Annotated in this window: 59 protein-coding genes (1 of these 59 running past the window's edge); 47 read left to right on the forward strand and 12 right to left on the reverse strand. The window is 36.3% G+C overall.

Annotated features, from left to right (window positions below):
* Nucleotides 1-439 precede the first annotated feature (439 nt).
* The 4 genes from LC095_RS19135 to yhbH all read left to right on the forward strand — a co-directional run bounded on the left by LC095_RS19135 (nucleotide 440) and on the right by yhbH (nucleotide 4,340).
* On the forward strand, nucleotides 440-2,335 hold the full coding sequence (locus LC095_RS19135; protein ID WP_078435456.1) for a PrkA family serine protein kinase: 1,896 nt from the start codon (nucleotides 440-442) through the stop codon (nucleotides 2,333-2,335).
* Between the two features lie 104 nt (nucleotides 2,336-2,439).
* Nucleotides 2,440-2,574, forward strand: a complete 135-nt coding sequence (locus tag LC095_RS26915; RefSeq protein WP_264196114.1) for a hypothetical protein — start codon at nucleotides 2,440-2,442, stop codon at nucleotides 2,572-2,574.
* 64 nt (nucleotides 2,575-2,638) lie between these two features.
* Entirely contained in the window at nucleotides 2,639-2,797 is a 159-nt protein-coding gene (locus LC095_RS19140; RefSeq protein ID WP_226529683.1) for a hypothetical protein, read from the forward strand.
* Between the two features lie 373 nt (nucleotides 2,798-3,170).
* Nucleotides 3,171-4,340, forward strand: a complete 1,170-nt coding sequence (gene yhbH / locus LC095_RS19145; protein ID WP_078435644.1) for a sporulation protein YhbH — start codon at nucleotides 3,171-3,173, stop codon at nucleotides 4,338-4,340.
* Between the two features lie 72 nt (nucleotides 4,341-4,412).
* On the opposite strand, the gene LC095_RS19150 is transcribed toward yhbH, so the two are convergent.
* Nucleotides 4,413-5,321 carry an AraC family transcriptional regulator gene (locus LC095_RS19150; RefSeq protein WP_226529684.1) on the reverse strand — a complete coding sequence of 303 codons (909 nt, stop codon included), beginning with the start codon at nucleotides 5,319-5,321 and terminating at the stop codon, nucleotides 4,413-4,415.
* 195 nt (nucleotides 5,322-5,516) lie between these two features.
* Between LC095_RS19150 and LC095_RS19155 the strand changes: the two genes are divergently transcribed.
* The 20 genes from LC095_RS19155 (at nucleotide 5,517) to LC095_RS19250 (ending at nucleotide 30,024) form a co-directional block, all read left to right on the forward strand.
* Nucleotides 5,517-6,497 carry an aldo/keto reductase gene (locus tag LC095_RS19155; protein ID WP_226529685.1) on the forward strand — a complete coding sequence of 327 codons (981 nt, stop codon included), beginning with the start codon at nucleotides 5,517-5,519 and terminating at the stop codon, nucleotides 6,495-6,497.
* Nucleotides 6,498-6,610: 113 nt separating this feature from the next.
* Nucleotides 6,611-7,159 carry a MobV family relaxase gene (gene mobV / locus LC095_RS19160; RefSeq protein WP_226529686.1) on the forward strand — a complete coding sequence of 183 codons (549 nt, stop codon included), beginning with the start codon at nucleotides 6,611-6,613 and terminating at the stop codon, nucleotides 7,157-7,159.
* Nucleotides 7,160-7,373: 214 nt separating this feature from the next.
* Nucleotides 7,374-8,135 carry an SDR family oxidoreductase gene (locus tag LC095_RS19165; RefSeq protein WP_226529687.1) on the forward strand — a complete coding sequence of 254 codons (762 nt, stop codon included), beginning with the start codon at nucleotides 7,374-7,376 and terminating at the stop codon, nucleotides 8,133-8,135.
* Between the two features lie 260 nt (nucleotides 8,136-8,395).
* On the forward strand, nucleotides 8,396-8,809 hold the full coding sequence (locus LC095_RS19170; RefSeq protein ID WP_226529688.1) for an HIT family protein: 414 nt from the start codon (nucleotides 8,396-8,398) through the stop codon (nucleotides 8,807-8,809).
* A gap of 24 nt (nucleotides 8,810-8,833) precedes the next feature.
* Nucleotides 8,834-9,289: an NUDIX hydrolase gene (locus LC095_RS19175; protein WP_226529689.1), complete on the forward strand. Its 456-nt coding sequence runs from the start codon at nucleotides 8,834-8,836 to the stop codon at nucleotides 9,287-9,289.
* A gap of 77 nt (nucleotides 9,290-9,366) precedes the next feature.
* Nucleotides 9,367-9,888 carry a DinB family protein gene (locus LC095_RS19180; RefSeq protein WP_226529690.1) on the forward strand — a complete coding sequence of 174 codons (522 nt, stop codon included), beginning with the start codon at nucleotides 9,367-9,369 and terminating at the stop codon, nucleotides 9,886-9,888.
* A gap of 48 nt (nucleotides 9,889-9,936) precedes the next feature.
* Nucleotides 9,937-10,119, forward strand: coding sequence for a hypothetical protein (locus tag LC095_RS19185; RefSeq protein WP_226529691.1), 183 nt, complete (start codon nucleotides 9,937-9,939; stop codon nucleotides 10,117-10,119).
* A gap of 122 nt (nucleotides 10,120-10,241) precedes the next feature.
* Nucleotides 10,242-11,786, forward strand: a complete 1,545-nt coding sequence (locus LC095_RS19190; protein WP_226529692.1) for a response regulator transcription factor — start codon at nucleotides 10,242-10,244, stop codon at nucleotides 11,784-11,786.
* Nucleotides 11,787-11,799: 13 nt separating this feature from the next.
* Nucleotides 11,800-13,578 carry a sensor histidine kinase gene (locus tag LC095_RS19195; protein ID WP_226529693.1) on the forward strand — a complete coding sequence of 593 codons (1,779 nt, stop codon included), beginning with the start codon at nucleotides 11,800-11,802 and terminating at the stop codon, nucleotides 13,576-13,578.
* Between the two features lie 163 nt (nucleotides 13,579-13,741).
* Nucleotides 13,742-15,037 carry an ABC transporter substrate-binding protein gene (locus tag LC095_RS19200; RefSeq protein WP_226529694.1) on the forward strand — a complete coding sequence of 432 codons (1,296 nt, stop codon included), beginning with the start codon at nucleotides 13,742-13,744 and terminating at the stop codon, nucleotides 15,035-15,037.
* Between the two features lie 375 nt (nucleotides 15,038-15,412).
* Nucleotides 15,413-16,303: a carbohydrate ABC transporter permease gene (locus LC095_RS19205; protein ID WP_226529794.1), complete on the forward strand. Its 891-nt coding sequence runs from the start codon at nucleotides 15,413-15,415 to the stop codon at nucleotides 16,301-16,303.
* Nucleotides 16,296-17,120: a carbohydrate ABC transporter permease gene (locus tag LC095_RS19210; protein WP_226529695.1), complete on the forward strand. Its 825-nt coding sequence runs from the start codon at nucleotides 16,296-16,298 to the stop codon at nucleotides 17,118-17,120. Before LC095_RS19205 ends, LC095_RS19210 begins: the two co-directional genes overlap by 8 nt.
* Nucleotides 17,121-17,223: 103 nt before the next feature.
* On the forward strand, nucleotides 17,224-18,216 hold the full coding sequence (mgrA, locus tag LC095_RS19215; RefSeq protein ID WP_226529696.1) for an L-glyceraldehyde 3-phosphate reductase: 993 nt from the start codon (nucleotides 17,224-17,226) through the stop codon (nucleotides 18,214-18,216).
* A 905-nt stretch (nucleotides 18,217-19,121) separates the two neighbouring features.
* The gene (locus LC095_RS19220) at nucleotides 19,122-19,511 is read left to right on the forward strand and encodes a ribbon-helix-helix protein, CopG family (RefSeq protein ID WP_226529697.1); all 390 of its coding nucleotides are present in this window, start codon (nucleotides 19,122-19,124) and stop codon (nucleotides 19,509-19,511) included.
* Nucleotides 19,512-19,987: 476 nt separating this feature from the next.
* A complete protein-coding gene (locus tag LC095_RS19225) occupies nucleotides 19,988-20,941 on the forward strand; it encodes an ABC transporter permease (protein WP_078435472.1) in 954 nt (317 codons plus the stop codon).
* A complete protein-coding gene (locus LC095_RS19230) occupies nucleotides 20,931-21,884 on the forward strand; it encodes an iron chelate uptake ABC transporter family permease subunit (protein WP_226529698.1) in 954 nt (317 codons plus the stop codon). The genes LC095_RS19225 and LC095_RS19230 overlap by 11 nt, the downstream gene beginning before the upstream one ends.
* On the forward strand, nucleotides 21,881-22,648 hold the full coding sequence (locus tag LC095_RS19235) for an ABC transporter ATP-binding protein (RefSeq protein ID WP_226529699.1): 768 nt from the start codon (nucleotides 21,881-21,883) through the stop codon (nucleotides 22,646-22,648). The genes LC095_RS19230 and LC095_RS19235 overlap by 4 nt, the downstream gene beginning before the upstream one ends.
* Before the next feature lie 196 nt (nucleotides 22,649-22,844).
* The gene (locus tag LC095_RS19240) at nucleotides 22,845-23,888 is read left to right on the forward strand and encodes a siderophore ABC transporter substrate-binding protein (protein WP_226529700.1); all 1,044 of its coding nucleotides are present in this window, start codon (nucleotides 22,845-22,847) and stop codon (nucleotides 23,886-23,888) included.
* Nucleotides 23,889-24,216: 328 nt separating this feature from the next.
* Nucleotides 24,217-26,181 (forward strand): GAF domain-containing protein, encoded by a 1,965-nt coding sequence (locus LC095_RS19245; RefSeq protein WP_226529701.1) that lies wholly within the window; start codon nucleotides 24,217-24,219, stop codon nucleotides 26,179-26,181.
* 279 nt (nucleotides 26,182-26,460) lie between these two features.
* A complete protein-coding gene (locus LC095_RS19250; RefSeq protein WP_226529702.1) occupies nucleotides 26,461-30,024 on the forward strand; it encodes a CheR family methyltransferase in 3,564 nt (1,187 codons plus the stop codon).
* Here the strand turns inward: LC095_RS19250 and LC095_RS19255 are convergent.
* Nucleotides 30,021-30,650, reverse strand: coding sequence for a hypothetical protein (locus LC095_RS19255; RefSeq protein WP_226529703.1), 630 nt, complete (start codon nucleotides 30,648-30,650; stop codon nucleotides 30,021-30,023). The two genes, LC095_RS19250 and LC095_RS19255, sit on opposite strands and share 4 nt — an antisense overlap.
* 25 nt (nucleotides 30,651-30,675) lie before the next feature.
* Entirely contained in the window at nucleotides 30,676-31,329 is a 654-nt protein-coding gene (locus LC095_RS19260) for a B12-binding domain-containing protein (protein WP_226529704.1), read from the reverse strand.
* A 259-nt stretch (nucleotides 31,330-31,588) separates the two neighbouring features.
* On the opposite strand from LC095_RS19260, the gene LC095_RS19265 reads away from it, so the two are divergent.
* The gene (locus tag LC095_RS19265; RefSeq protein WP_226529705.1) at nucleotides 31,589-32,167 is read left to right on the forward strand and encodes a class D sortase; all 579 of its coding nucleotides are present in this window, start codon (nucleotides 31,589-31,591) and stop codon (nucleotides 32,165-32,167) included.
* Nucleotides 32,168-32,190: 23 nt separating this feature from the next.
* Here LC095_RS19265 and LC095_RS19270 read toward each other — a convergent pair whose 3' ends face one another.
* The gene (locus LC095_RS19270; RefSeq protein WP_226529706.1) at nucleotides 32,191-33,105 is read right to left on the reverse strand and encodes an RluA family pseudouridine synthase; all 915 of its coding nucleotides are present in this window, start codon (nucleotides 33,103-33,105) and stop codon (nucleotides 32,191-32,193) included.
* A 272-nt stretch (nucleotides 33,106-33,377) separates the two neighbouring features.
* Here LC095_RS19270 and LC095_RS19275 point away from each other — a divergent pair, with 272 nt between their 5' ends.
* Nucleotides 33,378-33,803 (forward strand): DUF5365 family protein, encoded by a 426-nt coding sequence (locus LC095_RS19275; RefSeq protein WP_226529707.1) that lies wholly within the window; start codon nucleotides 33,378-33,380, stop codon nucleotides 33,801-33,803.
* Between the two features lie 38 nt (nucleotides 33,804-33,841).
* On the opposite strand, the gene LC095_RS19280 is transcribed toward LC095_RS19275, so the two are convergent.
* Together LC095_RS19280 and LC095_RS19285 are read right to left on the reverse strand one after the other, a co-directional pair.
* Complete coding sequence (locus tag LC095_RS19280; protein WP_226529708.1) at nucleotides 33,842-34,315, reverse strand: thioredoxin family protein; 474 nt, start codon at nucleotides 34,313-34,315, stop codon at nucleotides 33,842-33,844.
* Between the two features lies 1 nt (nucleotide 34,316).
* Nucleotides 34,317-34,748 (reverse strand): disulfide oxidoreductase, encoded by a 432-nt coding sequence (locus LC095_RS19285; protein ID WP_226529709.1) that lies wholly within the window; start codon nucleotides 34,746-34,748, stop codon nucleotides 34,317-34,319.
* Between the two features lie 253 nt (nucleotides 34,749-35,001).
* On the opposite strand from LC095_RS19285, the gene LC095_RS19290 reads away from it, so the two are divergent.
* The 7 genes from LC095_RS19290 (at nucleotide 35,002) to LC095_RS19320 (ending at nucleotide 42,605) form a co-directional block, all read left to right on the forward strand.
* On the forward strand, nucleotides 35,002-35,433 hold the full coding sequence (locus LC095_RS19290; RefSeq protein WP_413467521.1) for a CBS domain-containing protein: 432 nt from the start codon (nucleotides 35,002-35,004) through the stop codon (nucleotides 35,431-35,433).
* 125 nt (nucleotides 35,434-35,558) lie between these two features.
* Nucleotides 35,559-36,218 (forward strand): HAD family hydrolase, encoded by a 660-nt coding sequence (locus tag LC095_RS19295; RefSeq protein WP_226529711.1) that lies wholly within the window; start codon nucleotides 35,559-35,561, stop codon nucleotides 36,216-36,218.
* 43 nt (nucleotides 36,219-36,261) lie between these two features.
* Nucleotides 36,262-37,800, forward strand: a complete 1,539-nt coding sequence (locus LC095_RS19300; protein ID WP_026561151.1) for a bifunctional GNAT family N-acetyltransferase/carbon-nitrogen hydrolase family protein — start codon at nucleotides 36,262-36,264, stop codon at nucleotides 37,798-37,800.
* Nucleotides 37,801-38,382: 582 nt separating this feature from the next.
* On the forward strand, nucleotides 38,383-40,128 hold the full coding sequence (locus tag LC095_RS19305) for a phospho-sugar mutase (protein ID WP_226529712.1): 1,746 nt from the start codon (nucleotides 38,383-38,385) through the stop codon (nucleotides 40,126-40,128).
* A gap of 146 nt (nucleotides 40,129-40,274) precedes the next feature.
* Complete coding sequence (locus LC095_RS19310; protein WP_226529713.1) at nucleotides 40,275-41,408, forward strand: GAF domain-containing sensor histidine kinase; 1,134 nt, start codon at nucleotides 40,275-40,277, stop codon at nucleotides 41,406-41,408.
* A gap of 3 nt (nucleotides 41,409-41,411) precedes the next feature.
* Complete coding sequence (locus tag LC095_RS19315; RefSeq protein ID WP_226529714.1) at nucleotides 41,412-42,059, forward strand: response regulator; 648 nt, start codon at nucleotides 41,412-41,414, stop codon at nucleotides 42,057-42,059.
* Nucleotides 42,060-42,077: 18 nt separating this feature from the next.
* Complete coding sequence (locus LC095_RS19320) at nucleotides 42,078-42,605, forward strand: NADPH-dependent FMN reductase (RefSeq protein ID WP_226529715.1); 528 nt, start codon at nucleotides 42,078-42,080, stop codon at nucleotides 42,603-42,605.
* Between the two features lie 50 nt (nucleotides 42,606-42,655).
* Here the strand turns inward: LC095_RS19320 and LC095_RS19325 are convergent, their stop codons facing one another.
* Nucleotides 42,656-42,895, reverse strand: coding sequence for a YhdB family protein (locus LC095_RS19325; protein ID WP_078435489.1), 240 nt, complete (start codon nucleotides 42,893-42,895; stop codon nucleotides 42,656-42,658).
* Nucleotides 42,896-43,050: 155 nt separating this feature from the next.
* Here LC095_RS19325 and LC095_RS19330 point away from each other — a divergent pair, with 155 nt between their 5' ends.
* Together LC095_RS19330 and LC095_RS19335 are read left to right on the forward strand one after the other, a co-directional pair.
* On the forward strand, nucleotides 43,051-44,037 hold the full coding sequence (locus LC095_RS19330; RefSeq protein ID WP_226529716.1) for a M14 family zinc carboxypeptidase: 987 nt from the start codon (nucleotides 43,051-43,053) through the stop codon (nucleotides 44,035-44,037).
* A gap of 75 nt (nucleotides 44,038-44,112) precedes the next feature.
* Entirely contained in the window at nucleotides 44,113-44,457 is a 345-nt protein-coding gene (locus LC095_RS19335; RefSeq protein ID WP_226529717.1) for a DUF3889 domain-containing protein, read from the forward strand.
* A gap of 12 nt (nucleotides 44,458-44,469) precedes the next feature.
* Here LC095_RS19335 and LC095_RS19340 read toward each other — a convergent pair whose 3' ends face one another.
* Entirely contained in the window at nucleotides 44,470-44,907 is a 438-nt protein-coding gene (locus LC095_RS19340; RefSeq protein ID WP_226529718.1) for an Rrf2 family transcriptional regulator, read from the reverse strand.
* Between the two features lie 314 nt (nucleotides 44,908-45,221).
* On the opposite strand from LC095_RS19340, the gene hmpA reads away from it, so the two are divergent.
* The 12 genes from hmpA (at nucleotide 45,222) to LC095_RS19400 (ending at nucleotide 55,500) form a co-directional block, all read left to right on the forward strand.
* Nucleotides 45,222-46,448, forward strand: a complete 1,227-nt coding sequence (gene hmpA / locus LC095_RS19345) for an NO-inducible flavohemoprotein (protein WP_226529719.1) — start codon at nucleotides 45,222-45,224, stop codon at nucleotides 46,446-46,448.
* A gap of 170 nt (nucleotides 46,449-46,618) precedes the next feature.
* On the forward strand, nucleotides 46,619-46,996 hold the full coding sequence (locus tag LC095_RS19350) for a YidH family protein (RefSeq protein WP_226529720.1): 378 nt from the start codon (nucleotides 46,619-46,621) through the stop codon (nucleotides 46,994-46,996).
* 88 nt (nucleotides 46,997-47,084) lie between these two features.
* Nucleotides 47,085-48,503 carry a SpoVR family protein gene (locus LC095_RS19355; RefSeq protein ID WP_226529721.1) on the forward strand — a complete coding sequence of 473 codons (1,419 nt, stop codon included), beginning with the start codon at nucleotides 47,085-47,087 and terminating at the stop codon, nucleotides 48,501-48,503.
* A gap of 134 nt (nucleotides 48,504-48,637) precedes the next feature.
* Nucleotides 48,638-48,982 carry an ArsR/SmtB family transcription factor gene (locus LC095_RS19360; RefSeq protein ID WP_226529722.1) on the forward strand — a complete coding sequence of 115 codons (345 nt, stop codon included), beginning with the start codon at nucleotides 48,638-48,640 and terminating at the stop codon, nucleotides 48,980-48,982.
* Nucleotides 48,983-48,994: 12 nt separating this feature from the next.
* Nucleotides 48,995-50,293 carry an arsenic transporter gene (locus LC095_RS19365; protein ID WP_226529723.1) on the forward strand — a complete coding sequence of 433 codons (1,299 nt, stop codon included), beginning with the start codon at nucleotides 48,995-48,997 and terminating at the stop codon, nucleotides 50,291-50,293.
* A 25-nt stretch (nucleotides 50,294-50,318) separates the two neighbouring features.
* A complete protein-coding gene (gene arsC, locus LC095_RS19370; protein ID WP_226529724.1) occupies nucleotides 50,319-50,738 on the forward strand; it encodes an arsenate reductase (thioredoxin) in 420 nt (139 codons plus the stop codon).
* Nucleotides 50,739-50,831: 93 nt separating this feature from the next.
* Complete coding sequence (arsD, locus tag LC095_RS19375; RefSeq protein ID WP_413467522.1) at nucleotides 50,832-51,191, forward strand: arsenite efflux transporter metallochaperone ArsD; 360 nt, start codon at nucleotides 50,832-50,834, stop codon at nucleotides 51,189-51,191.
* A 20-nt stretch (nucleotides 51,192-51,211) separates the two neighbouring features.
* Nucleotides 51,212-52,984: an arsenical pump-driving ATPase gene (gene arsA / locus LC095_RS19380; RefSeq protein WP_226529726.1), complete on the forward strand. Its 1,773-nt coding sequence runs from the start codon at nucleotides 51,212-51,214 to the stop codon at nucleotides 52,982-52,984.
* A gap of 18 nt (nucleotides 52,985-53,002) precedes the next feature.
* Nucleotides 53,003-53,950 carry a thioredoxin-disulfide reductase gene (gene trxB / locus LC095_RS19385; RefSeq protein ID WP_226529727.1) on the forward strand — a complete coding sequence of 316 codons (948 nt, stop codon included), beginning with the start codon at nucleotides 53,003-53,005 and terminating at the stop codon, nucleotides 53,948-53,950.
* Between the two features lie 14 nt (nucleotides 53,951-53,964).
* The gene (locus LC095_RS19390) at nucleotides 53,965-54,393 is read left to right on the forward strand and encodes a dual specificity protein phosphatase family protein (protein ID WP_226529728.1); all 429 of its coding nucleotides are present in this window, start codon (nucleotides 53,965-53,967) and stop codon (nucleotides 54,391-54,393) included.
* A gap of 22 nt (nucleotides 54,394-54,415) precedes the next feature.
* On the forward strand, nucleotides 54,416-54,691 hold the full coding sequence (locus tag LC095_RS19395) for an adhesin (RefSeq protein ID WP_226529729.1): 276 nt from the start codon (nucleotides 54,416-54,418) through the stop codon (nucleotides 54,689-54,691).
* 332 nt (nucleotides 54,692-55,023) lie between these two features.
* Nucleotides 55,024-55,500 (forward strand): GNAT family N-acetyltransferase, encoded by a 477-nt coding sequence (locus tag LC095_RS19400; RefSeq protein WP_264196119.1) that lies wholly within the window; start codon nucleotides 55,024-55,026, stop codon nucleotides 55,498-55,500.
* 144 nt (nucleotides 55,501-55,644) lie between these two features.
* On the opposite strand, the gene LC095_RS19405 is transcribed toward LC095_RS19400, so the two are convergent.
* The 4 genes from LC095_RS19405 to LC095_RS19420 all read right to left on the reverse strand — a co-directional run.
* Nucleotides 55,645-56,046 (reverse strand): ArsI/CadI family heavy metal resistance metalloenzyme, encoded by a 402-nt coding sequence (locus tag LC095_RS19405; RefSeq protein ID WP_226529796.1) that lies wholly within the window; start codon nucleotides 56,044-56,046, stop codon nucleotides 55,645-55,647.
* A 43-nt stretch (nucleotides 56,047-56,089) separates the two neighbouring features.
* Nucleotides 56,090-56,245, reverse strand: a complete 156-nt coding sequence (locus LC095_RS19410; protein ID WP_226529730.1) for a hypothetical protein — start codon at nucleotides 56,243-56,245, stop codon at nucleotides 56,090-56,092.
* Between the two features lie 70 nt (nucleotides 56,246-56,315).
* Nucleotides 56,316-56,639: an ArsR/SmtB family transcription factor gene (locus LC095_RS19415; RefSeq protein ID WP_226529731.1), complete on the reverse strand. Its 324-nt coding sequence runs from the start codon at nucleotides 56,637-56,639 to the stop codon at nucleotides 56,316-56,318.
* Between the two features lie 152 nt (nucleotides 56,640-56,791).
* Nucleotides 56,792-57,671, reverse strand: partial view of a chromate transporter gene (locus LC095_RS19420; protein ID WP_226529732.1) — the 3' portion only. Its footprint extends 305 nt past the window's final position; the window shows 880 of its 1,185 coding nt (coding positions 306-1,185); its start codon lies off the right edge, out of view; its stop codon occupies nucleotides 56,792-56,794.

A 57,671-nucleotide genomic window follows, 5' to 3' on the forward strand; every position in this document is an offset into this window, starting at 1 on the left:
TAAACTGAATTTGAGTCATAATTAATTCCTCCACAAGGTTTTTCGTCGCTGATAACCATTGTGACCAAAAGGAATTAATTTGACTCTTTTTGTATTTACACAATTATATGGACTTAATCCCGAGACCAAATGAAATGTCTTTCATCAGGAGTATGAAAGACAAAAGGAGGGCCGAGACCAAATAAAATGTCTTTCATCAGGAGTATGAAAGACAAAAGTAAGAACGAGACCAAATGAAATGTCTATCACCCAAAGTATGAAAGTCAAAACAAAAGAACACCCCCTCACCAATGTGCATGAAAGACAAATCAAAATTGCTCCTCTTAAAAAGATTCAACCTTTTTCCCTCCAATGAAGAATGTTAAAGGACATCCTCGCATAAAGTGTATTAAACTGCACGAGTTAGTCACAAGTACGACCAATGATGAAGGAGGTCCTTATGGATATCTTAAAAAAAATTGAAAAGTACAGGGAAGATGAACAGCGCTTAAAGTGGGAAGGAACCTTCGTAGAATATTTGGAGATTGTCAAAGAGAAGCCGTGGGTTGCCCAATCAGCACATTCCAGGGTTTACAATATGATAAAAGATGCTGGAATTGAAGAAGTTGAAGGGAAACGTACTTATAAGTTTTTTGATCATCAGCTATATGGATTAGAAGATGCTCTTGAAAGATTGGTGGAAGAATATTTTCACCCTGCTGCCAAACGACTGGATGTTAGAAAGCGGATCTTGCTCTTAATGGGTCCGGTAAGTGGTGGTAAATCTACATTGGTAACAATGTTAAAAAGAGGGTTGGAGTCGTATTCGTTAACTGACCGCGGTGCAGTGTATGCGATTAAAGGTTGTCCAATGCATGAAGATCCGCTTCATTTAATTCCACATCATTTACGTGAAGATTTTTATGATGAATACGGAATTCGAATTGAAGGTAACTTATCACCTCTAAATGTGATGCGATTAGAGCAAGAATATGGCGGACGTATTGAAGATGTTCGCGTTGAGAGAGTCTTCCTATCTGAAGATAAACGTACTGGTATCGGTACCTTCAGCCCATCAGATCCAAAGTCACAGGATATTGCTGATTTAACTGGAAGCATCGACTTCTCAACCATTGCAGAATATGGTTCTGAGTCTGATCCCCGTGCCTACCGTTTTGATGGGGAATTAAACAAAGCGAACCGCGGGATGATGGAGTTCCAAGAGATGTTAAAATGTGATGAGAAGTTTTTATGGCATTTACTTTCTCTTACACAGGAAGGGAATTTCAAAGCAGGTCGATTTGCATTAATCTCAGCTGATGAGCTTATTGTGGCACATACGAATGAAACTGAGTATCGCTCGTTTATTTCAAACAAAAAGAACGAAGCCCTTCATTCGCGGATTATCGTTATGCCGGTTCCATACAATCTGAAGGTCACGGAAGAAGAGCGTATTTATGAAAAAATGATCTCCGAGAGTGATGTGTCAGATGTTCATATTGCCCCACATACGTTGAAGGTAGCTGCTATGTTCACGATCTTAACGCGCTTAAAAGAACCAAAGCGTGGAGATATCGATCTAGTGAAGAAAATGAGATTGTATGATGGAGAAAGTGTGGAAGGCTTTAACTCTGTTGATGTGAATGAGCTTAGAAAAGAATACAATGATGAGGGTATGTCCGGTATTGACCCGCGTTATGTCATCAATCGTATTTCTTCTACCATTATTCGTAAAGAAGTACCATCTATTAATGCTCTGGATGTATTAAGAGCACTAAAAGAAGGTCTTGATCAGCATGCCTCTATTTCAAATGAAGATCGTGAAAGATACTTAAACTTCATTTCGGTGGCACGTCAGCTTTATGATGATATGGCGAAAAAAGAAGTTCAAAAAGCATTTGTATATTCATATGAAGAGTCTGCTAAAACGCTTATGGACAATTATCTGGATAATGTCGAAGCCTATTGTAATAAAAATAAACTTCGTGATCCTTTAACTGGTGAAGAAATGAATCCAGATGAAAAATTAATGAGATCCATTGAGGAGCAAATTGGCATTTCAGAAAATGCGAAAAAGGCATTCCGTGAAGAAATCTTAATCCGAATTTCTGCTTATGCTAGAAAAGGAAAACGATTTGATTACAATTCACATGAGCGCTTACGAGAAGCGATTCAAAAGAAACTATTTGCAGACTTAAAAGATGTAGTGAAAATAACAACATCATCGAAAACACCAGACGAGCAACAGCTTAAGAAAGTTAACGAAGTTGTCGCACGCCTCATTGATGAGCACGGCTACAACTCAAACTCTGCAAATGATTTACTTCGCTATGTCGGAAGCTTATTAAACCGATAAATATGTCCAACACCTCCCCATGCGGCTGGCAGAAACTTGTCAGCTTTTCTTTTTTAAAGAGAGTGGCTGGAAAAGTTGGCAGAGTGGTCGAAATATGATCAAAAGTGGTTGATAAGTTTAGCGGAATGATCGAAATATCGTCCATCGGCGGAAAAAGAATGTTCATGGTTGAAATGTTGTCCGCAATGAACGGAAAAACGAGTGTAATGGCTGATATCAGTAGGAGCTATCACCCTTAGTGCAAGTTTACCCGCAATGAAAAGCGGGAATATAAAGACAAATGTCACAAGAGGTGATAGACGAATGAAAAAAGTTGTAAATACAATGGTACGTAACCAAAAAGATCTCGAAGAACAGTCAAAGATGATGGAAAAAATGCAAACAAATAAACAAGTTAAAGAAGATGGTAAAATTCCAGATCCAATTCAATATGAAACGAATAGTAAAGAGAGTTCGCAGTAAATGTAACTCTCTTTTTTGTACTATTAGATAGTATATAGTTTTTTATGGATGTCGTATAAGAAAAACTAAGGCTTTCGCCATTAGGGCTTAGCGACAAGCCAAGTTTTCTGAACTTGTCCAATATAGGTTTGGGACCTTGTCTTATTTTTAAAGATTACCGTTTTATTTTCTAAATTATTTGTCAATAAATCAAATCTTTCGCATAGGATAGAGTAATCCACAGAAATCGACGGAGCTAGTACGTACCTATTTACTCATCCACGTTAATGTATGCTGATAATTTGAAAAATGTGACACTTATTTTTAAAACAAATGAAAAATGGCAAAACAAGGGCAATGAATTTAAAAAATTACCGGAGGGGGAATTGTTTATATGTCTAGTCAAGAACAAAACTTTGTTGTTTCACAAGAAGATTGGACCCTCCATCGCAAAGGCCATGATGATCAAACACGCCATCAAGAAAAAGTACAAGAAGCTATTCGTAACAACCTTCCAGACCTTATCACAGAAGAAAGCATTGTCATGTCAAATGGGAAGGATGTAGTGAAAATTCCAATTCGTTCACTCGACGAATACAAAATCCGTTATAACTATGATAAAAATAAGCATGTTGGTCAAGGCGATGGGGAGAGTCAGGTCGGTGATGTTGTTGCGAGAGATGGATCACAAGCAGATGCGAAGGGTCCCGGCAAAGGTCAGGGAGCAGGAGACCAAGCTGGAGAAGATTACTATGAAGCGGAAGTTTCCATATTAGAACTAGAAGCAGCCTTATTTAAGGAGTTAGAGCTTCCAAATTTAAAACAAAAAGAGCGAGACAATATTGTCATTGAAAATATTGAGTTTAATGATATAAGACGAACCGGGTTAATGGGCAATGTTGATAAAAAACGTACCATGCTTTCTGCCTATAAACGGAATGCTATGGCAGGCAAGTCCAAATTCCATCCAATCTATCCTGAGGACTTAAAATTTAAAACATGGAATGAAGTGGTGAAACCGGAGTCCAAAGCCGTTGTGATCGCCATGATGGATACGAGCGGCTCGATGGGGTTATGGGAAAAATATATGGCACGAAGCTTTTTCTTCTGGATGACAAGATTCCTTAGAACAAAATATGAAAAAGTAGATATTGAATTTATTGCTCATCATACCGAAGCAAAAGTCGTATCAGAAGAGGATTTCTTTTCAAAAGGAGAAAGCGGAGGTACCATCTGTTCTTCAGCCTATCGAAAAGCACTTGAAGTCATTGAAGAGAAGTATAGTCCAGCAAGATATAATATTTATCCATTTCATTTCTCAGACGGTGATAATTTAACATCAGATAACGCACGTTGTGTCAAACTTGTTGGCGAGCTTATGAAGGTTTCAAATATTTTTGGTTATGGAGAGGTCAATCAGTACAACCGTCACTCAACCCTAATGTCCGCATATAAAAATATTAATGATGAGAATTTCCGCTATTATATCCTCAAACAAAAAGCAGATGTTTTCCAAGCGATGAAAAGTTTCTTTAGGAAAGAAGAAAACGAAATGTATGCTTAAACAAAAAGCCCCTGTGAATTGGGGCTTTTTTTAATGGGTTTAATGCTTTCTCGTGAATATCAGCCTATATATTCACCCTTCCATTGAATTCTCCTTCACACGTTTTATATCATCTCGTGGTGGAAGACCAAACATACGGGCATATTCCCGACTGAATTGTGATTGGCTTTCGTATCCAACTCGAAATGCAATGTCAGTGATATCTGTCGAATCGGCTAACAACATGCGTCTTGCTTCTTGGAGTCTCAATTGTTTTTGGAACTGAATGGGGCTCATAGCCGTAACTTCTTTAAAGTTCCGATGAAGTGAGGCAACACTCATATTCGCAATCTCTGCAAGCTCATGGATTTTAAACGAATTTTCATAGTGATTCATGATAAATTCAATCACATCTCTAATTCGATTGCCTTTGCTTCCCTCAATTGCCATTTGTTCAATAGCTTCTCCAAGAGGACCTTGTACGATCCAATAAAGAATTTCCTTCGTGAATAATGGAGCAAGTGCCGGGATGTGTTTAGGATTTTCCAGCAATCGTACTAATCTAATGACCGCATCTAATAGAAAAGGCTCTGTTTTACTGACAAACATAGCACGTTTGGCGTTTTTCCCCTTTCCTATCCGAATGTCAACGTCACTCAAAACATCTAAGATTTGGCTAGGTGTAAACTCAAGTTTAACAGCCAAATAAGGAATGTCAGATGAAGCTTTTACAACTTGTCCGGTAACAGGCAGGTCAACAGATGCAACTATATAATGATCAGAACCATACCTAAAGTGTTCATCCGCTAACAATACTTCCTTCTCACCTTGTACGATTATGCAAAAGGATGTTTCATTCACTCTTGCAATCGGTTCGGAAACACTTGATTCACGTATTAAAAATAAAGACGGGATGTCAGTAGGATGAACCCCATCCAGCACTGTAAAACGTTCAATGAGTTTGGCTAGTTCGTTCTGCTGTATGTAGATTTCCTCGGTCATGTCGAATTCTCCTATAGATGTAATAGTCACATTCTAGCTTACACTTGCCGATCATGTAAACAGGCCTGATAGGATTAGGCAAAAACTTGATAGGATTGCGATACCGCTTTCTTTTCACTTTGTTGCATAATAAAGAAAGACTTGATGCTCAATTAATTTTAAAGGCTAGATTTTAAAAAAGTGAGGGTGATGAACATGGAATATGTAAAACTTGGAAACACAGGTTTGGATGTATCCCGATTATGTCTGGGATGTATGGGGTTTGGGGACGCCAGCAAATGGATTCACCAATGGGTTCTTAATGAAGAAAACTCCCGCACCGTTATAAAAAAAGCACTTGAGTTGGGGATTAACTTTTTTGATACAGCAAATGTGTACTCTCTTGGGACAAGTGAGGAATATCTTGGGCGTGCACTTAAGGAATATGCGAATCGTGATGAAGTAGTAATCGCAACTAAAGTTCACGGGCAAATGCATAAAGGTCCAAACGGGTCCGGACTTTCCCGAAAAGCCATTATGAGTGAAATGGATAAAAGTCTTAAGAGGTTGGAAACTGATTATGTGGACCTTTATATCATCCACCGATGGGATTACCATACACCGATTGAAGAAACAATGGAAGCATTGCATGATGTTGTGAAGGCTGGAAAAGCAAGATACATCGGTGCCTCGGCTATGTTTGCCTGGCAATTCCAAAAAGCATTACATGTAGCAGAAATACATGGATGGACTAAGTTTGTGTCCATGCAAAATCATTTAAACCTCATTTACCGTGAAGAGGAGCGGGAGATGCTTCCACTTTGTACGGAAGAAGGAATTGGGGTAACACCATATAGCCCGCTCGCATCAGGAAGATTAACACGTGATTGGTCGGAAACAACTCATCGTTCCGAAACAGATCAAATTCAAAAATCTAAATATGATGCAACCGCTGATGCAGATCGACTTGTAGTTGAACGAGTTGCAGCCATCGCAGAAAAATATGGTGTTCCACGCAGCTATATTGCACTTGCCTGGTTACTACAGAAAGAAACCGTATCATCTCCAATTATTGGTGCTACAAAAATATCGCATCTTGAAGATGCCGTAAGTGCACTACCTATAAAGTTAACAACGGAAGATGTTGCGTTTTTGGAAGAACCATATGTCCCACACTCAATTGTTGGACATTATTAAGTATTGAACAATAAAGATAATCTGTTCATTCTTCATGAGCAGATTATCATTTAAAAGTAAAATGTAGTACTTGGATTGTAATCATTCATTGTAAGAAAGAGAGGTTTTGTCCGATGAGTTCCTTTTTTATTATAAGAATGCAAAAATTGAAAGCTTCTGATATTCAAGAAGTTCAATTCCACAATCAACAAGGGATGGAAAGTATAAACTATGACCTGGTCAATAAGAGAAAAATAGATTATATAAAAGCAGTGGAAAGGAGAATAGAGCAAGCTGTCTTGACCAAAAAGAAAATACGGAGAGATGCAGTGAGACTATGTGAATTTCTCATCACATCTGAAAGCAAGTTCATTGAGAACCTATCAGTCAAAAATAAAAAGAGATTTTTTATAAAAGCCTTGGAATTTCTACAAGAAAAGTATGGAGCTGAGAATATCATTTATGCCAGTGTTCATAACGATGAAAAACCTCCTCATATGCACGTTGGACTTGTGCCAATTACGGAAGATTATAGACTTAATGCGAATCATATATTTTCGAGGTTAAACTTGGCCATGCTTCAAGATGATATTCTTAACCATATGAATGAAGAAGGATTCAACTTGAAACGTTCAGTTTCGAGTAAACAGGAAAATATAGCTGTTTCGAGCTCACTTTTTTAAGAAGGACATTTATTTAAAAGGATTAGGCGCGTTGGCAGAACAACACGTCTTTTTGTGTGCTGCTTAACATATATTTAATTGGATATAACTGTTAAAATAGTGGTGGGGTTTTGGCAAATGTCCTTAAAGTAATGAACCGAACGATAAATCAAGATTATCAGACTGTAATGTTTAACAAGTTAAAGGAAACCTAATTTAAATAGGGGTGTTGTACGTGAGAATACTTGTTACTGGTTCAACTGGAAAACTAGGTTCTGCCTTACTTAATCAACTAGAAAGCTCTGATTATCAAATTAAATTAACTTCTAGAAGTAAGCCTGAGAGAATTGGAAATGGTGAATGGGTTTATAGTGATTTATTGTCAGGTGAAGGTTTAGAGGAAGCCGTAAAAGATGTAGATGTAATAATCCATGCAGCAACAAGCCCTGTTAAGCATTCAAAAATCGTTGAAGTTTCAGGTTTTAAAGAATTCTTAGGGAAAATGCAACACATAAAAAATATGATCTATCCTTCAATTGTTGGAATCGATGATATACCATTTACCTATTATCAGCAAAAACTAAAAGCAGAAGAGTTGCTTAAAAACAGCGCTATCCCACACACAATTGTACGCTCCACACAGTTCCACCATTTTATCGAAAATATATTTCTATCAAAACCTTTCTTTAATAGATATATAGTCCCCGGGAACTTTAAATTTCAAAGTGTTGATGTAAATGAATTTGCAAAACATCTTATAAGCTTAGTGGAAAAAGATCCACAAGGAAGAATAGGAGATTTTGCAGGGCCAGAAATTTTAACATTAAAAGAAATGGCTGAACAGAAAATCAAAATCAATAATGAGTCAAATAAAGTTTTAAGCATATCTTTACCAGGCAAACTATCCAAATCTTTTTCTGATGGAAAAAACACGAATCCTTTTCGAAAACTTGAGGGAATTTCATTTGAGGAGTATTTAAGGGACAAGGTAAAATGAAAGAATGTAAATTAAAAAGGAACGAAGCCCTTTTTAAGTAACTGAAACCTATCGCGTTTAAATACGTATAAGTATTAAGCACAAAAAAGGCGGTGGAAGTGATGAGTTTCACTTCATGGTTTGCAGTAGCTATTGGGGTTGCAGTTGCAATAGGTTTGTTTGATAGTAGATCAAAAAAGAAGAAAAGATAAAAAGGGCACTCGAAAATTGAGTGTTTTTTCTATTGAGTAAAATGATTCGTTTTAAGGAGCTGTTATATCATGCAAAAAAATGACTGTGTTTTCTGTCATCCAGATCTAGATGCTAAACAAAAAGTAATAGTAAGTAATGATCATTGTATGTTCTTGCAGTTGGAGCAATCTGAGACAAAAGGGAGCCAACTTGAAGGAGCTGGACTTATTGTTCCAAAAAAACATAGAGAAACTGCATTCGATTTGAGTAGAGAAGAATGGGATGCAACCTATACACTTCTTATAGAAGTAAAAAAATACCTTGATGAAAAACATCAACCACAGGGCTATAACATCGGATGGAATTGTGGAGAAATAGGCGGACAACATATTTTTCATTCTCATCTACATGTAATTCCAAGATATAAAGATGAAGCGATGGCTGGTAAGGGGATTAGGTATCTTTTCAAGGGTACGGAGAATAAAAGAGTAGGTAAAAGATAATAAACTAAGGGAAGGAAGAATAGGGTGGATTACATTAAATATATAAGAAAGATGGTCGGAAAAAATTATGTTATTTTAGTTGCAGCAGGAGCGATCGTTTTAGACGATAACAATCGGTTATTACTTCATAAACGTTCAGATAACGGATATTGGGGACTACCTGGTGGATTTATGGAATTAGGAGAGTCTGCTGAAGAAACAGCAAGAAGGGAAATTTACGAAGAAACGGGAATAATTCTAGGTGAAATGGAATTATTTAATGTTTATTCAGGTAATGGCAGGCAACAGATTCTAGAAAATGGGCACAAATTTTATGATGTGATAATACTCTTTAAGTGTAAAGATTTTAAAGGTGATATCACTCTAAATAATGAATCGTTGGACGTTAAATTTTTTACATTAGATTCATTGCCTGATAGGCTGTTTCCTTCTCAGAAAGACATATTTGAAGATTTATTATCCAAAATACATAATATATAAATAAGTAAAGGGAGAGAGGTTGGGATTGAAAGAATAACGAATAAAATATTGTTTTGATAAACCAAGGAGGAAGATATATGCTATACGATTTACAAGGCGAAGCAAATATGTCACAAATAGTTGGGATATTGTATTCAACTATAAAGGAAAATAGCCAACGATTACAATCTATTACGGCTGGCATGTCGCAGGAAGAAGTAGATTACCAGGGTCCAAATAACAACTATAATAGTACAGCTCAGTTAATAAAACATATCATGTATGTTGAACTTAATTGGGTTTATAGAATAAAAGGAAAACCGCTCCCGGATTCGTTAAAAGAACAATATGGTCCAATGATCGATGAAAATGATCGACTTCCAATGATTAAGGGGATAGCTTTGAACACACTTATGGATCAGTATGAAGGTGTATTAAACACATTGAAAGATACATGTACACATTTGACAGATGCTGACTTAGATAAGGTTGTCACTTTTGGTCACGAGAATGAAAAGAAAGCAACCATTCGATGGGGCCTCTGGCATATGGCTGACCACAATCGCTATCATCAAGCACATATCAATCAGCTTAGAAAGTGGTATAAAGAAAGTCTTTAACAAAAACTTGGAACATTCATGTGATTGGTATACACAGGGGGAAAATATTTGAAACGGATTTTGTATAAGTCTTTAGCTTACTTTTTAGGATTCTTTATCTGTAATTTAATGATAAATGCAATTTTTAAACCATCTCTGGATGTGTTGACAGCGTTTTCTGTTGCGCTGGGAACTTCTGTAGGTATTGCTTTCGTTGAACATTACATAACCAAGAGGAACTCCGGGAAATGAACCGGGGTTTCTTTCATTGGATTTAAATCATTGCTGCATATTTTGTCATCTGCCGCACCCGATAAGAGTGTATAATAAAATGAGAACTACTTAGTTGATTGTCTCTTATGGGAGGGATAACGATGAAATCGGGAGAGTTGTATCGAACACTGATTGTGGATGATGAGAAGTTAATTAGACAAGGGATCAAGCATTATATAAATTGGGAGCAAGAGGGTTTTCAAGTAATTGGTGAAGCATCAAATGGGCAGGAGGCTCTTGAATTAATTGAGCAAACAAATCCACATATTATTTTAACTGATATTGTTATGCCGATCATGGACGGAGAAGAGTTAACGAGGATTGTGAAGGAGAAATATCCACATATTCAAATCATTATCTTAAGCAGCTTTGGGGAGTTTGATTATGTTCGCTCAACATTCCAGCATGGAGCTGTAGATTATATGTTAAAGCCAAAACTTGATGCTGAGGGGTTGCTACAGGTATTAAAAACAGCAGTAAGCAAAATACCTGCTACACCTGAATCTCAAAAGAGTAAAGATCATTCGATTTCAGTCACTTACTTAATTGACCGGTTAATGTCAGGCTATCAGGAAGATCTTGATGAAGAGTTGGTTTCAGGAATTTTTCCGAATTCCACATACTATCTAATGGCAGTAAATGTATGTGATGGAGAAGAAGGATATGAGCAGTCACTAAAGGAGAAGCTTGGATCATTTTTTGATGATGTGTTAAAGGATGTTGTGCATTATTGTTTTAATGGTGAGCAGAACGACATTGTTTTTCTAATGAATATGGAGAAAAACCATTTTACAAAGGTGCTAGAGTTTGTTAAAGCTGAAGCTGATTCTAAGATTGGAGCTAGTTTTGCGGTAAGTAAAGAATTTATGGACTTCTCTGAGATCGGGCATGTCTATAAAGAAGGAATAAAGAAGATGTTGAACTACCGTTTTTATTTCCCGGATGTAACCGTATTGACTGAAGAAGGGATACCTGCAGAATCTATCAAAACCTCGTCGTTTAATTTGGACTGGTTTACGAATGAACTGAAGCATGAACGGTTTGAGCTTGCGTTTGATTATTTGCAAACATATGTAAATGAGCTATCAACTAGTTTTACTACGAATATTTTTGAATACAAGTCTTTCTATGAAAATATGATTTTTACAATAACAGTTCTGCTCAATAATATGGATTATGAAGTGGATGAGTTGGAAAACGGTAAATTCAACTATTTTAACTCGATAGATGAAGCAAAATCAGCTAGAGAGGTTGTGGAATTGTTTCATCAATTTTTAGCAGAGGTCAAAAAAGTTGTCTATGCAAAAAACAGTCATTCGTCTAAGTCAAATATGAAAATGATTTTGGAATATATTCAGGAACATTATGCAGACCCGCTAACACTTACAGGTGTAGCAAACCATTTTCACTTTAATCCGACCTATCTATCAAGTTATTTTTCTTCAAATAATAATGAAGGATTTAATGAATATTTAAATAAAGTGCGAATTGAGGAAGCCAGTAAGCTGTTAATTCATGATACGTTACCGATTGCAGAAATAGGCGGAAAAGTTGGATACTCAGATCATAGCTATTTTTGCAAAGTATTTAAAAAGTTAAAGGGAGTATCTCCTAGTCAATATAGAAGAAAACAATATATGAAATAGGAGATGTGAAGAGGTGAGGGTATTTCATAATCATTTCAAACATAATGGGTTATTTTTTATTATGTTTATTGTAACCGTTATCACAATTGTGTCTGTTTCGATCATCATTACATGGACGACATTTAGGATGTCTGAGAAATTTTTTATTGATAAGTTTAGTATTACAAATGCAAAAGTGATGGACCAGGTGAAGGAGAACTTAGAGGCGTTTCATTATGCCGTTGTCATTGCATCAAACAATATTTCACAAAGCGGCACGATCAAAAATATTCTTACAGATGAACAAACAAATAGGCAGGAAATGAGATCCATTTATGATATGAGCCAGCAGATCAATCGGATTCATTCCCCGATGGAAACGTATGAAGTTGAAATTATGATTACAGGGAAAAATGGCTTTAATTATGCAACAGGCCGTACGTATTGGCCTATTACATTTGACAGCTTAAGATCAACGGAGCTGACTGAAAATACGTTAAAAGATCCAAATCGTTTGATTTATCAATTTGGTCAGAAGGAAAACAACGTGGACGATCATTTTATTGTGATTTCCAAAGCATTGCAAGACCGTATCTCGAGGAACATATATGGTGCCCTGTATTTTGTTATTCAAGAAAGTGAATTTAAATCATTTTATAACAGTTTTACAAGCGCGGGGAATGATGTGTTTGTATTAAATAAATCCGGGTACATTCTTTCCAGTAATCAAACCTCTAACATAGGTCATAAAGCGGACGAGCTTATAACCTATTTGAAATCAAATGAGGATGTAACAAATCATTATGAAATTGGAGAAATAAAGGGAGAAGATCATATTATTTTTACGAAATATCTTCCTTCGATGGATTTGTATTTTGTTAATGTGATTGATAAGAAAACAGCCATAGGCGGTTTATTTAATAAGAAGCAAATTGTTTTGTTATCAGTTGGGATTGTATTAGTTGCGCTCGTTATTGTTTTTCTTGTCACCAGGAGAGTGACAAATTCTTTATCAACGTTAGTAAGACAAATTGAAAATACGTCAAAGTACAATTTTGATCAATATGTTTCAGTAACAGGCACATATGAAACAAGACAAATTGGTTTGGCTTATAATTCGATGCTGGATGAATTACAGGAGTACTTGGAGAAACTTGTGCAATTTCAGAAGGAAAAACGCCATGCTGAACTTGCTGCCTTACAGCAACAAATCAATCCCCATTTCTTATATAATACCCTCACTTCCATCAAATTTTTGGTACAGCAAGGAGGAAAGGCAGAGGCTGAAGAGACGATTCGTTCGTTGATTACTCTGCTGCAAAACACGTTAGGAAACGGGAGTGAAACCATTACAATCAAACAAGAAGTAGATAATTTGAAAGCATATGTCTACATCAATCAAATGCGCTATGGCGATCGAATCAAAGTGAACTATTTCGTATCACCAGATTGTGAAAAGTATCATATTCCAAAGCTTATTTTACAGCCTTTTATAGAAAATTCCTTCTTTCACGGATTTAATTCAAAAACAGAAGGCTTTATTAATCTCATGATTTGGAAGAAAGATCATACATTATTATTTGAAATAATGGACAATGGTGATGGGATGGAGATTTCATCTGAGAATACTCTTCCTGATACAAAAAGAAAGCAACAACACTTTACAGGGATTGGTGTCCGAAATGTACATGAGCGCTTACAGCTTATTTACGGGGGAAAATATGGTGTAGAAATTTCTAGTAAACTAGGTGAAGGAACAAGTGTGAAAATACGAATTCCGATTGGTACTGATGAAAATTTTACAAATATCTAAAGAATTTACAAATTAGCACATCATGAAAGCGTATACAATTACTGAAAAAATCACAAGTTTATAAAAATATCTTCCTACAAGAAAAATCTCTTGAGATGATACGATAAGGTTGTAAGTTGGATAACGCTTACATTGTATAAACTAAAGAGATGGGGGTACGTGTATGAAGAAGGTATTTGCATTATTTTTAGTTAGTCTCTTGTTATTATTAACAGCATGTTCAGGATCAAATGAACAGGCACAAACAGAATCCGGTGATTCAAAAGATCCGAATGAATTAACGATCTGGACATGGGATCCGAATTTTAACGTAAAAGCAATGAATTTAGCAGCAGAGGCATATCAAGCTGATAACCCTGATTTTAAAATTAAGATTATCGAAAATGCCCAAGAAGATGTTGTACAAAAACTAAATACGAGCTTAAGCTCTGGAACAACAAAAGGGCTGCCAAATATCGTGTTAATTGAAGATTATCGGGCACAAAGTTTCTTGCAAGCATATCCTGATGCATTTCATGAGTTAACAGACGTTTTTAATACGGAAGATTTTGCTTCCTATAAGCTTGGTCCAACAAGCTTGGATGGTAAAGTTTACGGTTTACCGTTCGACTCCGGTGTAACAGGTTTATATGTAAGAACAGATTATCTATCTGAAGCTGGTTACACAGTAGAAGATCTTAACAATGCTGATTGGGATAAATACATTGAAATTGGGAAAGCAGTAAAAGAAAAAACAGGGAAATTCATGTTATCTCTAGATCCTAACGACATGGGAATTGTTCGTATTATGGTTCAATCCGCAGGTTCTTGGTTTACTGAAGAAGATGGGGTTACTCCTCAATTAGCGGGAAATGAAGCACTAAAGAAATCGTTTGAAGTTTATAAAAAACTAATAGAAGCAGATATTGCTAGACCTATTTCTGATTGGAATCAATTGCTGGAAGGATTTAATAGTGGTGAAGTAGCTTCTGTACCAACAGGAAACTGGATTACAGCATCTGTAAAAGCCGAAGTTTCACAATCAGGAAAATGGGCGGTTGCTCCAATTCCAAAACTACCAGGTATGGACAGTTCTGTTAATGCATCAAACTTAGGTGGAAGCTCTTGGTATGTTCTTGATGTACCAGGAAAAGAGAAAGCTGCGGACTTCCTCTCAAAAACATTTGGATCAAATGTTGATTTCTACCAAACATTAGTCACTGAAATCGGTGCAATTGGTACCTATATCCCTGCAGCAGAGGGTGAAGCATACAAAGCAGCAGATGAATTTTTCGGTGGGCAAGCAACTGTTACAGATTTCTCAGCATGGACAGAGGAAATCCCGCGTATTAACTACGGTTTACACACATACGCAATCGAGGATATCTTAGTAGTTGAAATGCAAAACTACCTTAACGGAAAAGAAGTTGATCAAGTGCTGGAAGATGCACAAGCGCAAGCTGAAGCACAACTCAAGTAATCTCTAAATAAGCCTTAGGAACTCCCCCTACTTCTTCTTAGGATAGAGTCATGAAGTTTCAGGCGAGAGCCTAAGGCTTTTTCTGAAAGAGTAAGAAAGTGTTATGTTTTGTACTTAGTTTTGTGTTTGGTGTCTAGCTCCAGCGCCTAGCCTTAGATCGCACAGGATGTGCAAGTGCAGTCGGTGCGACAGGAGCGACAGGACGTCGCGATTTTAGACTGCCTCTAGGGTCTAGCCAATTTGGAATTGAAGGCAAAGAACGCCTTCTATTCCAAATCGTCTTATTTGCCCAAGGCGCTTGCGCTTTTCTAATCAAATGGTAAGGAGTGACTACAGTTGATCCCAACAAAAACGACTCAGACTCAATCTGTTCCAGTGGTAAAACCAAAACGAAATATTCGTTTGAAAAATGCTGTAATCGGTTGGTCTTTTATAGCTGTTGCTACACTAATGATTGTGTTGTTTTATTTTTACCCAATGCTTCAAGCCTTACTTTTATCATTTCAATCAGGTGCCGGCACTAATTTGACTTTTATTGGTTTAGATAATTACATTCGTCTGGTTAAGGATCCTACATTTCTTACAGCCGTAAAAAATACGGTTTTTTATCTAATTATTCAAGTTCCGTTAATGATTCTATTAGCCTTGTTCATCTCGGTATTGTTAAACGATAAAACCCTGAAAATGAAAGGATTCTTCCGTACAGCCATCTTTTTACCATGTGTGACATCACTGGTAGCTTATTCTGTTGTTTTTAAATATTTATTTGGAACAGAGGGCATGATTAATTTATTTCTCATGAAGGTTTCAATAATAGACGCGCCGATTCAATGGCTGACAGATCCATTCTGGGCGAAAATTGCGATCGTTATAGCAATTACATGGAGATGGACCGGCTATAATATGATTTTCTACTTATCAGCCTTACAAAATATTGATCATTCCATTTATGAAGCAGCAAAGATAGACGGTGCTTCATCTGTTCAACAATTCTTTAAAATTACCATTCCAATGCTAAAACCTATTATTCTTTTTACTTCGATTACATCAACGATAGGGACATTACAGTTATTCGATGAAGTGATGAACATTACAAAAGGTGGACCTGGTAATGCAACGATGACGATTTCTCAGTATATTTACGATTTATCCTTTAAATACACGCCAGACTTTGGGTATGCAGCAACTGTCTCCTATGCAATCGTGATTATGATCGTGATCTTCTCTATCATTCAATTCAAAGTGGCAGGTGATCGAAATGGCTAAACTGAAGCGAATTTTAAGCTATGTATTCTTAGCATTAGCAACAATCGTCTCTGTATTTCCATTCATATGGATGGTTGTAAGTGCAACAAATAAATCGGTTGACGTAACACAAGGAAGATTACTGCCCGGCAGTCATCTACTACAAAACTTTCAAAATCTACTAAATACAGTTGACCTTGTGCCCGCATTAGTAAATTCGGCAAAAATTTCGATTACAACGACTTTGTTATCCCTGCTTATCGCATCACTGGCTGGATACGGCTTTGAGATTTTTAAAAGTAAAGCAAAAGATGTTGTCTTTAATATTTTGCTGCTTTCGATGATGATTCCTTTTGCAGCATTAATGGTTCCGTTATTCCGAATGTTCGGTACCGTTTCTCAAACAGCACCATTCATGGGAATCGATACGCTAACTGCAGCCGTTTTGCCATCTGTCACAACAGCCTTTTTAATCTTCTTCTTTCGCCAAAGCACAAAGATGTTTCCGAAAGACATTCTTGAAGCAGGGCGTATTGACGGGCTAAGTGAAATAGGAGTGTTTTTCCGCATTTATGTACCAACAATGAAAACAACATATGCTGCGGCTGCAATCATCACTTTCATGGGCAGCTGGAATAACTATTTATGGCCGCTCGTTGTGTTACAATCACCGGAAAATCAAACAATCCCATTGCTTATCTCGAATCTTGGCTCAGGATATTCCCCGGACTTCGGAGTAATCATGACAGCCATCGTAATTGCAACACTACCAGCAGCGTTTATCTTCTTCATTATGCAAAAGCACTTCGTTGCCGGAATGATGGGTTCTGTGAAATAAGAATCATAATGAAAGAGCTTGTATACACAGGCTCTTTTATTTTGGAAAAATATGAAGTTATGAAGTAAAATAGAATGAGTGGAATGAAAGGGGATACATAAACATGACATGCAAAGCGAACAATGGGCGTTATAAAGAAATGAGATATAATCGTGTTGGAAGATCAGGTCTACTGCTGCCGGCTATTTCACTAGGATTATGGCATAACTTCGGTGGTGTGGATTCTTTTGAAAATGGAAGAGCCATGCTGCGCAGAGCGTTTGATTTAGGAATTACTCATTTTGATTTAGCCAATAATTACGGCCCTCCTCCTGGAAGTGCTGAGGAGATGTTCGGAAAGATTTTAAAAACTGACTTTGCGCCATATCGCGATGAACTCGTCATTTCTACAAAAGCCGGCTATCATATGTGGGATGGACCATATGGTGAGTGGGGATCTAAGAAATACTTGATTGCAAGTCTTGATCAAAGCTTGAAAAGAATGGGCCTTGATTATGTTGATGTTTTTTATTCGCATCGCCCAGACCCAAATACACCGCTTGAAGAAACAATGGGAGCTCTTGACCAAATTGTCCGTCAAGGAAAAGCTTTATATGTAGGGATTTCCAGTTATGATGCTGAACAAACAGCTGAAGCTGTGAAAATACTAAATGACCTAGGTACTCCACTGTTAATTCATCAACCAAGTTATTCGATGTTCAATCGTTGGATAGAAAATGGACTGCAGGACGTGTTGCAGGAAAACGGGGTAGGTTCCATTGCATTCTGTCCATTAGAACAAGGACTATTAACAAATAAATACATCTCTGGAATCCCGACAGATTCAAGAGCGGCCAAAGCAAATACATTCCTTAATGAAGAACGAGTAACAGAGGATGTCATTAGCAAAGTAAAGCAATTAAATGAAATCGCTCAAAACCGCGATCAAAATCTGGCACAAATGGCCTTAGCTTGGGTCCTGCGCGAAGGCAGAGTCACATCCGCCTTAATCGGAGCTAGCAAAGTAAGTCAAATAGAAGAAAACGTCGCAGCCCTTCATCATTTAGAATTTAGTAAGGAAGAGCTATCACAGATTGAGAGAATACTAAAAGGTTAAAGGAAATACTCGAGAAATCAGCTTAATGGAGCTGATTTCTTTTTAGTTTTTAGTTAATTAAACGTTTGTTTAAGGGCATTATTGCCCTATTTTTTGATTCGGACGTATAGAAATGTCTTTTATTAGGGGATGAAAGACATTTGGGTGGAGAGAGCAGAAAGAAAAGTCTTTCACTAGGTGGATGAAAGACTTTTGGGTGGAGAGGCCAGGTGGAAAAGTCTTTCACTAGGTAGATGAAAGACATTTGGGTGGAGAGGCTAGGTAGAAATGTCTTTCATTAGGTGGATGAAAGACATTTGGGTGGAGAGAGCAGAAAGAAAAGTCTTTCACTAGGTAGATGAAAGACATTTGGGTGGAGAGAGCAGAAAGAAAAGTCTTTCATTTGGTGGATGAAAGACATTTGGGTGGAGAGGCTAGGTGGAAAAGTCTTTCACTAGGTAGATGAAAGACATTTGGGTGGAGAGGCTAGATAGAAAAGTCTTTCATTAGGTGGATGAAAGACATTTGGGTGGAGAGGCTAGGTAGAAATGTCTTTCATTAGGTGGATGAAAGACATTTGGGTGGAGAGGCTAGGTAGAAATGTCTTTCATTAGGTGGATGAAAGACATTTGGGTGGAGAGAGCAGAAAGAAAAGTCTTTCACTAGGTAGATGAAAGACATTTGGGTGGAGAGAGCAGAAAGAAAAGTCTTTCACTAGGTGGATGAAAGACATTTGGGTGGAGAGAGCAGAAAAAAGTCTTTCACTAGGTGGATGAAAGACTTTTGGGTTAGAAGAAACAAGGAGTAAATTCTTCATCTGAGTAAAAATAAGTTCGTACTAGAAAGTTAGACTTCATAAAGTAATTTACAAGAGTTTTCAAAAAACGTATCATTTTTATAAATAGAAAAAATACGGGAGCGGAACAATGAAAGAATTAACCTTCAAATCTTACGATCAATTTTTACAATTCAACGAACATAAAGCAATGGAAAAGGCAATCATGAAAGGACTTCAGGGAGAGGAATTAGAGACATTCAAACATGAATTCCAAGAAAGAGCCAAAGCGATGTGGAAAGAGTACGACTGTGATCATTGGGTACAAAAGCATGGATATGTCATCATAAACGTATGGAAAGACGGCATAGGGAAGAGAAAAATAACAAGAGGCAGACCCAAAAAACTAGACTCAGAAAAATACATACATTCTGTCCACGTAAGGTTAGATGATGAAGCATATCGTAAACTCACAAACCACTGCCAGGCAAATCAAATGGATGTTTCTGAAGCAATTCGGGATCTTATTAAAACACTATAGGTTCAACAAATAGGAGATTTAACAAGTGAAATTGTTTGAATCTTCTTTTTGTTTGTGAAAATATTGTGAATAAATGTAGACAAATTCCATAATTTGAAATATAGCTCTTTTCTCTGTTTATTTTTTGTGATACATTAATTATTGTGGTTGATAATCAATCTCAACAGGTACAAAAGATAGAAAAAGCAAGGTTCTTTTTTTTGATGTTTGATGATAATGATTATCATCTGTATTAGGAAGTTTAATAGAATCAATTATTGAATTTTGAACTTAGTTTGAGTGTCTAGCTCCAGCGCCTAGCCCCTCGAGGTCATAAGTCAATTTGGAATGGAAGGCAAAAGGACGCCTTCCATTCCAAATCGCCTTATTTGCCCAAGGCTGATCAAGGCGCTTGCGCTTTTCTGAATAGATTCAACTTGGAATAATAATTGTTTGCAATTGTTGTGCTGAGAATAAAGACGTGATGAGGGTTTTACATGAGATTATGGATGTTAGGAATTGTAGCTATTGTCCTGTCATTTATCTCGCTATTTATCGGAGCAATTGATATAACACCGCTTGATTTACTAGATTGGGAATCAGATGAAACACAAATTTTCCTTATAAGTCGGGTACCAAGATTAATTGCCATTATATTAGCAGGGGCAGGGATGAGTATTGCCGGCTTAATTATGCAGTCTTTAAGCCGAAATAAGTTTGTTTCACCAACAACTGCCGGGACATTGGATGCAGCAAAACTAGGTATTTTAATTTCAATGTTATTTTTTACAAATGTAACGTATACACAGCAAGTGATCTTTAGTTTTGCCTTTGCTCTGGCAGGAACATTCGTATTTATGCAAATATTGGATCGTATTAAATTTAAGGATGTCATTTTTGTCCCGTTAATTGGGATTATGTATGGAAATATTTTGTCTTCCATTACAACATTCTTAGGATATGAAGCTGATCTATTGCAAAATATCTCTTCATGGCTTATGGGCAGCTTCACGTTAGTGATTGCTGGCCGATATGAGCTTTTATATGTTAGTATTCCAGCTGTCATTCTTGCGTATCTTTATGCAAATAAGTTCACAGTCGCAGGAATGGGAGAAGATTTCGCGAAGAATCTGGGTTTAAGTTATAAGCTGGTGCTTAATACTGGCTTAATCCTTGTTGCGATTATTTCGACAACAGTAGTCCTCACAGTTGGTGTCATTCCGTTCTTAGGGCTGATTGTGCCAAATATTGTTTCTCTTTATTTAGGGGATAACTTACGTAAAACGATTCCACATACAGCTGTGTTAGGGGTTGTTTTCTTATTAATATGTGACATTCTAGGACGTATCATTATTCATCCTTATGAGATTCCAGTTAATGTAACTGTGGCAGTAATAGGCAGTGCGATCTTCTTAACGATGTTACTTAGGGGGAGAGCATATGCGAAATAGAACCAAACTGATAATACTAGCAGTGATTGCAATTGTATGTATTTTGCTTTATGGCTTTTATGATATAAAAGGCGGCTTTGATTATGCCTTTCCAAAACGTATGCTCCGAGTTTCAGCAATGATTGTAACAGGAATTGCAATTGCTTATTCGACCGTTGTGTTCCAAACCATTACGCATAATCGAATATTAACGCCTTCAGTAATGGGACTTGATTCTATGTATCAAGTTGTACAAACATTAATCTACTTTTTTGCAGGTTCGATGTCTGTATGGGTGTTAAATAAATACTTAAACTTTGGTGCTGCGATTTTGGCGATGGTTATCTTTGCCTTAGTTTTATATCGATTTTTGTTTAGAGCAGATAAGCATCCGATTTATTTTCTTCTATTAATAGGGATGATTATAGGTACACTTCTTGGAAGCTTTGTCACATTCCTGCAAGTATTGATTGATCCTGTTGAATATTTAAGTCTTCAAAGCCGTTTGTTTGCGACCTTTACGAACGTAAAAGCGGAGTTGCTGTTTATATCAATTGGCATCCTGTTCTTTGCATTCCTTTATGGTTACTTTATTATGGGGAAACTCGATGTCATGTCACTTGGACGCGAAAATGCGATGAATCTGGGGATTAACTATGACGGTATGGTCATGAAGATCTTAATATTATCGTCTGTATTAATCGCCACATCGACAGCGCTTGTTGGGCCTATTACATTTTTTGGCTTAATCGTTGTCAATCTTTCTTATCAATATTTGTCGACATATAAACACTCGATCCACATATTAGGGGCCAGTTTGATCAGTATCATTGCATTGGTCGGCGGTAATTTCCTTGTGGAACATATTTTTGAGTTGCGCACAACATTAAGTGTCATTATTAACTTCATTGGTGGTATTTACTTTATTTATTTATTACTTAAAGAAAGTAGGGCAGCAGGATGATTGAAATCAAAGGATTAACTAAACAATTTGGTAAAAAACCTGTTGTAGAGGATGTTACTGTCACAATCGAGCCTGGAACCATTACATCGTTTATTGGGCCAAATGGTGCTGGTAAGTCAACACTTCTTTCTATGGTGAGCCGTTTATTAGAGGCTGATACAGGTGAAGTATTACTCGATCAGAATGATGTGAAAAAGTGGAAGTCTTCTGAATTTGCGAAGCGTGTATCGATTTTGAAACAAGCAAACTATCTTAATGTGCGTTTAACAGTACGTGAGCTTGTAGCTTTTGGTAGGTATCCGTATTCAAAGGGGCGTCTAACTGCTGAAGATGAAAAATTTGTTGATCAAGCAATCGAATATATGAATCTAGCTGAGATGCAGGACAAATTTTTAGATGAACTGTCAGGTGGTCAAAAACAGCGTGCATTTATTGCGATGGTTATTGCTCAGGATACAGATTATGTCCTGCTGGATGAGCCTTTAAATAACTTGGATATGAAGCATTCTGTGCAAATTATGAAAATCCTTCGTAAACTAGTAGATGAACTTGGCAAAACCGTTGTCATTGTTTTGCACGACATTAACTTTGCTTCTGTTTATTCAGATCGTATTGTTGCGTTAAAGAATGGCAAGCTGATGAAAAACGGGCCAACCCATGAAATCATTAATTCTGATGCATTACGTGAAATTTATGATATGGATATTCCGATTCAGGAACAGAATGGATGCAGAATATGTGTGTATTTTAACTCACATACGTAAAAGTTTGCCTGGAGAATGAACTTCTCCAGGTTTGATTTCAAGCATGTTAAAAAATTTACAGCATGGTTACAAGAGCTTCAAAAAGATGACAAAAAGCTATTGACATTAAAACTTTAATGGAGCATAATGATAATCGTTATCAATGATAATGATTATCATTAACAATAAATAATATAGAAGAGGGAGAGAAAGACAAATGAAAAAAAGAAATTTATTTATCGCGTTGTTAGCAGCTATGATGTTACTACTTGCTGCTTGTGGATCTAACGAAGAGGCTTCAACAGATGAATCAACTGAAAAGGAAACAACTGCAGTTGAAGGTCAAGCTGAAGAAACACCTGGAGCAGAATCTGAAGGTCCTGCATATCCAATGACTGTATCTCCAACAGTTGCTTCAGTTGAAGGGGAAGAAGCAGCAATTAACTTTGAAGATGTTGAATTTGATAAAATGCCAGAAAAAATTGCTGTATTCGATTACGGTTTCTTAGATACGTTAGATGCTCTAGGTGTTGAAGGAATTGTTGGGGTTGCAAAAGATTCTTCCCTACCAGCTCACCTTGAAAAATACGCTTCTGACGAGTATCAAAGTGTTGGTGGTTTAAAAGAGCCATTGCTTGAAGATATCGCTGAAATGGCTCCGGATGTTATCTTTATCTCTGGACGTCAATCAGCATTCTATGAAGAATTAAAAGAAATCGCTCCTGTTGTATTTGTTGGTACTTCTCAAGATGACTACTGGAACACATTCTTATCTTCAGTGGATCTAGCAGCAAAAATGTTCGGTAAAGAAGCAGAAGCTGAAGAATACACTGCGAAATTTGATTCAGCTTTAGAAGAAATCAATACGTTAGCTGGAAACTATGACACTTCATTAGTAACAATGTACAACGAAGGTAAATTATCCGGTTTCGCGAAAGACTCTCGCTTTGGTTATATTTATGATATTTACGGGTTCAAACCTGTAACAGATAATATCGAATCTTCTTCTCACGGTTCTAATTTCGGTTTCGAAGCAATCTTAGATTTAAACCCACAAGTATTATTCGTTATTGATCGTACAGCAGCTGTTGGTGATGAGTCTAATATCGATACTGACATGGAAAATGACATCATTAAGAAAACAGACGCTTATCAAAACGAAAAAATCGTATACTTAGATGGCCCACTATGGTACCTAAGCGGAGGCGGTTTACAATCTGAACTCGCAAAAATCGAAGAAGTATTAGCTGAACTAAAATAAAAAAATAATAAGTTAAAAAAGACTGCCTTAAAAGTTAGTGAAAACTGAAGGCAGTCTCTTTTTCTTTCTAGCAATTCAAAATATATGTTGTTACTTGATTAGTAATGTTGGTTGCAAGCAACTCTATAAAAACATGATAGTGGAATAGAATGGACTACTTCCCACAAACAAGCCGAACTTTTGTTCCACCATATTATCCCATATGGTATAATATGAAAAAACGCTTGGAGTGGTTTCTATTTTTAAGCTAGAGGAAATATTCAAAGGTAAAAGCTCCTCTTTTTTAGAAAAAGAAGAGCGAAGATTAATAGAATTATATAGCCTTAATTTGATCCATACTCCAAATGAACAATCTTTTGATCGTATTACAGAATTGGCCAGTCGCATTTTCCAGGCGCCAATCTCTCTTATTTCATTACTTACAGAGGATAAACAATGGTTTAAATCATGTGTAGGTCTGACCGGAGAGTTATTAACCGAAAGATCAACAAACCGGGATGAATCAATCTGTCAGCATGTATTACTTGATGGAGAGCCATTAGTCATTGAAGACACACATCTCGATGAGCGATTTAAACATAATCCTTTAGTTATACAACATCAAGTTCGCTTTTACGCAGGAGCGCCGATCATAACAAAAAATCATCATACAATAGGTACTCTTTGTATTATCGATGTGAAGCCGCGCACTTTTACTGAGGATGAATTACTAACATTAGTTGACTTAAGCAAGTGGGTCAACACCGAAATAGAACTCAGGGCAGACTTACTTGAAAGAACGATGAATGAACAATCGATTCGCACTCTATATGAAGTAACAAGCAATAATTTTTTATCTTTTCATGAAAAATTAAAGAGACTGCTCAAAATTGGATGTGAACGCTTTCGTTTGACAGATGGAAATATTTCGAGGATCACCGGGGATGTTTATGAAATTCTCCAAACAATTAGTGAGTCATCTAATTTTAGAAAAATCGGTGATATACTTCCACTTCATCAAACGTGTGCCGGAAAAGTTATCGAGACACTTGAGCCTGTTCATATAAAACAATCTGCTTTAGAAACAGAATCAGCTATGATAAATGAATATGTTGGTGCACCTATATTTGTTAATAACGCATTTTATGGAACATTTTGCTTTTTCTCCACAGATCAAACATTTCGAACAATTACCAACTCTGATCTTGAGTTTTTACAACTAATGACACAGTGGGTTGGCTATGAAATCGAACGATTACTGGTGCATACAGAATTGAGTGAGAGCCAGGAGCGGTTTCAGCAAATCGCAAACAATATTAAGGATGCATTTTGGATATTTGATGTTGAGGAAAACCGGTTGCTGTATATGAGTTCAGCTTGGGAAGGAATTACCGGAAGAACATGTGAGCAATTTATAGAAGACAAAACCTTATGGGATAATATTATGCTTCCTGAAGATCGAGATGAAACGATGGAGCAATTCCAAAACATTGGGGAAAATAAAGAATTTGATTATAGGCTCACACATACGGATGGTACAATTCGCTGGGTTCGGAATCGAATCGTACCTGTCTTCAATAAAGATGGTGACTTATATCGAGTGGTGGGGGTAGCTGCTGATATAACTGATGCCAAGTTAAATCAAGACTTAATAAGGAAATCGGATAAACTCGCCGCTGTTAGCCAGCTGGCTGCTAGTATCGCCCATGAAATAAGAAATCCATTGACAAGTGTTAAGGGCTTTATACAGTTAAAGCATAATGAAAGTTGTTCTTTTAAAGAGCTTATTTTATCTGAGCTCGGGCAAATAGAGGATTTTATCAATGAAATACTGATTTTAGCTAATTCTCATCTTGGTATCCAACTGAATCACCATAATGTGATTGACATCATGTCTGAAGTTTTACATGCCAATAAGGAAGTAAGTCAACTATTTCATATTACATTTGAATATGATCCTAGAGCAAATGTAGAAATCATCTGTGACGAGAATCAATTAAAATTGGTCTTCCAGAATATCATTAGTAATGCAATTGAATCCATGTCAAATGGCGGTACCATTCAGATCGGGATTGGAATGGAAAATGAAGAATATATTTATATTCATGTAAAAGATCAGGGTGTTGGAATAGCGCAGGAAAGGATCGCTAAGCTTGGTGAACCCTATTACTCCAATAAAGAAAAAGGAAGCGGATTGGGCCTAATGATAAGTTATAAAATTATTGAAAATCATAAAGGGAAAATCTTCTTCACTAGTGAACTTGAAAAAGGAACAACAGTGAAAATCATCCTTCCGATTGAACATCAAGCATAAATATTCAACTGAAAGGAGCGAGAAGTCGCTCCTTTTTGGTTACTTCTGTATTTGTAATAATGAAAATACTGGTTTTATTTAAGGCAAAAGAACTACATATTAGTTTTAACTCCAAATGATAACTGATATCATAAAACTATCCTATTATTGTGTTCGCTATAAAATTATTCAGGTGAAATAGATCATCTACTAAATGAATATTTTTTCCTTTTTTGCTAACAGGAAATTACTAGCATTTGTCGAATGTTTTTATTGGCAATGTTTAAGGGAGGATAATAGATGTTACATGCACAAGGCAGACGAATGGAAATGAATCATACAAAATCTGTAACTGAAGTTCCCTATGTGGTTGGAATCGGCGCCTCAGCTGGAGGACTTGAAGCTATCGAACAATTTTTTCAAAATATGAATCCTTTTATTGAAGCAGCTTTCGTTGTTGTCCAACACTTATCATCGAAGTACAAAAGCTATATGCCTGAATTACTTGCGAAATCTACGAGCATGAAAATCATGACAGCTGAAGAAGGCCTTCGGCTTACAGAAAAGACTGTCTTTTTATGTCCACCAAACCATTACATAACGATCAATGAACAGGGATTTATTCATTTGGAAAAATATGATGACAAACAACCTGTTCACTATCCTATCGATATCTTTTTATCTTCACTCGCACATTATGCTGAAACTAAAGCAATCGGTGTTATTTTATCAGGGAAAGGAACAGATGGGACAAAAGGGCTTAACGATATACGGGCAAAAAGTGGACTTTGTCTGATTCAAGATGGAACAGCAAAATTTATGGACATGCCTGAAAGTGCAATGAAGTCAGGGGCAGGGGATTACATATTGGCTCCAAAAGAAATGCCGAAACAAATTTGTGGTTATATCGCAACAAAGCCAATTGATTTTACAGATAATGCGTTAAAACAAGTGTTAATGATGATACATAAAAAAAGTGGAATTGATTTTTCCATGTATAAAAAGAACACGGTGTTAAGAAGAATTGAACGTCGTATGAGTCTGATTGAGGAGGAATTGCCGACTTTAGAGGCTTATAAAAACTATTTATTAGAAAACCCTATGGAAATCCGTTATTTACAAGAAGATTTACTCATTGGGGTCACTCACTTTTTTAGAGATACAGAGGCATTCAACTATTTGCAGCAATCTCTTATTCCTAAAATGATAGATGAGAATATACATAGAGGAAGAAATAAAATAAGAATATGGGTAGCAGGCTGTTCATTAGGTCAGGAAGCGTATTCTCTGGCCATTCTCTTTCATGACGAAATTGAAAAACGAGGATGTGATATGGATCTTCAGATTTTCGCCACAGATATTGACCGTGATTCGGTGAAATTTGCTAGTCAAGGCTGCTATTCAGAGCAAATTGTTTCAATGATTCCAAAACATCTGTTAGTGAAATACTTTGATAAAGATGGAAGTGATTATCAAGTAAAAAGGGAAATCAGGCATAAAATTGTCTTTGCTCCTCATAACATGACAAAGGATTCACCGTTTGTCAATCTAGATATGGTGAGCTGTCGAAATGTCATGATTTACTTTCAAACCGAGCTTCAGCAAAAAGTATTGTCTCTTTTTCATTTTGCATTAAAAGAGAAAGGGTATTTATTTTTAGGACCGAGTGAAACAATCGGCAAGCTATCGACATTATTTACTGCCGTTCATCATAAATGGAAGATTTTCAGCAATGAGGTATCAGATAGCCAGCATGTCTCTCAAGCATTTCTCACGCCTAAAGAATCACCTAATGAACAAAGGAAGGACAGAAGGAATTTGGAGCATCTTCGTGAATTGAATCGATTTCAACACCCGGATGAGTTATATGTTTCATTAATGGATGAAATATTACCTCCGTGTATTGTTGTTAATGAGCATAATGAGGTTTTATTAGTCTCCGGGAACGCAGGAGAGTATTTGAATCTGCCAAAAGGGAAAGTGAACTATAATATTTTTAATATGGTTCCTACGAATCTATCAGTAGCAATTGGAACAGCGATTAAAAAGGCAAGAGAGGAACTTAAAGAAATTAAATATAAAAACCTCCTTATTAATCAAAAGGAGAATAAACAGATAAGGCTTATCGTAAAGCCTTTAGAGAGTGCAGGAAAGGGATATGTATCACTGTTCTTAGAAGCGCATAAGCCGGATTCTTCAACAGAATTTAAGGCGGATTCTATAATATTTGATCATGACTCAGCCTATAACCAAAGAATCTTTGACCTGGAGCAGGAGCTTTTTTATACAAAACAAAGTCTGCAAACAACGATAGAAGAGCTCGAAACATCGAATGAAGAGCTGCAGTCTACAAATGAAGAATTAATCGCCGCAAATGAAGAATTACAAAGCACGAATGAAGAAATGCAGTCTGTAAATGAAGAGTTAATAACCGTAAACACCGAGTATGAAAAGAAAATCAAAGAGTTAACCAACTTAAATAATGATATGGACAACCTCCTCATTAATACGAATATCGCCACGATTTTCTTAAATAAAAACCTCGATATTAAGCTCTATACACCTGAAGCTAAGAAAATCTTTCATCTCATAGAGCGTGATATAGGAAGGCCGATTTATCATATTTCACATCGACTTGATTATGATCTGTTTTTACAGGATATCGAGGAAGTGATATTAACAACAAAATCGATCATTAAGGAATTGCCATCAAAGGATGGAAAGTGGTACAGCGTTAAAATCATGCCATATCGAACAAGCGAAAACTTAATTGATGGTATCGTGATTACGTTTATTGATATCTCAAATATAAAGAAGGTTAATCGCGAGTTACAATTGAGTATGCAAGCAATTGAGCTTGGACCTGCATATACGGCATTTACCGATTTTCAAGGAACAATTGAATATGCAAACAGTAAGTTTGCAGAACAGCTGGGTCTAGATGTGCACCAAATCATTGGCCGCAAAATAAAAGATATTTACTCTAAATACTATCAAGAATGTGAATTCGAACAGTATTGGAAAAAAGTCCGTGCCGGTGAGACATGGACGGGCGAGTTGTCTTATAAAGGGAAAGATGGTAAGGAGAAATGGGAACATTTATCTCTAATACCTGTTGAAAATGAAGAAAATGATGTTGTCCAAATCTTACTTGTTGGTGAGGATATTACAAGCAGAAAAAGTTCAGAACAAATGCTGATTAAATCTGAAATGCTTTCTGGAATTGGTCAGCTGGCAGCAGGAATTGCACATGAAATTCGAAATCCGTTAACTTCTTTACGAGGGTTTCTTCAATTAATGATCCAAACGAATACATATAGTAAGGAATATGCTGAAGTGATGATGACGGAATTTATCAGGCTTGAAGAAATCATCAATGAATTCCTTGTGCTTTCAAGAAAGAAAACAGCTGAATTTAAAGATGTCAATATTAATAAAATTATTCAAGATATATCAAAGATTTGGGAAACACAGGCGATCCTTAATAATGTGACAATTGAAACCTCCATTGACCCAATGAATTTTACTGTTAAAGGAATTGAAAATGAATTAAAGCAGGTGTTTATCAATATTGTAAAAAACGGAATAGAGGCAATGGAAGGACGTACAGGCCAGCTCAAAATTGAAGCAAAGAAACTCGAAGATGATCGAGTACTTCTGCGCTTTGAGGATCAAGGAAAAGGTATACCTAAGGAGCAGCTTGAAAAAATGGGTGAACCATTTTTTACAACCAAAGAAAAAGGAACAGGTTTGGGGTTAATGGTAAGCTTTAAAATTATTGAAAGTCATAATGGTAAGCTTATTTTTACAAGTGAACCCGATAAAGGAACGACAGTTGAAATTACGTTACCTTTATCTCATTAGTCGAAGCGGTCTAGAAGGGGAAGCAGTGTTAGATAAAAATCAATGGAAGAGCGAAGTTCATTTAGTTCATCAATAATCACCTCATAGTGGGCGCTTTTTCCACTCTCAATAATGTCCGGTCGGAGAAGGCTTAATAAATCTTGAATTTTCTCTAATTTTCCTGGAAGTTGCTTCATGTGGTCGGAAGAACTAATTAAATTATAAAGATCTGAATCTGTTAAAAATGGTTGAAACAATGAAATAATTTCTTTTCTTTGATGCTGCTTCATCCTGTCCATGTCAGTTACCATCAATTGCTCCCGAAGCAAATGAACTTGGTGGCTGACTTTTTTTTGAGTCTCTTTAAGAGAGATACAAACAACATATAAATAACCTTCGCGATTTTGGGTTACATATAGTTCAAAAAGCTCCACCTCATTTTCGGCTGTCATGATAGTTGCTTCAAATTTTTGCTTTTCTTTCGTTGAAAAAAAATAATGTACCTTGTTTTTACTATCATCATCTACTATATCGAGGAAGTTTTTCCTTTTAGAAAAAAGTGTTATAGAAATAGATGAACGATCTAGTATGTTAAATTTGGTATCAAGAATAAAAACAGGAACGGGAATATTCTCTAGAGCAAACATATTGTCCTCCATCGTTTAAAAAAGATTATGGTAATGAGTGAGCAGCTTCATATGTAATAATTGAAGTCATCTCTGATAAATCCCGAACGATTTTTGTTCGGTTTGTTAAGAATTTTTCCAGATTATACTTTTCAGATAATCTGCTTCCAATCAAGATAGTACAGTTTTGATCTAATGATTCGAGGGCATGTAAATATTCAGGCAGCAGTTTAAGGTTGTGAGAGAAGGTTACGGATATACAAATCATATCGGGCTCCGATTTATTTGCATAATAGATAGCGTGCTGAAGAGGTAAATTTGGGCATAAATACCGCACATCCCAACCATGTTCTCTAAATAGAGAGGCAGCCATTTTAGCTCCGAGATATTGTTCTTCACCTTCAACGCAAAAGACCATCGCTTGTTTCTTTCTCTCACTTTGCTGTTTGTCCTGTTCTAAACGGAATTGAAGCTTTGTTAAAACATAGTCAGCTGTACCTGTTGCCAGATGTTCATCAGCAACACTAATTTCATCTATTTCCCATAAGTATCCGATGTAATACATAGCATCTCTTATGACATGTTCATAGATATTGAGAGTAGTAAAACCTTCAAATAGCAGATCTTCCACTAATTTGTAAGAGTTCATTGTATCGCCAAGTAATAACAGTTGAGCAAGCTTTCTGGATAGATCATTCATAAAAGCTATTCCCCTTCTTGTTTCATCTCCATTCTATTATACTTATCTATGAAAATAACTGCATCTATTAATAGGGCGAAGCTATCTCACTTTTCTATTCCCTGAAAATCTCTTAATTAAACGTTTGTTTACCTATATTTTGAGTATTTTTACAAAAAATTAACAAAAAACAGGTATGAATCTAGCAACTTATTCCATAAAGAAAATTTCTACTGTGCTATAATATGTGTATGAAATTAACAGAAAGCGTGGATGGTTCATGAAGAAGCTTTCCTATTTATTCATTATTGTAGGACTTTGTATTGTAGGCTATGCTGTTTGGGAAATTGTTGATTCAAAAATGCAGACATCCAATTCCTTAGCAGAAGCCCAAGCCATTGTTACATCGCCGCCGGATAAGGAAGTTTTTAAGGAAGAGGATGGTACATTTAAACCGCCAATTGGTGAAGCTGTGGGTATTTTACATATACCAAGATTAGAGGCAGATCTCCCAATAGTGGAAGGAACCGATCCGGATGATCTTGAAAAAGGTGTTGGTCACTATAAAGGCAGCTATTACCCTGACGAAAATGGGCAAATCGTCTTATCCGGTCATAGAGACACGGTGTTTCGTAAGGCAGGGGAGCTGGAACTTGGTGATTCGTTAGAAATTAAACTGCCTTATGGAGATTTTGAATATGAAATTATTGATACGAAGATCGTAGAAGCTGACGATCGCAGTATTATTACCCTCCAAAATGAGAAGGAAGAGCTTATATTAACAACATGCTATCCTTTTAGCTATGTGGGAAATGCACCACAAAGGTATATTATTTATGCGAAAAAGAAAGATGTTTAACTATAACAAACAATCCAGCTCTTTTAAAAGCTGGATTGTTTGCTTTGTATAATCGAGAGGATATCCGTCGGTATGCTGGCCTCGACTTCAATTTTTTCATGTGTTAGAGGGTGTGAAAGAGTAATCTTCTTTGCGTGTAATGCCTGTCTTTTGATAAGGTCCTTGCTTCCGCCGTATAACGTATCACCGATAATAGGGTGGTTCATGGAACTTAAGTGAACACGAATTTGGTGTGTTCGTCCTGTTTCTAATTGTACTGACAAAAGCGACAGATTTGTTTTTGGATTAAATGTTTCAACCTTATAATGAGTAATGGCTTTTTGACCATTTGGCGAAACTCTTCTTCGTGTTGCATGATGTCGATCCCGTCCGATCGGCTTATCAATTGTTCCATTTGTTTTGGGAAGTTTACCTTTTACAATCGCAAGGTATGTTCTTTTAATTTGTTTTACTTGTAAATCCTGATCTAAAATGGTTTGAGCCAGATCGTGCTTTGCAAATATGATGGCACCGGAAGTATCACGATCAAGGCGATGAATATGTCGTACACGAATTTGCCACCCGTTGAGCTGGTAATAAAAAGCAATCGCATTTGCCAGTGATCCTTTTTGGTTTGGTTCGTTCGGATGTGTATCCATTCCTGCCGGTTTATTGACGATGATTAAATGATCATCTTCGTACAGGATGTCTATTGAGACATTTTCAGGTAATACTCCATATTCTTCTTTTTTAAATAATTGAAGATATAGCCGATCATTTTGTTCCAGTTTATGGTTAACATCTGCTTTGTTTTGATTTTTTTTGATAGCTGCTGATTGATTCCATCTTTGGATAAGTGCTTTAGAGGCGCCGAGTTTGTTGGATAATATGGAAAAAACAGTGGCATTCGCCCAATCCTTTGGAATCGTAATCTCAAGCCATTCACCTACACGTTTCAATGGGATATCATTCCTTGCTTTATTAATATTTTGTCATACTGTATTCCAAACATTATAGTTTTTAAAAGTAATAGTGGAATGTAGCGGAAGACACTTGACTCCAGCGGGATGCAGTGGAAAGCAAGTACCTGGAGCGAAAAGGAACGAACAAATGATAAACAGCCATATTAAAACAGTATACAAAACATCGAATGGATGTACAATCTAGTTCCGGTAACACTTTCCTCTGCAATCTTGAAATGTCCTGTGTTATGCTTAATGCAGTGAAACAGATGAAAGAGAAAGGTGATAAAATGAAGGTTGTTGTGGCATCGACAAACGAACAGGAACATCATATTTCCGAGTTAGTTGATCAATTGTACACAGAGATATTTCCGAAATTTTTCCCGGATGAAAAAATTGTAGAATTAAAGAAACTTAACGTGCTTCAGCCACAGGCTTCTGACCAAATCTATAATGCAACACTGAAGGATGCTTTTCAAATAATCTCTAGTCTCCAAGCTTTAATAGCTGTACTCGATTTACTACATGAGAACAATCAAGAAAATGAGTATAAAGAAATGTTTGAGCGTAATACCCAAAATTTAAATGATTACGGTTATTTCTTTCCTCTAACATTTTCGGAGTTTAAAGAAGCTGATTGTCAAAAAGGGCAATTTAGTCAGTTTATCAGACCGGCTAATCAATATATGATCTAACTAAAAACGGACAGTTCATGTTGAACTGTCCTCTTTGTTTATTCAGCTGTCCATTCATTCAATAAAGTACGGAGAGCCTCTTCATCAGTATTGCCGCCTTCTGCACGTGCAACTTCTTTTCCGTCTTGGAAATGAACAAGGGTAGGTGTACCTGTAATTCCATATTGGTTCCATGCATCTTCATATTCCAATAAATTGAATTGATCAATTTCGACACCTAGATCATCAGCAACAGGCATTAATACAGGTGTTGTTGCTTTACAATGAGAACATTCCGGGCTGAAAAAATAAACAATTGCATCTTCTTTGTTATCAAGCTTTGATTCGAGTTCATCAGGAAGAATGATGTTTTGGTAATTAGGATCGTCAAGCTGATCGATTGTAGCTGGTTTAAGATCACTTTTACCATATACATTTCCTTCAGCTTGCTGTTTATTTTGGTAAGATGTTACAAAGGCTAGTCCACCAAATAGGATAAGAATAATGGCTCCAAAAATGAGTATTTTTTTCATCTTACTTACCTGCTTTCTTTAAAATTAAAAGACTTGTGATAAAAACAATTGAAAATCCGGCTAACGCTAAAAATGGAATCGTAATAAATCCTAACCAATTTATGTATTCCCCTGTACATGGCACAATTCCACAGGAGACGGAATTTTCTCCTAAGAAATTAATCTTTTGCACACCATAATGATAAATTGAAATACATCCACCAATGGCAGATAGAACTAGTGTATAAAAGGCGATTTTATAGTCCTTTTTAAAGACACCAATTCCCAGGATGATGACAAGAGGATACATAAAGATCCGTTGATACCAGCAGAGGTCACAAGGTGTATATTGAAGAATTTCCGAAAAATAAAGGCTTCCTAATGTGGAGAAAAATGCCGCAACCCAACCGATTGAAAGTAAATTCTCCAGTTTCTTTTCATTTGAACTTGACATAACATCCCTCATTTATCTTTGTAGATACTTCTAAATTATAATCGCAAGCGTTTTTACTTGTAAAAGAATACATATTAAAATTCATATGTTTTTGAACATTTTTTGAAAATTGGAAATTATTGATGGGCTTGAAAACAACCATCCCAAATTAATTATATTTATTTTTTGTAATGACAACGTTCATCTATCCCCAAAAAATTTTTCTAATTATAAAGAGACGTTTCCTTTCTCATACTATATTTGAAAGGGGAGGATGATTTTGAATACGATTCAAGAATGCATGACAACAAGTGTAGCAACTGTTTCTTCTTCACAATCGATTAAAGAAGCAGCAGAGTTGATGAGCCAAAATAATGTTGGGTCTATTCCAGTTGTTGATAATGGTCAATTAAGAGGTATTATTACGGACCGTGATATCACACTTCGTTCAACTGCAGAAGGACTTGATAGCAACATCCCTGTCTCACAAGTGATGACCACAAACCTTGTTTCAGGACATACGAATATGTCAGCTGCTGAAGCTGCAAAAGTAATGGCACAGCACCAAATTCGTCGTCTGCCGATTGTTGAAAACAACCAATTGGTAGGAATTGTGGCACTAGGGGACTTAGCTGTAAACCAAATGTCTGACGAAGCAGCAGGACATGCGTTAACGAATATTTCAGAACAAACGAAAACACACTAATTTTTCTTAGAGGTTTGACAAAAGTGTCAAACCTCTTTTCTTATATACATAAATTTGAAATATAAACGAAGTTCCTTTATATATTATACATATAAGGACACTTTTTTAGGGGAGTTGTATGATACATGATAAAAGCGGTTATTTTTGATTTTGACGGATTAATCCTTGATACAGAAACACATGAATATGAGGTTTTATGTGAAATATTTCGTGAGCATGAATGTGAATTGCCACTAGAAGTTTGGGGGAAATTGATTGGAACAAAGTCAGATTTTAATCCCTATACATACTTGGAGGAACAGGTTAAAAGGAAAATAGATCATGCTGAATTAAAGTTAGTTGAGAAGGATCGTTTTAACAAAAGAATACAGGAAGAGAAGGCAAGACCTGGAGTGATTGAATATTTAGATGCTGCAAAAGAACTTGGTTTAAAAGTAGGGTTAGCCTCAAGTTCCAATTATGAATGGGTTTCCTCTCATTTAAGTAGACTAAACTTATTAGATCGTTTTGAATGTATTCGAACTTCCGATTATGTGGAACATGTGAAACCGGATCCTGCCTTATATTTGGAGGCTGCTACATGCTTAGGTGTGAAGCCTGAGGAATGTATTGCTTTTGAAGATTCAGCAAATGGTGCCCTAGCTGCGAAAAGAGCAGGGATGAAATGTGTTACTGTACCTAATACAGTGACGAAGGGTCTTGAGTTTTGTGAAGTCGATCATCGCGTCGAATCAATGGCACAAATGGAGCTTAAGGAATTACTGATGTTTCTGGATAAGGGATAAAGGGTATATAAACGTATTAATTATTGTTCAAAGGAGAACCACTATGTCTGAGAAACTTGATTTAACGAAATTTGAGAAAAAGATGATCATACGGAATATCCTGGAAACTGATATTGATGCGATTATTGAACTTCAAGCAAAATGTTTTCCGGGGATGGAACCATGGAAAAGAGAACACTTGGAAAGTCATCTTGATCATTTTCCGGAAGGTCAATTTTGTGCTGAGTTTGAAGGGATTATCATTGGCTCATGCTCAAGCCTTTTAGTGAATTTCGATGAATATGATGATCGTCATACATGGGATGATATTACCGATAATGGATATATTACGAATCATGATCCTGATGGATATAATATGTATGGAATCGAAGTCATGGTTCACCCTGATTATCGCCGAATGAAAATTGGTCACCGCCTGTATGAAGCAAGAAAGGACTTAGCCAGAAGGCTAAATTTAAAAAGTATTATTATCGGAGGAAGAATCCCGAATTATTATAAATATGCTGATGAACTGACGGCAAGAGAATATGTGCAACAGGTTACATTACATAAAATTTATGACCCTGTTTTATCGTTTCAGCTTTTAAATGAATTTACCCTTATGAGGATTAATCCAAACTATTTATCTGATGATGTAGCTTCAAATAAATACGCTACATTGATGGAATGGAATAATGTTGATTATCAGCCGAACACGAAACGGTTTTACAAAACATCCAATCCTGTTCGCATTTGTGTTGTTCAGTATATGATGAAGCAAATTCGTTCTTTTGAAGAATTTGCAAAGCAAGTAGAATATTATACAAATGTAGCTTCCGACGCAGGCTCAGACTTTGCCGTTTTCCCTGAAATTTTTACAACACAGCTCATGTCATTTTTAGATGAAAAAGTTCCAAGCTTGGCTATTCAACGTTTAACTGAATTTACAGAAGAATATATTGAACTATTTACTGAATTGGCAGTCAAGTATAATGTGAACATAATTGGTGGCTCACATGTTGTAGAGGAAGAAGGGCGAATTTATAATATTGCATACCTTTTTAGACGTGACGGAACAATTGAGAAGCAATATAAGCTCCACATAACACCGAATGAAAGAAAATGGTGGGGGATCAGCCGCGGTGACCAAGTGAAGGTGTTTAATACAGACTGTGGAAAAATCGCCATCCAAATTTGTTATGATATTGAATTCCCTGAGCTGGCGCGAATTGCTACAGACAAAGGAGCAAAAATTATCTTTACTCCGTTCTGTACAGAAGACCGTCAAGGATATTTACGTGTGCGCTACTGTGCCCAGGCACGTGCTGTGGAAAATCAAATTTACACAGTTATCGCTGGAACTGTCGGAAACCTTCCGCAAACGAAAAATATGGACATTCAATATGCACAATCCGCCATCTTTGCACCATCAGATTTTGAATTTGCGAGAGACGGAGTCGTAGGAGAATGTGATCCAAATATCGAAATGGTCATCATCGGTGACGTCGACCTCGAAATCTTAAGACGCCAACGCCAATCAGGTACTGTCAATCAATTGAAAGACCGCAGGAAAGATATTTATTCAATACAATATAAAAAATAGTGTGTAAAGCCAACTCAAAGATTATGATGATGAGTTGGCTTTTTTAGGGATGTATTTTTAAATGTAAAACTTAAGATCAGGTTCGTGTCATTGTGCTTTATAAGCAGTCTTATAACATTCTTTGCACTTTGGTAAAAAGAAAATTATTAGTGTTATTATTTTTTTTTTTTCAAAGTTCTATAAAAAAACTAATTTGGTTGATTGAAGCGGAAGGTGCGAGACTCCTGTGGGAGATGTGGGATAGGTGAGACCCCGCAGACGCAAAGCGGTGAGGAGGCTCACCGCCCACCCCACGGAAAGCGAGCATCCTGGAGCTTCAATCAACCTTCTATACACTTGTTACATAGCAACTAGGTAAAAGAAAAAAAGAGGACCTCAAAAATTTTGTCGAAAAACAAATATAGTAATAAAGCAAATCCACCAGCTATATACAGATTACTTTATTCGGATAATTGTTCTAAAATAACGTCTCACTAGTATCCTAAGCAAATGCGCGGAATTTGTAGAAATTCAATTATGTGGAAAGTTCTATAATATGCTAAAATTAAGATGAAATTTTAGTAAAACTCCTAGGAGGTAAAAATGAGCTGGGAACAAAGCTATCAACGTTGGAATCAAAAACAAGATTTAGATCAAGAACTCCGAACTCTATTAACGAACTTAGAAGGAAATGAAAAGGCTTTAGAAGATTGCTTCTATAAAGAACTAGAGTTTGGAACAGGCGGGATGCGTGGTGAAATCGGGCCAGGTACCAACCGTATGAATATATATACAATTCGTAAAGCTTCTGAAGGTTTAGCAACATACATAAATTCCTTTGGTGATGAAGCCAAAAAACGCGGAGTCGCGATTGCGTATGATTCCCGTCATAAATCACCTGAATTTGCGATGGAAGCAGCAAAAACATTAGCTTCACATGGCATTCAAACATATGTATTTGAAGAATTACGTCCAACTCCTGAATTATCATTTGCTGTAAGACACTTACATGCATTCTCAGGAATAGTGATAACAGCCAGTCATAATCCACCTGAATATAATGGATATAAAGTGTACGGCGAAGATGGCGGACAATTACCCCCAGCTGCAGCAGACACAGTGATCACTTATGTGAATCAGGTTGAAGATGAGCTGGAAATTGAAGTGAAAGACGAGAGTGAATTAAAATCTCAAGGTTTAATCAACATGATCGGTGAAGAAATTGACCAAGCTTATACAGAAAAGCTAACAACTATTTCAGTGAATCCATCATTATCACAAGAAGTCGATTTGAAGGTTGTATTCACGCCGTTACACGGTACTGCAAATAAACCGGTTCGTCGTGGTTTAGAAGCATTAGGTTATAAAAATGTAACAGTTGTAAAAGAACAAGAGCTGCCAGATCCAAACTTCTCAACTGTTAAATCTCCAAACCCTGAGGAACATGATGCATTCACTTTAGCCATTCGTGATGGGAAAGAGAACGATGCGGATGTCCTAATTGGAACAGACCCAGATGCAGACAGACTTGGAGTGGCTGTTAAAAACAACGATGGAGAATACGTTGTCCTAACTGGAAACCAAACAGGTGCATTACTTCTTAATTACCTATTATCTGAGAAAAAGGAAAAAGGAATACTCCCTGAAAATGGAGTCGTTCTAAAAACAATCGTTACATCAGAAATTGGCAGAGAGATCGCAAAATCATACGGTCTTGATACAATTGATACATTAACAGGCTTCAAATTTATTGGTGAAAAAATCAATGAATATGAACGCACAGGACAATATCAATTCCAGTTTGGGTATGAAGAAAGCTATGGCTACCTCATTGGTGATTTTGCTCGTGATAAAGATGCTGTGCAAGCAGCGTTATTATCAGTTGAAGTAGCAGCTTATTATAAAAAGAAAGGTCTTACTTTGTACCAAGGCTTACTTGAAATCTTTAAAGAGTACGGCTACTACAAAGAAGGACTTCAGTCTCTTACGTTAAAAGGTAAAGAAGGGGCCGAGCAAATTCAAAGCATTCTGCAGTCATTTAGATCAAATCCTCCTACTGATGTTGCAGGCAAGAAAATTGTAGCAATTGAAGATTATAAAAGCAGTGAACGCCAAGATGTTGCGGCAGGTACAAAGGCGAAGATCGATCTACCTGGTTCAAACGTGTTGAAATATATCTTAGAGGATAATTCATGGTTCTGTGTAAGACCATCCGGAACTGAACCAAAAGCTAAGTTCTATTTTGGAGTGAAAAGTGACACACTTGAACAAAGTGAACAAGACTTATCAACTCTGGAAGCAGGCGTCATGGAAATCGTAAATGAATTAATCGCAGCATTATCGAAGTAATAACAAAAAGCGGACAAACTCAAACTTGTCCGCTTTTTGCGTACCTAAATACTCCAAAAGTCGTATAGAAATTAAGTCAGAAAGAGAAGGTCGTTAAAAGAGAGTTGTTGATATAATAAAGATAAGAAGACTAGGGAGAAAAGCAAATGACTGGAACTGATAAACGGATACAAGACTTAAATACGCTCAAAATCATTGCTGAAAAGTTAAATGAAGCGACGGATATTAAAGATATGTTAAATGACGTGTTAAAGGAACTCCTGCATGTAACAGATCTTTCAACAGGGTGGATTTTTTTAATCGATGAAAAAGGTCATTATAAGTTAGCGGCTGATCATGATTTGCCAACAGGGTTAACATGGAAACAAAAGAAGCCAATGTGTGAAGGCGGCTGTTGGTGTGTGGATAGATATCAGGCTGGACGATTAAAAAAGGCGATTAACATTATTTCATGTAAGCGAATTGAAGAGGCGATTGAACATAATTGGGGTGAGACGAACGGAATTACCCATCATGCAACAGTTCCTCTGAGAGCTGGAAAGGAAAACTTCGGACTGCTTAATGTTGCGTCACCACATAAGAAGCATTTTTCAGAAGAGGAACTTGCCTTATTAGAGTCTGTTGCTTTTCAAATTGGAACAGCTATAAAACGAATACAATTAGTCGAGAAGGAAAGAGCTCATGCATTGGTTAAAGAAAGAAACAGACTTGCACAGGATTTGCATGATTCGGTTAATCAGCTGTTGTTTTCCATTATGTTAACAGCCAGAGGGACGAAGGAAATGGCAGATCAGGCAGATGTGAAAGAGATGTTGACATATATGCAAGAGCTTTCCCAGGAAGCATTGAATGAGATGAAGGGACTGATATGGCAGCTTCGACCACAAGGGCTGGAAGATGGTATTGCAACAGCACTTATTCATTATGGAAATGTACTCGGATTAAACATATCTTGTGATATAGAAGGTGTTTGTACATTGCCTCAATATATTGAAGAAGAGCTATGGCGTATTGGTCAGGAGGCGTTAAATAATTGCAAAAAGCATGCTGAAACAACTGTGGTGAATGTCGCTCTTTCTAAAAAAGATGTGTATGTAAAAATGATGATAGAGGATCATGGAAGAGGCTTTCATTATGATGAAAGTGTTGCTATTCCTTCATTAGGGCTAAAAGGAATGAAAGAAAGAGTTGAACGGTTGAACGGGAATTTTAAGTTAGTAAGCCTGCCAGGTAAAGGGACAAAGATAGAAGTTGAGATTCCATTAAGTAAAGGGGGATAAATGATGTCCAAAATTAAAGTGTTAATTGCAGATGATCACCATGTTGTCCGGAGAGGGTTGCTTTTCTTTTTGAAAACCCAGAAGGATATAGACATTATCGGGGAAGCAACAAACGGGAAAGAAGCTGTAAAGCTGGTTTCAGAACTAAATCCAGATGTTGTGCTGATGGACTTATCAATGCCTGAAATGGATGGAGTGATGGCTACAAAAATTATTAGGGAAACAAACTCAACAGTTAAAATCATCATACTAACAAGCTATGGTGATCAAGATCATGTCATCCCTGCATTACGTGCAGGTGCTTCCGGATACCAATTGAAGGATATAGAGCCAGATGATCTTGTTCAAACCATAAGAGACGTGTTACAAGGACAAAGTAAACTTCATCCAAAGGTCACCTCACATGTTATGGCTCACTTGTCTACACCAGTGATTCCGTCCCAAACAAAACTAGACGACTTAACGAAGCGGGAAAAGGAAGTTTTAAACGAGCTGGCGAAAGGGAAAAGCAATAAAGAGATTGCAAGTGCGTTATTTATCACAGAAAAAACCGTTAAGACACATATATCAAATATCCTGTCCAAATTACAGCTGTCAGATCGCACACAAGCAGCTATATATGCGGTGAAAAATGGATACGTAGAATCTTAAAATGAAAGGAGAATGAAAATGAAATTATTGATTATCAATGGGGGTCCAAGAAAATCAGGAAGAACAAAAATGGCCGCCACATACATGGCAAAGGTCTATAAGGCGGAACACTTTGATTTAAGTGAAAAGGAATTCCCACTTTTTAATGGAGAAGAGGCAGCTTCACAACATCGACATGTTCAAGAATTAAGGAAATTGGTTGTAGAGGCAGATGCTATTGTTTTATTATCTCCTGAGTATCATAATGCAATGAGCGGCGCCCTGAAAAATGCATTAGACTTTTTAAGCAGTGAGCATTTTTCACATAAGCCTGTTGCACTTGTAGCTGTTGCGGGTGGAGGAAAAGGCGGAATTAATGCGTTAAATAACATGAGAACGGTGATGCGGGGATTGTATGCCCACTCGATTCCGAAACAAGTTGTACTTGATCCAAATTGTTTTGACTATGAACGGAGAGAATTACATTCCGAATCTGCATTACTCATTGAACAATTAGTAAAAGAATTAACTGTTTATTCAAAAGCGATTCAAAATATCCATCAATAAAGACTGACTAAGGGTAGGTGTGTGTATACTATCCTAAGTCAGTCTTTTTCTTAATGTAATGCTTCAATTGCAAAAGGTTCTTCCTCTACTGCGTGGTCGATATATCGTAAAAGGGAATACAGTTGTTTTTCAACTTCTTTATAGTCATGTTCGAAATTATAGGCATGTAAGAAATGTTCTATTTTCTTTGATAAAAAATCGTCTTTTGTTCGAACCATTAAGATGAGTAAGTTATCCCACTGTGAACGATGTGTGTAATACAATGCTTTGTCATAATCAACATTGTTCATAATCTTCCCTCCCTTAAGGAGATATGATTATTGTATGTGTTTTATATTTTTTGTTACTGTGAAAAACTTGGTGTCGTTGCTATAAAAGGAATGGTAGTCTTTACCCACATAAAACACGTAAGAGATGGTAACCTAAAATCAAAAAGGATGAAAAAATGAAGTATTGTTCGATCTTAATTCTCATATTTATATTAGCAATAGGACAAAGTGTACAAGCGAAGGAAATCGAGCAACAGATGTATACATATCAACTCATGAAAAAAGATCTACTCTCGATTGCTAAAGAGTATGACCTGGAGGTAAGAAGATTTGGTCAATCAGAATTTGGACGAGACCTTCTTGCGGTGAAAATTGGTCATGGAGAGAATACCGTTTTTATTACAGGAAGCCATCACGGACGCGAATGGCTGTCAACACACATCGTGATGGAAATGATCAAGCAATACACGGAGTCTTATCATCATTCACGTCCTTTTTCAGGACATTCTCCTGAAATCTTAGATGATGTTGCGATTTGGTTTATCCCGATGGTGAATCCTGATGGTGTGACGATTCAACAAAAGGGGATCAGCTCATTTCCCTATCTGTTACAAGAGGTCTATATCGATATGAATGAAGGAGATGCAGATTTTACCCGTTGGAAAGCAAATGGTTTAGGAGTGGATTTAAATAGACAGTATCCTGCTGGATGGGACAAGATTGAAGGAGATACGTCATATGCATCCTACTCACATTTTAAAGGGGAAAAGCCTCTGGAATCAAAAGAAACGAAAGCTTTAACACATTTTACAAAGCAAATAAAGCCGCTTACAGCTGCCTCCTATCATACCTCAGGCCGTGAGCTGTATTGGTATTATTTTAATTCTTTTCACCATCTTCAACGGGACTACTCGCTTATTGAAAAAATCTCAAAGACAACAGGTTATGAAATTTCCTACCCGCCCTTTGATGCCATTGGCGGGGGCTACACAGACTGGTTTATTCAGGCATATGAACGACCTGCTGTAACGATAGAACTTAGTTATCTTATTGAGGATACAAACCCTCCTTTGTCAGTGTTTGATGAAGAGTGGAAACGTAATAAAGAAATTGGGTTCATTCTATGTGAATTTGCCAAAAAAGAACTGCTGGTAGAAAAATAAAATATTTTTTTGGAGAATATGGACAACATGTCAGGGCAGATTAATTCATAGAAAGCCGTAATGGAGGTCTGTCTAATGAAAACAGTATCAAAAGTTTTTTTCGCATTTCTCGCTCTTTCAATTATTTTTACAGCAGGATTGAAAGCTTACGGGGAACAAAATGTGCAGGAAGTGGATTACAAAAAGTGGAGCCGTATTGCGATATCCTCTGTAAAAGAAAAATATCCTGACGCTGAATTTGTTGATTATAAGTATGATGGAAGAGAAGCTGTAAATGAAGAAGAGTCAAAAGATGTTTTTCATGTGAAGGGAAAGCAAAATAATAAACCGTTTATTGTGAAGGTTGACGTTGTATTTAACCCTAAAACAGGACAATTGATTACCGTGAATGTTTCAGAAATGAGAGAAGGCAACCTGTGAGGTCGCCTTTTTTCATTTAGATAAAAAATAGGAGAGTAGAGCAGATTGATTCTTTGCTACGTCAGCTAAAGTATATTGATCAAGAACTTCCAAATATGCTTGTAACGCTTTGTTTAAAACATGTTTTAAACCACATGCAGGAGAGATAATGCATTGGTCGTTTTCTTGATCAAAACACTCGACAAGATGGAAATCTTCCTCTGTTTTTCGAACAATTTCTCCGATATTAATTTCCTCTGGAAGCATTGCCAACCGAATTCCGCCATTCCGGCCGCGGATTGTCTCAATAACATTCATTTTTCCGAGCTCATATGTGACCTTCATTAAATGGTTTTTTGAAATATTGTAGACTTCTGCAATTTCTTTTATATTTGAGAGATCTTCTTTAGGCTTTGTAGCAAGATATACTAAGACTCTTAACGAGTAGTCTGTATAAAGGGTTAGTCGCATAAAACATACCTCACATTTATTTTTAGAAAGATTTAGTTGAACTTAAATAGGATTCTTGGTCATTATAATAAGTATAGCGTATGGTTGATTGAAGCTCCAGAATGCTCGCTTGAATAAACTAAAAATGTTCTCTTTATAGAACCTATGTATAAAAGTAACTTTAGCCTTATCTTACCATAGGGTGTGTACGTTTTAGATATTATTGTAGGAAAATGTGACAGCTTTTTTAAAGATGTATCTGATATATTGCTTTTAAATGACGGGATATCTATGATAAAGATGTATTCAAAATACTTCTTTAGGAGTTGGAATAGATGTTATCTAATAAAACAATTGAAATTGTGAAATCAACAGCACCAATCTTAGCTGAGCGTGGAGTGGAAATAACATCTTATTTTTACAAAAGCATGTTTGAAGCACACCCTGAATTATTAAATATTTTTAATCATGCAAATCAAAAACAAGGTCGTCAGCAAACAGCTTTAGCCAATACGGTTTATGCAGCAGCAACATATATTGATCAATTGGAAGTATTATTACCAGCTGTAAAACAAATTGCCCATAAACATCGAAGTTTAAATGTAAAAAAAGAACATTATCCGATTGTAGGAGAATTCTTATTAAAAGCAATTAAAGATGTATTAGGAGATGCAGCGACACCTGATATCATTGAAGCTTGGGGAGAAGCATATGCAGTGATTGCACAAGTCTTTATCGGTGTTGAGGAAGAAATGTATAACAAAGCCAAGAATGAGGCTTGGGATGCGTTCAAGGCATTTAAGGTTGTTAAAAAGGAACAAGAAAGCTCTGTTATTACATCATTCTATCTTGAAGCTTCTGATGGTAAGCCAGTTCCAAATTTTCAAGCGGGTCAGTATATTACGATAAGATTATCTATTCCAAATGAAGAGTATTTACTAAATCGTCAATACAGTCTTTCTGACTCTCCAGGGAAACAAACATTACGAATTTCCGTTAAAAGAGAAACAGGAAAAAACATAGATCAAAATGGTAAAGTATCAAATTATCTTCATGATTCAGTCAATGTTGGTGATGAAGTAGAAATTACCGCTCCTGCAGGTGACTTTGTTCTAGATGGATCAGCCAATTCTCCACTTTATCTCATTAGTGGTGGTGTCGGAATTACACCAATGCTTAGTATGCTAAAAACAGTTGGAGATAACCAGCCGAATCGAATGGTAACATTTATCCAGGCAGCAAATGATGGATCTGTACAAGCATTTGAACAAGAAGTAAGTGAAGCGGTTCACTCGATGCCAAATGCAAAGAAATATGTCGTCCTCCAACAGCCAACTGTATCTGATCGTGAGGAAAATAAATTTGATTTTGAAGGATACTTAGATTTACAAAAGCTTGAACAGCTTGTGAAAGAAAAGGATGCAACATTCTATGTATGCGGTCCTGCACCATTTATGGGAAGTGTAATCGAAAACCTTCAAAGACTTGGTGTGAAATCAGAGAATATTAATTATGAATTTTTTGGTCCTGCAATTGATTTAAAGCAGTATCAGGAAGCGTAAATATTGGATTGTAGCCACTAATTATAGGGATTTTGTTTCCCTATAGTTAGTGGTTTTTTCTTTTGAATTTATTGTGTTCTGATGTTATAGAGTATATTTTTTTGGAAGGGGTATAGTTAAACCTATCAGCTAGTATTATGCTTATATCTTTGTAAAGTTAGGTGAGATAGATGGAGAAAGACTTGGAACAAAAGCAAAAAACGATTGATTCTAAGTATATACAACAACACCTGGCAAATGAGCGCACATTTTTAGCTTGGGTCCGGACGGCGATTGCGATTATTGGGGTAGGATTTCTTGTTTCAAATTTACATGAAAATATGGAGCCGAATCTTTCACGGGTTAGTGATTATTTAGCCAATATTATTGGGATAACATCTGTTGGAGTAGGAATTTTAACGATCATTATGGCAACCATTGCGTATTTACGAAAATACAAAGCGATTAACGAACAAACATTTAGAACCCCGAAAATAACCGTAATTACACTTGGGATCTTTGTGGTCGTGATTGCGTTTATTTTTGGTATTTACTTTTTATTAATGTAGAAATGCTAGTATCTCCCTTTGAACAGATTAGCATGTTTTTCAACTAAGGCTCATACATTATTGTAAGATTTGCTTTAGGGGGGAGACCATGAAAGCAGCTGATCAAAAGGCTCTGGAATATGCTATTAGTGAAATAACCGAGGTTGCGAAAGGCTTCGGACTTGATTTTTATCCAATGAGATATGAGATATGTCCTGCTGATATTATTTATACATTTGGTGCATATGGTATGCCTACAAGGTTTTCACACTGGAGCTTTGGGAAACAATTTCACAAAATGAAGCTTCAATACGATTTAGGGTTGAGTAAGATTTATGAACTTGTCATTAACTCAGATCCTTGCTACGCATTTCTTCTAGATACTAACTCTTTAATCCAAAATAAATTAATCGTCGCTCACGTTTTGGCACATTGTGACTTTTTCAAAAATAATTCACGTTTTAGTAATACAAAACGTGAAATGGTTGAGAGTATGTCTGCCACAGCAGAGCGAATTAAGAAATATGAACTCATTCACGGAAGACAAGAGGTAGAAACGTTTTTAGATGCCGTTCTTTCCATACAGGAACATATTGATCCTTCCCTTGTTCGTCCAAAACTTTCTTGGACGATTGATGACATTGAATTCGAGGAAGACGAGGAAGAGCAAAAGGTCACTCCATATGATGACCTTTGGAATCTTGATAAAAAAGCGGAACCCAAATCTACAATAAAAAAGAAGAAAAAGAAATTTCCGCCTTCACCTGAGAAAGATATTTTATTATTTATTGAAGAATACAGCAGGGAACTAGAGGATTGGCAACGTGATATTTTAACGATGATGAGAGAAGAAATGCTCTATTTCTGGCCACAGCTTGAAACGAAAATCATGAATGAAGGCTGGGCTTCGTACTGGCACCAACGAATTATCAGGGAGCTTGATTTAACATCTGATGAAGCAGTTGAATTTGCAAAGCTGAATGCAGGTGTTGTACAGCCATCAAAAACGAGCATTAATCCGTATTACTTAGGTCTGAAAATTTTTGAAGATATTGAAGAGAGATACGATAACCCGACAGAAGAAATGAAAATGTTCGGTGCAAAGCCTGGGTCCGGCCGTGAAAAAATGTTTGAAGTCCGTGAAGTGGAATCTGATATTTCGTTCATCCGAAATTACTTAACAAAAGACCTTGTGATGCGCGAGGATATGTACTTATTCCAAAAGCAGGGCCGGGATTATAAAATTGTTGATAAAGGCTGGGAATCAGTACGCGATCAGCTTGTCAGCATGAGGGTAAATGGCGGATTCCCGTACATTACGGTAAATGACGGAGACTATTTAAAAAACAATGAACTTTACTTAAAGCACTGGTTTGAAGACATTGAGCTTGATCTAAAATACTTAGAGAAGGTGCTTCCATATATCTATCAATTATGGGGCAGACCTGTTCATATGGAAAGTATGCTGGAAGGAAAAAGTGTGTTGTTTTCTTATGATGGTAAAAGTGTATCAAGACGATACTTGTAAAAAAAACGCTGCTTTGCAGTGTTTTTTTGCATGAATTAGAATCTTTTCGTCATAATATAAAAAACATATTTATCTCTTGAATATATAAGTAAATTATTATATAGTAATTTACAGATATAATTGGAGGTGTAACGATGCTAGAAACATCCATTGAAATAGATAAAGCTGCAACTGTATTAAAACTATTAGGTGACAAAACACGTTTAACAATGGTTAAAATGTTAGATTCAAATGATTGTTGTGTATGTGAATTTGTTGAGATTTTTAAAGCAAGTCAACCTGCCATTAGTCAACATCTCCGAAAACTAAAGGATGCAGGAATTGTTCAAGAAATGAGAAGGGGGCAGTGGATCATTTATTCATTAAACAAAAGCAGTGATTATTATCCATTTGTTCAAAACATACTTAAACACCTTCCGAACCAGGATTATCGAATAAAAGAATTAGAAGAGCAAGGACTACGTATTTCATGTGAATAATGGAGGTATGAAATGACATCAGTAATTTTGGCATCGGCCATCTTTTTACTAACACTTACACTCGTCATATGGCAACCGAAAGGGTTATCCATCGGCTGGTCTGCATGTGGCGGCGCCATTTTAGCCCTTCTTGTAGGTGTTGTTGATTTTAAAGATGTACTAGATGTAACATCAATTGTTTGGAACGCGACCTTAGCGTTTATAGCTATTATCATTATTTCTCTAATACTAGATGAAATTGGCTTCTTTGAATGGTCAGCTTTGCACATGGCTAGGGCTGCTAAAGGTAACGGTATTAAAATGTTTGTTTATGTAAGTATTCTTGGAGCTATTGTAGCTGCATTCTTTGCAAACGATGGAGCTGCTTTAATACTGACACCAATTGTCCTTGCGATGGTAAGAAATTTAAACTTTAGTGAAAAAATGGTCTTTCCGTTTATTATCGCTAGCGGTTTTATCGCAGATACAACATCTCTTCCCTTAGTAGTAAGTAACTTAGTGAACATTGTATCAGCTGACTTCTTTGGGATAGGGTTTGTTGAGTTTGCATCTAGGATGATCATTCCAAACTTTTTCTCACTAGGTGCAAGTATTTTGGTTTTATTTCTCTTTTTCCGTAAAAGTATACCTCGTAACTACGACTTAACTCAGCTAAAAAAACCTGTTGAAGCCATACGAGATGAAAAGATGTTCAAATTGTCTTGGATTGTTTTGGGTATATTACTTGTTGGATATTTTGCAAGTGAGTTTATTGGAATTCCAGTATCCATCATCGCTGGTATTGTAGCCATCTTCTTCTTAGTTATGGCAAAAAGAAGTCCTGTGGTTAACACAAAAACCGTCATAAAAGGAGCACCTTGGGCAATTGTCTTTTTCTCAATCGGAATGTATGTCGTTGTTTACAGCTTACGAAATGTTGGGTTAACAAATGTATTAGCTGATTTAATTCAAGTAACAGCAGACCAAGGGTTGTTTGCAGCAACAGTTGGAATGGGCTTTATTGCTGCGATCTTATCATCAATAATGAACAACATGCCAACGGTTATGATCGATGCACTAGCCATTTCGGATACGAATACAAGTGGTGTGATAAGAGAAGCTCTTATTTATGCAAACGTGATTGGTTCTGATTTAGGACCGAAAATTACACCAATTGGCTCTTTAGCTACTTTATTATGGCTTCATGTCTTATCTTTAAAAGGTGTAAAAATCTCTTGGGGCACTTATTTTAAAACAGGAATTATCCTAACCATCCCAACATTGTTTATTACCCTTGTTGGTTTATATATTTGGTTACTTATCATCCATTAATCTTATCTAAAAAGGAGAAATAAACATGTCTAAAAAAACAATCTACTTCTTATGTACAGGAAATTCTTGCAGAAGCCAAATGGCAGAAGGCTGGGCAAAAAAGCATTTAGGTGATGAGTGGAATGTGTATAGTGCAGGTATTGAGGCTCACGGTTTAAATCCAAATGCAGTGAAAGCAATGAAAGAAGCTGGAATTGATATTTCAAATCAAACTTCAGATATTATTGACCCTGAAATTTTAAATAATGCTGATTTAGTTGTTACGTTATGTGGCGATGCAGCAGATAAATGTCCAATGACGCCACCACATGTTAAAAGAGAGCATTGGGGATTTGATGATCCAGCTAAAGCAGAAGGTACAGATGAGGAAAAATGGGCGTTCTTCCAACGTGTACGCGATGAAATTGGCGAACGAATTGAACGTTTCGCTAAAACTGGAGAATAATAAAAAAGACAGAAGCCGTGAGACCTCCTCTCGGCTTTCACTTTAATAAATATATAAGTAAATTCTTATATCTTAATAAAGGGGATGAAACCTTTGAAAGTTGAAATATTTGACCCAGCAATGTGTTGTTCAACAGGTGTATGCGGTCCGAGTGTTGATCCTGAATTAACTCGTATTGCCTCAGCTGTTTACTCACTAGAGAAAAAAGGATTTGAAATAAAAAGATATAATCTTGCAAATGAGCCAGGTGTTTTTGCTGAGAATAATGAAATCACTCAATTACTTACTGAAAAGGGTCCCGATGTCCTTCCTGTAACACTCGTTGATAAGAAAATCAAAAAAATTGGTGAATATCCAACAAATGATGAACTTTCTGAATGGTTTGGCGTTAAGACAGATGAATTAAAAGAAAAGCCTAAGGATAAATTATCAATTAATTTAAAGCAACTGTAATACAAGGAAGAAGGGATAAAATGTATCAGCCTTTTAATCCAAAGAGTATCGATACTCCATATTTATTCTTTACCGGTAAAGGCGGGGTTGGAAAAACTTCAACTGCCTGTGCATCAGCTGTTGCATTAGCTGATGCTGGTAAAAAGATATTACTTGTCAGTACAGATCCAGCTTCTAACTTACAGGATGTATTAGAGACTGAATTAACGAATATACCAAAATTGATTACCAAAATACCTAATCTTTATGCTTGTAATATAGACCCAGAAGAAGCCGCAAAAAATTATCGTGAAAAAGTTGTTGGACCCTATCGCGATAAATTGCCTGAATCAGTAGTTGCAACAATGGAAGAGCAATTATCGGGTGCCTGTACAGTAGAAATAGCTGCTTTTGATGAATTTACAAGTTTATTAACAGATGAATCCACTGTAAAAGAGTATAATCATATTCTTTTTGATACAGCACCAACGGGACACACGTTAAGGCTATTACAACTTCCAATAGCATGGAGTGGATTTTTAGAGGAAAGTACACATGGTGCTTCATGTTTAGGACCACTATCGGGTTTAGGAAATAAGAAAGATTTGTATTCTAAAACTGTAGAAGCTCTGTCAGACTCAACCAAAACAACGCTATGCTTAGTAAGTAGGCCTGAAGTCTCTTCATTAAATGAGGCTAATCGGGCATCAATAGAGTTAAAGGGAATTGGGATAAACAATCAAATAGTCGTCATGAATGGCTTGTTAAAATCATATGTTCCAGATGATGCTGTATCAGCAGCTTTTTATCATCGTCAGCAACTTGCATTGAAATCTATACCTGAGGATCTGAAACAAATCCCTAATTATTCTCTACCATTTGTATCTTATTCCTTAACTGGCATCCAAAATCTTCGTTATTTATTGAAACAATATTCATTACCTGAATCAGAAATGAAAGATGATTTGGATTACGACATATCTTTCAATGAACTAAACGATGTAATTAATGATCTATCAGAGTCAAACAAAAGAATTATTTTTACTATGGGAAAAGGAGGAGTAGGTAAAACAACCGTTGCATCAGCAATTGCAGTGGGTCTTGTAGAAAAAGGACATAAAGTTCATTTAACAACAACAGACCCTGCTTCCCATTTAAACTATATGTTTGAAAACAGTAAATTAAATAAAGACCTGACCATTAGTTCAATTAATCCTCATGAGGAAGTTGTAAAATATAAGAAAGAAATTCTTACAAAAGTTGGTAAAGACCTTGATGAAGAAGGACTTGCATACTTACAAGAGGATTTAAACTCACCATGTACAGAAGAAATTGCTGTATTTCGAGCTTTTGCAGAAGTTGTAGCAAAGTCAGAAGAGGAAATTGTTGTAATTGATACAGCACCGACTGGACATACATTGTTGTTGTTAGATTCAGCACAGAATTATCATAAAGAACTTAGTCGTTCTTCCGGAGAAGTGCCTCAAAGTGTAGTTAAGTTACTTCCAAGGTTAAGAAACCCTGAAGAAACGAGTGTTGTTATTGTTACGTTAGCTGAAACAACACCTGTTTTAGAAACTGCGAGACTTCAACAAGACTTAAAACGAGCAGAAATTCAACCAGTTTGGTGGGTAATTAATCAGAGTTTATATGCAACTAAAACTCGAGACCCAATCTTAATGGGAAGAGCTGTTTCCGAAAAAAAATGGATTACTAAGGTCAACGAGGAGTTGGCTACTCGCTCTGCTATAATTCCTTGGATTAGCAAAGAGAAGATAGGATATGAAGAAGTTAAAGATTATGTCAGGTCATAGCTAATATGGAGGGTGAAAATGGAGAAAGTCATCATTTTAGGAACAGGACCCGCAGGGTTAACTGCTGCAGTCTATCTAGCAAGAGCAAATATGAAACCAATTGTTATTGAAGGGGATCAACCAGGAGGACAATTAACATTAACAACTGAGGTTGAAAACTTTCCAGGTTTTATTGATGGTATTACGGGACCAGAATTAATGGATAACATGAGAAAGCAAGCAGAGCGTTTTGGAGCAGAATTTAAAAGAGGATGGGTAACTGAAGTTGATTTATCTAAGAAACCTTATCGCTTACAAGTCAATGGTTTAGGTGAGATTGTAACTGAATCCCTTATCCTTTCAACAGGTGCATCGGCAAAACTTTTAAACATACAAGGTGAGAAAGAAAATATTGGTAGGGGAGTTAGTACCTGTGCAACCTGTGATGGATTCTTCTTTCGAAATAAAAAAGTTATTATTGTTGGTGGTGGAGATTCTGCGATGGAAGAAGCAAATTTCTTAACGAAGTTTGCAAGTGAAGTTGTTATAGTTCATAGAAGAAATGAGCTTCGTGCTTCAAAAATCATGCAGGACCGTGCAAAAGAGAATCCAAAAATATCATGGGAACTTAATCAAACACCGCTAGAAGTAACGGCTGGAGAAAATGGTGTTACAGGATTAAAAGTAAAAGATAATGAAACAAATAAAGAAAAAATTATTCAAACTGATGGTATTTTCGTTGCCATCGGTCATACGCCAAATACATCATTTTTAAATGGTCAAATTGATACCGATGAAACAGGATATATAAACGTTATACCTGGAACAACTGAAACCAATATACCTGGTGTTTTTGCTTGTGGGGATGTACAAGATAAAAGATACCGTCAAGCAATAACAGCTGCGGGTACTGGATGTATGGCTGCTTTAGATGCTGAAAGATATTTAGAAGGAAATGCAATTCATGATTGGAGCAAATCATTATAATAGGAGGTGTTAATATGACAACAAAGAATTACCATGAATTATTGAAAGATCGTATTTATATCGGTGGTGCAGATGATATTCATGATGTGATGAAAAATGAAAAAGTCGATGTAGCATATGATTTAAGAGCAGAGGCACCAAAAGAAGAATCACCATATAATCGTGTGCACAGTCCAATTGTTGATGATGCAGACCAACAAGATGAATCTGTTAAGAAATCCATTGATCATGTAGTTAATGCATATAATGAAGGGAAAAATGTGTATTTTCACTGCCAAGGCGGTAGTAATCGAACAGGTACTGTTGCAATTGGAACACTTTTAGCATTAGGAAAAGCAAATACAATCGAGGAAGCAGAGGATATTGCAAAGACTGCACGACCAAAAATTAATGTGAAACCTGAGATGAAAGAAACGTTAAAAAGAATCTATCCAAATGTATAGTAATCAATAGGGGGAAATGGTAGTGGAAATTACTGATGGAGCAAAAGAACTGTTAGAAAACTTTTTAAATGAAAAAGAGGCAGAAGGAATTCGTCTTACTTCTGTTGCTGGGTGTTGTGGACCGCAATTTACGATCTCTTTAGATGCACCAGAGGAATCTGATACAGTACAAACGATTAACGGTATAAAAGTAGCGATTGATTCACAAATTACTGGAACAGAAGAATTAACTCTAGATAAAGAGGTAAATCAAGACGGTGCAGGCTTAGTTTTATTGGGAGCAAGCAACTGTTGTTAATTAAATATCCATAGGGGAGTCTTTGACTTCCTTTTTTCTTTTCTATGTTTATTGAATCAGTGAATATTGAAACCATTTAAATCATTTATAAATGCCACCGTTTCTTTTTGATTATTTTGAAGCATTGATATAGATAATAAAAATATTTATCAGCAATGAACCATCTTGAAAGTTAATTTCTTGGTTCATGAAAGACATCTTTTCTAAATCAAATTTTTTTGATATTTTAAATGTATATCCAATATTTTCAGGTGTTAACTTATTAATCATAAAAAATTGATTTAATTTTCATAAAAGAAAGGATGTAAATATTGCACGTAACCATACAAAAAATGAGGAATGAACATTGGGATCAAGTTATGAAAATTTATTTAGATGGAATAGCCACTGGAAATGCAACTTTTCAAACTGAAGCACCTTCTTGGGAAGAATGGGATGCAGGACATACATTTCAATGTCGTTTAATTGCGACGCTTGAAGGTGTAATAGTAGGGTGGACTGCCTTAAGTCCTATTTCAAATAGATGTGTTTATGAGGGTGTAGCTGAGGTAAGTGTTTATGTTAGTCCAGAATATAAGGGGAGAGGAATTGGAAAATTACTATACCAAGATTTGATTAGGGAAAGTGAAGAGAAGGGATATTGGACTTTACAAGCGAGTATTTTTCCGGAAAATAGGGCGAGTCTGAATTTACATAAGCAATTTGGATTTAGGAAGGTGGGCATTAGACAACGAATTGGTAAATTGAACGGTGTTTGGAGAGATGTTGTTTTACTTGAAAGAAGAAGTAAGGTTCAAGGTAATAATTAATATCTTATTTTTGATTAATCACTACAATATTGATTATGAAATTCTAAATATGATATCCATTATTCATGGCAAAAAGAAAAACTGGAGAAATAGTAAGAAAAAGCCGTGGGACATATCCAGCGGCTTTTCTTTACCAATACATATTCATTCAACACAACAAGTATCGATGGTATCTACTTCAGTGTCTTCTTTTGTTAAGAAAAATTCCCATTCGTGGCCATCAGGATCTGTGATCCAAAATTTATCTTGCTTAGCATAGCAACATGTAGTATCACTTTCATTACGTGAGAAAAAGCCTTCCTTTTCCAGCCTCTCTTTATGTTTTACCAACTCATTTGTACTGAATACTTGAAAACCAAAATGATTGATATGATTACCCTCTACACGATCTACTGGTCGTAATGTAAAGTTCAACCCAGGGTTCTCTAACAAAAACTTCACATAATCTTGTTTTACCTTTACAGGTTTTACACCAAATAATTTAGAATAAAAGGTAAGGGAAGTATCTAAATCTGTTACATTTAAACCAATATGAATGTTCATAATTTCATTCCTCCTAAGGGTCTATTTCATTATTAATTTTCTGTTTTTAACAACAAACTGTTTGACAACAAGTTATTTCAATTGATTTAGTTTTATCAGTACGCTTATCTTCTTTAGTTAAAGGAATCGAAAAAGAACTAAATTCAGTCATTTCACTTTGTTTTATTTTTGAAAGCATATAAACCTCATACTCATTAAACATAACTTCCTCCTAAAACAAATTATTTTGATCTATTTATCAAAAAAAATTGATATAATGTAGAAAAAATTTATCAGCAAGTTGGCCTAAATAGACAACAAAGCTCTGCTGATAATAGTTGATTTACTTCATCAAGGTTAAGTTTGTAATAATTCCATGTGCCTCTTGTTTCTCTTATAATAAGGTTTGCATCTAAAAGTATTTTTAAATGATATGACAGCTTTGATTGTGTCATGTTTACCATGGGTGCTAGATCATTAACATTAATTTCACCTTTTTGTGTAAGAAGATTCATGATCTGCAATCTTTTTTTGTCCGCAATGGCTTTAAACTTACTCTCATACATTTCAAAGGTTTTTTCTAAAGACACATCTTGAAAGTTGATTTCCTGTTTCATGAAATACACCTTTTCTACATCAATTTTTTTGATATTTAAACTATATAACCAAATTTTTCTTTTGTCAATAATTAATCAAAAAAAATTGATGTATACAAGAGAGTTAAACATTAATAAGAAGCTACCAGTAGGTAACTTCCTCATAAAAGATATTAAATCAATCCAATAAGTAATCCGCCAACAGCTCCGGTCAACACAATGATCCATGGTGGAAGTTTCCAATAAACTAACATACTGAATAATACGGCAGCAAAGGCAAAGTCAATTGGTGCCAGAATACTACTGGTCCAAATAGGGTGATAAAACGCAGAGATTAAGATCCCAACAACCGCTGCATTTACTCCAAGTAACGCTCCTTTAATCTTAGGATTACGGCGCAATGTATCCCAAAATGGCAATGTTCCTAAAATTAATAGAAATGCGGGTAAGAAAATAGCAACCGTGGCTACTAATCCACCTTGCCAACCATTTATTACGGCACCTAAATAGGCTGCGAATGTGAAAAGTGGGCCGGGGACTGCTTGTGCTGCACCATATCCGGCTAAAAAGGCTTCTTCTGACAGCCACCCGGTTGGAACAAATTCACGTTCCAATAAAGGCAAAACAACATGTCCTCCGCCAAATACTAATGATCCTGAGCGGTAAAAGCTATCAAACATAGCAATCCAACTTATCGAGGTCATCTCTCTTAAGATTGGCAGTAATATGAGTAACCCGAAAAATAATGATAAGCAAACAATGGCAAATCCTTTTGAAATAGGGAAATCAACTCTTGATTCTTCAGATTCTGTGTGATCTTTATATAAGAGAAAGCCAACGAATGCGGCAATAATAATCACACCGACTTGTGTAAAGGCTGTTTGCCATAAGAGTGTTCCTACTAAGGCAAATAAAGCTATTGTTTTCCTCTTTAAATCTGGAGTTAACTTTTGTGCCATCCCTAGGATCGCATGGGCAACAACAGCAACAGCGACTATTTTTAAGCCGTGAATCCATCCGGCATCTGTGACATCAAATCCCTGAAGAATGAAA

The sequence above is a fragment of the Metabacillus niabensis genome, from assembly GCF_020524345.1.
GTDB lineage: Bacteria > Bacillota > Bacilli > Bacillales > Bacillaceae > Metabacillus > Metabacillus niabensis_B.

Excerpts from the sequence above, each read along its gene's own strand:
- LC095_RS19135 (WP_078435456.1), top strand. The coding sequence starts at position 440 with ATGGATATCTTAAAAAAAATTGAAAAGTACAGGGAAGATGAACAGCGC.
- LC095_RS19140 (WP_226529683.1), top strand. The coding sequence starts at position 2,639 with ATGAAAAAAGTTGTAAATACAATGGTACGTAACCAAAAAGATCTCGAA.
- yhbH (WP_078435644.1), top strand. The coding sequence starts at position 3,171 with ATGTCTAGTCAAGAACAAAACTTTGTTGTTTCACAAGAAGATTGGACC.
- LC095_RS19150 (WP_226529684.1), bottom strand. The coding sequence starts at position 5,321 with ATGACCGAGGAAATCTACATACAGCAGAACGAACTAGCCAAACTCATT.
- LC095_RS19155 (WP_226529685.1), top strand. The coding sequence starts at position 5,517 with ATGGAATATGTAAAACTTGGAAACACAGGTTTGGATGTATCCCGATTA.
- mobV (WP_226529686.1), top strand. The coding sequence starts at position 6,611 with ATGAGTTCCTTTTTTATTATAAGAATGCAAAAATTGAAAGCTTCTGAT.
- LC095_RS19170 (WP_226529688.1), top strand. The coding sequence starts at position 8,396 with ATGCAAAAAAATGACTGTGTTTTCTGTCATCCAGATCTAGATGCTAAA.
- LC095_RS19180 (WP_226529690.1), top strand. The coding sequence starts at position 9,367 with ATGCTATACGATTTACAAGGCGAAGCAAATATGTCACAAATAGTTGGG.
- LC095_RS19190 (WP_226529692.1), top strand. The coding sequence starts at position 10,242 with ATGAAATCGGGAGAGTTGTATCGAACACTGATTGTGGATGATGAGAAG.
- LC095_RS19200 (WP_226529694.1), top strand. The coding sequence starts at position 13,742 with ATGAAGAAGGTATTTGCATTATTTTTAGTTAGTCTCTTGTTATTATTA.
- LC095_RS19210 (WP_226529695.1), top strand. The coding sequence starts at position 16,296 with ATGGCTAAACTGAAGCGAATTTTAAGCTATGTATTCTTAGCATTAGCA.
- mgrA (WP_226529696.1), top strand. The coding sequence starts at position 17,224 with ATGACATGCAAAGCGAACAATGGGCGTTATAAAGAAATGAGATATAAT.
- LC095_RS19220 (WP_226529697.1), top strand. The coding sequence starts at position 19,122 with ATGAAAGAATTAACCTTCAAATCTTACGATCAATTTTTACAATTCAAC.
- LC095_RS19225 (WP_078435472.1), top strand. The coding sequence starts at position 19,988 with ATGAGATTATGGATGTTAGGAATTGTAGCTATTGTCCTGTCATTTATC.
- LC095_RS19230 (WP_226529698.1), top strand. The coding sequence starts at position 20,931 with ATGCGAAATAGAACCAAACTGATAATACTAGCAGTGATTGCAATTGTA.
- LC095_RS19235 (WP_226529699.1), top strand. The coding sequence starts at position 21,881 with ATGATTGAAATCAAAGGATTAACTAAACAATTTGGTAAAAAACCTGTT.
- LC095_RS19240 (WP_226529700.1), top strand. The coding sequence starts at position 22,845 with ATGAAAAAAAGAAATTTATTTATCGCGTTGTTAGCAGCTATGATGTTA.
- LC095_RS19250 (WP_226529702.1), top strand. The coding sequence starts at position 26,461 with ATGTTACATGCACAAGGCAGACGAATGGAAATGAATCATACAAAATCT.
- LC095_RS19255 (WP_226529703.1), bottom strand. The coding sequence starts at position 30,650 with ATGTTTGCTCTAGAGAATATTCCCGTTCCTGTTTTTATTCTTGATACC.
- LC095_RS19260 (WP_226529704.1), bottom strand. The coding sequence starts at position 31,329 with ATGAATGATCTATCCAGAAAGCTTGCTCAACTGTTATTACTTGGCGAT.
- LC095_RS19265 (WP_226529705.1), top strand. The coding sequence starts at position 31,589 with ATGAAGAAGCTTTCCTATTTATTCATTATTGTAGGACTTTGTATTGTA.
- LC095_RS19275 (WP_226529707.1), top strand. The coding sequence starts at position 33,378 with ATGAAAGAGAAAGGTGATAAAATGAAGGTTGTTGTGGCATCGACAAAC.
- LC095_RS19280 (WP_226529708.1), bottom strand. The coding sequence starts at position 34,315 with ATGAAAAAAATACTCATTTTTGGAGCCATTATTCTTATCCTATTTGGT.
- LC095_RS19285 (WP_226529709.1), bottom strand. The coding sequence starts at position 34,748 with ATGTCAAGTTCAAATGAAAAGAAACTGGAGAATTTACTTTCAATCGGT.
- LC095_RS19290 (WP_413467521.1), top strand. The coding sequence starts at position 35,002 with ATGATTTTGAATACGATTCAAGAATGCATGACAACAAGTGTAGCAACT.
- LC095_RS19295 (WP_226529711.1), top strand. The coding sequence starts at position 35,559 with ATGATAAAAGCGGTTATTTTTGATTTTGACGGATTAATCCTTGATACA.
- LC095_RS19300 (WP_026561151.1), top strand. The coding sequence starts at position 36,262 with ATGTCTGAGAAACTTGATTTAACGAAATTTGAGAAAAAGATGATCATA.
- LC095_RS19305 (WP_226529712.1), top strand. The coding sequence starts at position 38,383 with ATGAGCTGGGAACAAAGCTATCAACGTTGGAATCAAAAACAAGATTTA.
- LC095_RS19310 (WP_226529713.1), top strand. The coding sequence starts at position 40,275 with ATGACTGGAACTGATAAACGGATACAAGACTTAAATACGCTCAAAATC.
- LC095_RS19315 (WP_226529714.1), top strand. The coding sequence starts at position 41,412 with ATGTCCAAAATTAAAGTGTTAATTGCAGATGATCACCATGTTGTCCGG.
- LC095_RS19320 (WP_226529715.1), top strand. The coding sequence starts at position 42,078 with ATGAAATTATTGATTATCAATGGGGGTCCAAGAAAATCAGGAAGAACA.
- LC095_RS19325 (WP_078435489.1), bottom strand. The coding sequence starts at position 42,895 with ATGAACAATGTTGATTATGACAAAGCATTGTATTACACACATCGTTCA.
- LC095_RS19330 (WP_226529716.1), top strand. The coding sequence starts at position 43,051 with ATGAAGTATTGTTCGATCTTAATTCTCATATTTATATTAGCAATAGGA.
- LC095_RS19335 (WP_226529717.1), top strand. The coding sequence starts at position 44,113 with ATGAAAACAGTATCAAAAGTTTTTTTCGCATTTCTCGCTCTTTCAATT.
- LC095_RS19340 (WP_226529718.1), bottom strand. The coding sequence starts at position 44,907 with ATGCGACTAACCCTTTATACAGACTACTCGTTAAGAGTCTTAGTATAT.
- hmpA (WP_226529719.1), top strand. The coding sequence starts at position 45,222 with ATGTTATCTAATAAAACAATTGAAATTGTGAAATCAACAGCACCAATC.
- LC095_RS19350 (WP_226529720.1), top strand. The coding sequence starts at position 46,619 with ATGGAGAAAGACTTGGAACAAAAGCAAAAAACGATTGATTCTAAGTAT.
- LC095_RS19355 (WP_226529721.1), top strand. The coding sequence starts at position 47,085 with ATGAAAGCAGCTGATCAAAAGGCTCTGGAATATGCTATTAGTGAAATA.
- LC095_RS19360 (WP_226529722.1), top strand. The coding sequence starts at position 48,638 with ATGCTAGAAACATCCATTGAAATAGATAAAGCTGCAACTGTATTAAAA.
- LC095_RS19365 (WP_226529723.1), top strand. The coding sequence starts at position 48,995 with ATGACATCAGTAATTTTGGCATCGGCCATCTTTTTACTAACACTTACA.
- arsC (WP_226529724.1), top strand. The coding sequence starts at position 50,319 with ATGTCTAAAAAAACAATCTACTTCTTATGTACAGGAAATTCTTGCAGA.
- arsA (WP_226529726.1), top strand. The coding sequence starts at position 51,212 with ATGTATCAGCCTTTTAATCCAAAGAGTATCGATACTCCATATTTATTC.
- trxB (WP_226529727.1), top strand. The coding sequence starts at position 53,003 with ATGGAGAAAGTCATCATTTTAGGAACAGGACCCGCAGGGTTAACTGCT.
- LC095_RS19390 (WP_226529728.1), top strand. The coding sequence starts at position 53,965 with ATGACAACAAAGAATTACCATGAATTATTGAAAGATCGTATTTATATC.
- LC095_RS19400 (WP_264196119.1), top strand. The coding sequence starts at position 55,024 with ATGAGGAATGAACATTGGGATCAAGTTATGAAAATTTATTTAGATGGA.
- LC095_RS19410 (WP_226529730.1), bottom strand. The coding sequence starts at position 56,245 with ATGTTTAATGAGTATGAGGTTTATATGCTTTCAAAAATAAAACAAAGT.
- LC095_RS19415 (WP_226529731.1), bottom strand. The coding sequence starts at position 56,639 with ATGAAACAGGAAATCAACTTTCAAGATGTGTCTTTAGAAAAAACCTTT.